The organism is Cohnella laeviribosi DSM 21336 (genome assembly GCF_000378425.1).
GTDB classification, from domain to species: domain Bacteria; phylum Bacillota; class Bacilli; order Paenibacillales; family Paenibacillaceae; genus Cohnella; species Cohnella laeviribosi.
This window is the reverse complement of sequence record NZ_KB899810.1, coordinates 171,816-229,486: the sequence shown is the minus strand read 5'-3', so window position 1 is coordinate 229,486 and position 57,671 is coordinate 171,816. Positions and strand designations below refer to the sequence as shown.

The window sequence follows — 57,671 nt, the reverse complement described above, 5'->3', positions numbered from 1 at the left end:
TGGAACGCCTGGACGGCGTGGGAGGAGCGCAGAGTCGCCGCCGTCTTCCTTCGGCGGCTGCTCCGCCTGATCCGCTTTGCGGCCAATGCCGCGATTGCGGCTGCTTTGCTGCTCAAGCCGTTCTGGCCCGCGGCGGCGTTCGCGGCGCTTGGCGCCGCGCTGCTCCTGGTCCTCGTCCGTCTGCCGCAGCGGCATAAGCTGCCATGGAATGCGCTGATTGCGGAAGAAGGAGCGGCGCGCCGGCGGTGGATGCGGTTTCTGGGCTGGTTCGTCGAGGTGAGAACGGAGGCGTCGCGTCCGGCCAAGCGACCGTGGGCGGCGTGGACGGCGGACATGCTGCCGCGGCGCAGCGAATACGCATGGCGCTATCTGTACGCCAAGACGCTGCTGCGCGGCGAGACGTTCGGCGCCTTCTGGCGCTGGAACGTCCTGATGGCGGCCATCGCCTTGTTCGCCTCCCGGCCGATCGTTGATCTTATCGTGTTCGCGGTCGGTGTCGCAGCGGGAGGCTTGCAGCTGACCGAGCTCGGCAGGGTGCGTTTCGCCGAGCATGCGGCGACCGTGCCGCTGCCCGCGGACAAGCGCCGGACCGGCGCGGCTTCCGTCGCCCGCGCGGCCGGCGTCGTTTCCTGCGTTTGGCTCTGGCTTGCTTCCGCGCTTGCGGCCCGGCCGTTCTCGTTCGGGATGTGGGCCGTCGCGCTGGCCGCGGGGCTGCTGTGGACGGGCTGGCTGCTGCCGCGGCGGATCGCCCGCCCGGATGCCGAGGACGATGAAGACTAGCGAAGGCGCGGAATGCGGAATAGATGCGGGGACCAAAACCCCGTCATGGCAAGAAGGACGGCCGACGGGCCGTTCCGCGCTTGCCTGCGCCCACGCGAACAGAACGTATGCCCGCTATACCCATGCCAAAACAGGTCAGGACCTAAAAAAGCCGCCGCGCTACTATCGCGCGGCGGCTTTGCCGTCCATATTACGTGCGGCTGGCTGCCCCGGCTTTGACATCCAGCACCGCTTGATAAATGCGGTCGAACAAATCTTCAAGATACGGCTCCTCGATGCAGGAGAAGGCGACGCGCAAATCGGTCGGGCCAAGCGCGATCGTGCCCACCTGATACTGGTCGAGCAACCGCTGGCGCACCGCCTCGGCGTCGGCCGTAAGCAGCTTCAGGCACATGAAGTAACCCGAATTGAACGGATAATACGTCCACTCGGCGCCGTATTTGCCGCTGTCCAGAAGCTGCTTCACCTTGTTGGCGCGCCTTTTCATGATCGCGAATTTCTCCGCTTTCTGGGCTTCGAAGTCGGGCGACTTCAGCGCATCCAGCACAAACGTCTGCGAAGGATGAGGGCCGCTCGAGATGGTGGCGCGGATGATGCCGAGCGTCTTTTGCTCCAGCGCCGCCAAAGCGGCTTCCGACGAACCGCCGTACGTAATGAAGCCGACGCGGAATCCCCACACGTATTCCTCTTTCGTCGCTCCGTCGACTTTGATCGGAAGTACGCGTTCGTGCAATCCGCACAGCCGTCCGAACAGCGATTCATGCACGGAGTCCTCGAAGAACAGGCCGAAGTACGCATCGTCGGTGACCGCCACGACGTTGATGCCCGCATCGGCCGCATCCTTGATGGCAGCGACGATCGCTTCGCATTCTTCCGTTCCCGGCGTGTACCCGGTCGGATTGTTCGGGAAGTTCAGCAGGACGATGGCCTTCCCTTTGTCCTTCTGCGCAAGCAGCGCGTCGCGGAGGCCGGCCGCGTTGAAGCGGTTGTCCTTGTCGTAAAGCGGGTATTCGACCATGACGGCGCCCCTGCGAACGCCGAACGTCAGCTCGTAGTTTTCCCAGTTTTTATCCGGCAAAATGACCGCGTCGCCCGCGTCGGCGAACAGGTCCGCCACGATGCTGAGACCGTGCGTCAGCGCGTTGGTGGCGATCGGAAGACTGATCGTCTTGCCTGCGATCGACGGATTTTCCTTAAGCATTTTATCGCGCCATACGGTCCTAAGCTCCGGCTTGCCCGCCGGAGGCGCATATTCGTAAATGTCCTTCGGATCGTAAGCGGACAGTTTGTCCTGGATCACCTTAAGGTGCATCGGCTTGCCGTTTTCCGTTGCGATGCCGATGGTGGCGTTGTAGGTTTTCGCCTTTTGCTTCGCTTCCGCGGATTGGCTTAAAATGCCGACTTTCGGAAAATAAATCGCCTTGCCTAACCCCGAGAGCATTTCGGCATAACGCGGCTGCTCCCGCTCGATCGTCTCGTTCAACTGCTGTGCGAGGGGGTTCATAACGTCCTTCCTTCCACAAATCGTGTTCGGCGTTTCGTCATCGCCATACGTTCGCAGTTATTATACACCATTGAGAGGGGAGCGTCACCGATCGCAGTCATTTCCGGGGAAAAAAGTGGGCGAAATCGGCAAGGGGTTCGCGTCCGGCGCGTTTTATTGACAAATAAAAAGAACCCAACTACATTGAAAACAATAGTCCCAATCCCGTGCGGAAAAAGCGATGTCCAATTGCGGGAGCAAGCGGTGAGATTCCAGCCGCCTTGCGGGCGGCGGTGCCGGCATGGATCGAAGCCGCGGCCGCATCGCAGAAGGCATTTTGCGGCGCCGATCCCGGCCGCTCCTTTCCGTCCGGTGATGGCTTGCTTGCGTACGCGTAACGGAGGGGAAACCGGGAAACCTACATCCTGTTGTACGACACGGCAGGCGGCACGGCGCCGAATGGGGCGACGGCGCGACCTGCTTCGCCGCGGGACAAGCCGTCCTTCCGTCGGCGCTGTCCGGATTCGCTCACCTGGAAGAAGCGGAAATCCGCCGGGGTTTAGCCCGCATTCGGGGCATCGCCGAATCGCTCGGGCTGCTCGCCCGCAAGGAAACAAGGAGGAACCGTTCATGCTTAACGCTAAGCCGGAATCGTTCAAGCTGCTTTCTTCTTTCGCCAAGATCGTGTGCGAGCCGGGGTGGAAATGGCAAAAACGCGATAAGCCGCTGGCCAATTACGATTTGTTTTATGTTTGGAGCGGAGAGGGAGAAGTGCTGCTGAACGGCAAGACGTACGCGGTAAGCAAAGGGAGCTGCTTCCTGTTCCGGCCGGGCGAGCATCCGACGGCGACGCATAACCCTCAGAAGCCGCTTGTGCTCACGTATATTCATTTTGACGTCACGGAGCCCGTCACGCTTGTTCCCGAGTCGTACCGCGTCCTCGAAGACGCGCTGGAGTTCGAGAACCTGCTGTCGCGATACGTGCGGGTTTGCCTGGTCAAGCCGTTCGGCTGGGAGGAGGAGGCCCGGCTGATCTTAAAGCAGCTGCTTATCCAACTGCTGCGCCAGGACCGCGAGGAGCCCGTGGAGCGCAAGGCTTCCAACCAGCTGGTCGAGAGCATTCGGGAAGTCGCCAACTACATCCGGCAGCATCCGGGTCTTCCGCACCGGGTGAACGATCTGGCGGCCAGAGCCGGCTTGTCGTCCCGGTACTTTTCCATCAAGTTCAAGGAGATCATCGGGGTTTCCGTCCAATCCTATATCATCCGGATGCGCATCGAACGGGCGCAGCACCTGCTCACGCATGCGGGAATGAACGTGACGGAGGTGGCGGAGACGCTCGGCTACCGGGACATCTTCTTCTTCAGCAGGCAGTTCAAACAGTATACGGGAAAAAGCCCTTCCGAGCTTCGTTAGCCGGCCCTCTCGCGGATTGGAAGCCGGTCCCCGCATAAAAGAATGAACCTCCCAGACCCCTGTAACCGTGCGGGGCCGGAGGTTCATTTTGCGCTAGAAGCGTTTTGCTCTAGGGGGACACTGGAAATCATCCAATCCAATCAAGCGTTTTGGACTCCGGAAAACCCGCAAATTCCCCCCAATCCATCATCTCTCCGGACCTGAAAAGCGCGGTACAGATCGGTGCCGAAAATCGGTCTAAGATTGGCTGCAGTCTGCGACAGCGCCAACGGATGCGCGGTGTCTGAGCGGATTCATTGCGTTGCCAGGGGGCCGTCTCCGGAGCAGATTGCTTTCTTTAGAGCCAGCTCCATTTTGTGCGGTTCAAGTCAGGGTTCCGCCTTCCCTTTCCGGTTACCCGCCAGCGTACCGAGCCGCTCGCCCATTTTGACGTTGTCGCCGGGCTTCAGATCTTCCCGGGCGTCGCAGATGCCGCTCTCGGCCAGCAAAACGACCGTCGAGCCGAATTCGAAATACGCCAGCTCCTGGCCCCGGTCCAGCGTTTTGGGCTTGGGCGACACATATTGAATGCTGCTGACGTTAAGCGCCCCGACCTTGACGACGGCAATCTCGCCTGCGTCGTGGCGGATATAGGTGACAAGCCTTTCGTTGCGGGACAGCACGCGGCGCATCGACGTAAGGCCGAATTCGTTGACGGGGTACACCCGCCCCGGGATATGCTCGCTTTCGGCAATCGTGCCGTCGCAGGGGGCGTGAATCCGGTGATAATCTTTGGGACTCAAGTAAAGCACCCAAAACCGCCCGTTTTCATATAATGAAGTTCGGGGAGAACCGTTCAACAGCTCATCCAACGTGTAGGTCTGGCCTTTGACCTCGAGCAGCATGCCTTTGGAGACGGAACCGCACGCGGTGACCCGCGCATCGACCGGACTGACGAGCGCTTCGGCGTTTCCGTCGACGGGCCGGCTTCCCGGCTTCAGACGGCGGGTGAAAAATTCGTTCAGCGAGCCGTATTCCTCCAGCTTTTTTTCCGCTTCTTCAACCGCAATTCCGTACATGGCGACAAACCGGGGGATCAGGCGGCGGCTGAAAGAGGACTTGGCGAACCGTCCCGTCAGGCGGGAGACGAATTTGCGCGATGTAAGTTCTGTCATGGTGCGCAGCAGCCAACGGTCCATTCGTCCGGCCACTCCTTTTGCCTTGGTATTGGCGGCGTTTCGAATCACGCAGCAAAGCGTTCGCCGCGCATTTTAGTGTGACACATCGCTCTGCAAAGATCAACTCAAAAAGCGTCCGCCGAATGGACAAGCGCCCGGTTGGGCTGCTTTTTTCCCCGTTTGCGGCGTCCAATAACCGAAGCGAGGGAGGGGATGGAGATTCTGAAAGTTGCATTTGTCACCCCGGGAGCCTATGCCGTGCCTTCGCCGCGGGGCGGACCGGTCGAACGGGTGGTGGAAAAGGTCGTTCCGCTGCTCGCCTCTTCCGTCGAAGCCCGCATTTACGGCCGCACCGCCCGGGGGCTGCCGAAGCGGGAGCGTTGGAACGGAGCGGACTGCATCCGCTATCCGGCCGCGGACAAGTCCGCCTATGCCGAACGCGTGCTCCGCAGCCTCGCCGCGTACCGTCCGGACATCATCCAGGTGGAGAACCGTCCGCTGCTGGTCCGCAAGATCCGGCGGCGCATGCCCGGCGCGCGAATCTGGCTCAGCTTGCATTCGACGACGTTTATTTCCCCCCCTTATCTCGGGCCGAAAATGACGAGGGCGTGCCTGCGCATGGCCGACCGGATTCTGGTCAACAGCGAATACCTTGCATCCCAAGTAAGAGCCAGGGCGCCCGAAACGGCGGATAAAATCCGCGTCAATCATCTCGGGGTGGAGACGGACCGGTTCGGCGTCCTGGACCCGGATGCGGAACGGCACAGACGCGGCTGGGGAGACAGGCGCATCGTCATGTATGTCGGGCGGCTCATTCCGCGCAAGGGCGTCCACCATCTGCTCGCCGCCATGCCGAGGCTGATCCGGGACGTGCCGAACGTGCTGCTCGTCATTGTAGGCAGCGCCTTTTACGGGTCCTCTTACCGCACCCCATACGTCAAACGGCTGCACAAAATGGCGAAGCCCTTTGCCAAGCACGTTCATTTTCAGCCTTACGTCTCCCATCTCGAAATCCCCGGTTGGTTCGCCATGGCGCATGCGGCCGCCGTGCCTTCGGACGAGCGGGAAGCGTTCGGCCTGGTCAACGTTGAAGCGATGGCTTCCGGAGTTCCCGTCGTCGCCGCGCGGTCGGGCGGAATCGTCGAAATCGTCGAGGACGGCGTAACCGGCTTTCTCGTCGAGCGGGAACATTTGACGCAGGGCCTTGCCGATCGCCTGTCCCAATTGCTGCGGGACGACCCTCTGCGGGAAAGGATGGGCCGCATGGGACGGGAAAGGGCGCTGTCCCGGTTCACCTGGGCGCACACGGCGCAAAGATGGCTCGAGGAAGCGGGGATCGTGGCGCAGCATCGTCCTTGAACGCAAAAAGGGCCTGCCGGAGCAGGCCCTGTTTTGTGCCGGAGCGCGGCGGTCAGCCCAAGATCGTCTCAACCAGCAAGTAGCCGTTAAGCGCGACAATAAGGACGGTAATCGTCCACGCGACCGCAGCCAGCCACGGACGGTTGGCGAACGCGCCCATTTTCTTTTTGCTGGACGTAAATTGGACGAGCGGGACGACGGCGAACGACAGCTGCAAGGAAAGAATCACTTGGCTCAAAATGAGCAGGTCGGTCGTGCCCTTTTCCCCGTAAAGGGCGGTGACGATGACGGCCGGCACGATGGCGATGAGCCGGGTTATCAGCCGCCGCAGCCAGGCCGGCATGCGGAGGTTCAGGAACCCTTCCATGACGATTTGTCCCGCAAGCGTGCCTGTCAGGGTGGAATTTTGCCCCGATGCCAGCAAAGCCACTCCGAACAAGACCGAAGCAAGTCCGGTGCCAAGCAGCGGCGCCAGCAGATGATACGCTTCGCCGATATCCTCCACTTCGGCGTGCCCCGTCGTGTGGAACGCGGCGCCGGCCACGATCAGGATCGCCGCGTTGATGAACAGGGCGAAAAACAGGGCGATCGTCGAATCGAGCGTGGCGAAGCGGATTGCCTGCCGCTTGCCCGTTTCGGTCTGATCGAACTGGCGCGTCTGCACGATGGACGAATGCAAATACAGATTATGCGGCATGACCGTCGCTCCCAAAATCGCGATCGCAATGTACAGCATGGACGGATCGGTCACGATTTCTTGGGTCGGCACAAATCCCTTCATCACTTCGCCGATCGCCGGTTGGGACAGAAAGAGCTCGGCCCCGAAGCACAGCGCGATGACGCAAATCAGCGCGATGACGAACGATTCCAGATAGCGGAAGCCTTTGTTCTGCAAAAAGAGAATGAGCAGCACATCGATGGCCGTCAGAATAACGCCGTAGACAAGCGGAATTCCGAACAGCAGGTTGAGGGCGATCGCCGCGCCGATCACTTCGGCCAGATCGCAGGCGGCGATGGCGAGCTCGCACAAAAACCACAGGGCGTAATTGACCGGCTTGCTGTAATGGTCCCTGCACGCTTGCGCCAGGTCGCGTCCCGTGACGATGCCGAGCTTGCCTGCCAGCGCCTGAAGCACGACCGCCATCAGATTGCTGAGCAGAATGACCGAAAGCAGCGCGTAACCGAACTGCGAACCGCCGGCAATATCGGTGGCCCAGTTGCCGGGGTCCATATATCCGACGGCGACCATGTATCCGGGGCCGACGAAAGCGAGAAATTTGCGGAACCGCGAAGCGTGCTTCGGAATTTTCAGCGAGCGGTAGGCTTCGGGCAGCGAAGGGCGTCTCCCCGCTCTCCGCCAGCCCTGCGGTTCCGCAGGCGTTACGGCTGTATCTTGATTCATTGGCGTTTCACCTCTTCCGCGCTTTTTGTTGTGCCGGTCAATAACTTTGGCGAACGGGCCACAAAGTTGCCCCGATACAAAACCTGCTTTTTCTATACTATACGCCCTGATTTGAAAAAAGTAAATGGATGTGTTTGCAAGTTCATTCTTCGTGACGTGCCCATGGGTGAATGCATATGATACGTTAGATTGCCCGTTGGGAAGGAGAGGAATATGAAAAAAAGCAAAGGGAAAAAAACGCCCAGAACGCGCCGACCGCTCTATTTCGTCGACAATCCGAACCAATCCGAGCTTCAATGGCTGGATGAGATAAAAAAAGAGAGCGACAAGCCAGTGGCGGTTCACGAATCTGCCGCCGTCGCGGAGCCTCCCCGCAAGGAGCAGGCCAAGGCGGCGGGGCAGACGGCTAGGGAAGCGGCGAAGGAAGACCTTGAGCCGGATGCTTCCGAGAACCCGAAGCAGCCGGAAGCGGCGGCGAGACCGGAGTTGCCCGCGGTGCTGCAGCAGCTTGCCGAAGAACCGCAGATCTCCGATCAGGCGGAGGAAATCGTCACCGTCGTCTCTTACGCGGAGCGGCAGCAGGACGAGGCGACGCAGGCGCTCGCCGACTTGTTGCAAAACGGGACTTCCCCTCCCGCCGCGGATCAGGAAGAATCCGATTCGGGCGAGCTGCAGGAGGAGGACGAAACGGAGGAAAGCAAATCTCGCGACCGGCGTCACAAGAAACTGGCCGAGAGGAGAACGCCGCAACCGGAGCCGATCGTGTATACCGACGATCTGGCGGAAGCGGCGGTGACCGGCGACAAGCTCGCCCCGTACGCGGTCCGTCCGTCCCATCTGGCGGCCGAGTCGGTGACGACCGAGGCGCTGGCGGACTTCGCGGTGACGGCGATCAAGCTGGCCGACGGTTCGATCACCTCTTCCAAGTATGCTCCCGAATCGATCACAGGCGAGCATCTGACCAAAAACTCGATTTCCGGCCAGAAAATTCGGGACCGTTCCATCACGAGCGAGAAGCTGCGGGACGGCAGCGTCACCTCGGAGAAGCTTGCGGACCGTACGATCAGCGCGGACAAAATTGCCGAAGGCTCCATTCAATCGAAGCATCTGAGCCATGCCATCATTACGACGGAATTGCTCAAGGACCAGTCGGTGACCGCCGAAAAAATCCGCAGCGGAGCGATCCGCAGGGAGAATTTGTCCAATGAGCTGATCGACACCGCCAAGCTCGCGGAAGGGGCCGTCACTTCCGCCAAGCTGCGGGACGAAGCGGTTGTCTCGAGCAAGGTGGCCCGGGAAGCGATCGAATCCCGCCATTTGAAGCCCGGACTCATTCTTGCCGATCACGTGGCTCCGGGGACGGTGCAGGGAAAGCATTTGGCTCCGAAAGCGGTATCGTCCGAGCATCTCGCCAAAGGCTCCGTCGATACGGACGAACTCGCCGAGCGATCGGTCACCGGAAGCAAACTGGCTTTGCAAACGATCGAGTCGGGACATCTGCAAAGCAGTTCCGTTCAAGGCGTCCATCTCGCGCAAGAAGCCGTTGAGAGCCAGCATATCGCGAACGGAGCCATTACGGCCCCGAAGCTTGCGGAGCAATCGGTCGCGACCGCGAAACTGGTCGACCACGCGGTCACGTCGACGAAAATCGCCGATCAAAGCGTGACATCGGGCAAAATCGCCGACGAGGCGGTGCTTTCCCGCCACCTGGCCAAAGGCGGCGTGGGGGCGGACCATTTGGCGGATTTCGCGGTGGAGCGCCGCCATTTGACCGACGGCGCCGTGGATGGCCGCCACCTGGCCAATCATTCGGTCAGGCGGGAACATCTGCAGGAGGAAATTATCGGTTCTGCCCAGATCGCTTCCGAAGCCGTTGAGCGCAAGCATATTGCGGAAGGGGCGATCGGCGACGCTCAGCTAGCGAAGGGATCGGTCAAGGCGGCGCATGTGGCCAAAGGGGCCATCGGCTCCCCGCATCTGGCGGCCGGCGCGGTTCGCGCGGAGCACCTGGGCGACGGAAGCGTAACCTTTGAAAAGCTGGGTCCGGGGCAATTGAGGCCGCATCACTTTGCGGAAGCGTCGGTTACCGGCGAAGCGATCGCCGAGCTGGCGATCGAAGGCCGGCATCTGCGGGCCCAATCGATCGAATCGGGCCATCTGGCCGATCAGTCGGTCGGAACGGCCGCGCTGCGGCCGGAATCGGTCACGACCGAGATCATCGCCCCGGGGGCGGTCGGGGAACGCCAACTGGGCGTGCGGTCCGTTTTTTCGCATCATTTGTCCGACCATCTGATCACTTCGCTGAAGCTGTCGCCGGAGTGCGTGTCGACCGACAAGCTCGCCGATATGGCGGTCACGACTGTCAAGCTGGCCGAAAAAAGCGTGGGCAGCCGGCAGCTCCAGCCGGGAAGCGTGGAAAACGCGCATTTGGCGGAGCGTTCGGTCGGTTCTGCCCAGCTTCAGCCTGAAGTTATCGGCAGAGAGCATCTTCGGGCGGGCGCGGTAAGGGCCAGCCATCTGGCGGGAAGCAGCGTCGGCGAGAGGGCGCTGGCGGACGCTTCCGTCACGGAGAAAAAGCTGGCGGACGGGAGCGTAACGTTAGCCAAGATGGCTCCGGGGAGCGTCGGCGCCGAGCAATTGTTGGTCGAAAGCGTAGGAAGCAAAAATTTGAAACCGGACTCGGTGCAGGGCTACCATTTGCAAAGGGGAGCCGTCTCCTTGCCGCACCTGGCGCCGGATATGCTTCATTTCGTTAAGCTGGCCGAACAGCGCATCGACTCGGAGCGGCTGGAGCCCGGATCGGTCACGAACGTGCATTTGCGGGACGAATCGGTCACCGATGGCAAATTGGCGGCTTCGAGCGTAACCGGGGAAAAGCTGGCAAACGATGCGGTATCGGCCGATAAGCTGGCCGCAAGCAGCGTGACGACGGGCAAGATTGCAAGCGGTGCTGTGACAAGGGATAAGCTGGCGGACGGGGCGGTTTCGGAGTGGAAGCTAGCCGACGGCTCCGTCACGGAGTCCAAGTTGTCCGTCGGAGCGGTTTCGGAGCAAAAGCTCGCGGACGGGAGCGTAACCACCCGCAAGCTGTCGGTTCAATTGCTGGATTACCTCGCGATGGCCGGAAAGCCGATTACCGAAGACAGGCTCGCCGACGCCAGCGTCACCTCGTCCAAACTCGCTTTGCAAAGCGTGGAGACGAATCATCTGGCGAACGAATCGGTAACGTCGGAGAAGCTTGGCAAGGCGAGCGTGGGAGCCTTGCAGCTTGCCGCCGGCTCGGTGGACGCGGAAAAGCTGGCAGCCCGGAGCGTCGGCTCGTCGCATGTGATTCCCAAATCGATTCAGACCTCTCATTTGGCCGACGGGACGGTAACCGAAGCTAAAGTTGCGGTAGGCGGCATCGGCACGGATCGGCTGGCGAACGGGGCCGTCACTTCCGACAAGCTGGCCGCAGGCAGCGTGGGCGCAAACCAACTGGCCGCAGGCTCGGTCGGGACGGTCCACTTGGCGGACGGGGCGGTCCGGTCGGTCCACCTGGCAGACGGTGCGGTGGGGACGAATCAACTGGCCGAAGGCAGCGTCACATATAGCCGGTTGTCAACGGAGCTGCGCGAGGTGCTCGACATCGCCGTGCAGCCGGTCGACCCGGCGGCGTTTCCGGATGGAAGCATTTCCCCGGAAAAGCTGGCGACCGGCAGCATCGGCACGGATCGGCTGGCGAACGGGGCCGTCACTTCCGACAAGCTGGCCGCAGGCAGCGTGGGCGCAAACCAACTGGCCGCAGGCTCGGTCGGGACGGTCCACTTGGCGGACGGTACGGTCCGGTCGGTCCACCTGGCAGACGGTGCGGTGGGGACGAAACAATTGGCCGAAGGCAGCGTCACGTACAGCCGGTTGTCAACGGAGCTGCGCGAGGTGCTCGACATCGCCGTGCAGCCGGTCGATCCGGCGGCGTTTCCGGATGGAAGCATTTCCCCGGAAAAGCTGGCGGCCGGCAGCATCGGCACGGATCGGCTGGCGAACGGGGCTGTCACTTCCGACAAGTTGGCCGCAGGCAGCGTGGGCGCAAACCAACTGGCCGCAGGCTCGGTCGGGACGGTCCACTTGGCGGACGGTGCGGTCCGGTCGGTCCACCTGGCAGACGGTGCGGTGGGGACGAAACAACTGGCCGAAGGCAGCGTAGGCACCGTTCAATTGCAGGACGGTTCCGTCCATTCGGAGAAGCTTGGCCTGCACAGCGTCACGTCCTTGCATATCGTTCCGGGTTCCATCGTGAGCGGCCATCTTGCGGAGAAGGCGGTCCTGGGATCGAACCTGGCCGACGGCAGCGTAACGTCCGACAAGTTGTCCGGCGAGTTGACTGATCTGCTGGGCGATTTGCAAAAGGCCGTTTCGAATGCGGCTCGCAGCGGTGATCCGCCGGTATTGGCCGACGGCAGCGTATCCGGCGAGAAGTTGGCCGACGGCAGTGTAACCGGCGAAAAGCTGGCGGATGGCAGCGTAACCGGAGCGAAATTGGCGGACGGGAGCGTGGACGGTGCGAAGCTGGCGGCGGGGAGCATAGGCGGCGCACAACTGGCTTTTTTCCCGGTAGCGGCAGCGTCTTCCAACGTATCCCTATTGTTCGGCAACGAGCCGTACCATTTCTCCGGTCCTGCCGAAAGCATAGACGTCATCTTGAAATTCAGCGAGCCGTTTGCGGATACCTCATACGTTGTCGTCGCCCTTTCGGATCACCCCTCCTGCGCCTGTATTTTAAAGAGCAAGCAGCCAGGCGAAGCTGTTCTGGAGATTATGCGAACCCGTTTGGGACCCGAACCGCAAGGCTGGATTCAGTGGATCGCCGTAGGCTCGAAATAACATCAAAACGGTTTGACAGAGCGACTCTGTTGAACCGTTTTTTTGCGGCTGACATCCCCGATTCGGTTTCCGTTATTTGAAGGACATGTTCGGGACGGCTTCTGAACCGTCAGCATTTGCCTTTTCCGGCAACCGATCGAACCCGCCTTGAATCGGGTGAACCCCGCGTTGCCGTGCGGTTTGAAACGACGGGCCATCCGCGCGTTGAAGCCCGTTCGCTTTGGGAGTTCCGCTCGAATGTGCCGACTTGCCGTTCGTTATAGGGAGCGGTCGCGTTTTTTGGTTCGAACGGCCGGACAAGCCAGGAGAAAATCCGGTGTACATAGGCGACAGGCGGAGAGGGGGAAGATCGCGAACCCTTTCGTTGCGCAGGCGGCAGGCAGGGAAAGGCCAAGTACGGCAAAAAGGCGGCATGTGCCAAGGGACGGCAACGGCCGGGCCAAATCGGACGATTGTTCGCAAAGTACGTATACTCGTCCCGCCGCCACTGTACAGATGCCGTTGCGGATGGACACGTTGCACATACAATGTCATGTGCACACCGTTGTCCGTCCTGGGGGTGATGTGGATTGAGGAGAAAAACGGGCAAAAACCGCCTGGGGCGCGGGCCAGTACGGAAAAGAGCGGCCGTTGGCGTTTTCCCCGTGCGGCCGTCCGGCCCGGGACCCGATCGCTCGGATCCGCCGGAAGTTTCGGTCGTCATCCCCGTCATGAATGAGCGGCGCACACTGGCTTCCGTCATTCGGGAAGCGTTCCGCGTTCATCCCCGTACGGAGGTGATCGCAGTCGTCAACGGTTCGACCGACGGTTCGCTGCGAATCGCGCGCGATTGCGGGGCAAATGTGCTGGCCTTCGACCGTCCGCTTGGCCACGATGTCGGACGCGCGGTAGGCGCGAGGGAAGCGCGGGGACGAATTTTGTTGTTCATCGACGCGGACATGATCATTCCCTCGAGGCTGCTGCGGCCGTTCGTCGAAGCGGTGGAGAAGGGGGTCGACGTGGCGCTGAACGATTATTCGGGCCCGACCGACAGGCATATCGTGCATCGGGTCGTGCTGGCAAAGCATGCGCTGAATGCGCTGCTTGGCCGGGAGGATCTGCGGGGCGCTTCGATGACGGCCGTGCCCCACGCGATCAGCCGCCGGGCGCTGGAGACGATCGGCGCCGCCGCGTTGGCCGTGCCGCCGCTCGCGCATACGATGGCCGTGCATGCCCGGTTGAACGTGCAGCGCGTGCAGCATGTAGGCGTCGGCCGATTGAATCCGCCGCGCACAAGGAGGGAGCAAAAAAACTCCTTGGAGCCCCTCATTGTCGGCGACCATCTGGAAGCTGTTCATTGGCTGCTTGAAAAGACCGGCGTCCGCGGCGGTTACGAGGATGCCGACCGTAAGCGATGGATGGTGAGATAAATTGAAGAATGCCGGGCTGAAGCCAACAGGAAAAATCGGACTCAAACGGGCAAAGGAAGTTGGCGGACAGCGGCGGCGTCCGCCGGCCAAAATCGGGACGTCCGGCGCCCATAAACGGACCGCATCTCCGGGCAAGCGAGGCGCCAAACGGTCCGGCGTTCGTGCCGTCCGGACCGTCGGCCGTCCCGCAGGGCGAACCCGCAGCCGGTTCGCAGGCCGCTCCGCCAACCGAACCGCAATACGAAGCGGGCGGAATTCAACCCGGCCCGCGGAATTTCGCAATCGGCGTTCAAGCCCGGCGCTTCCGGCGCAGCTTTGGCGGGCGGGCCGGCATGACGGAACGGTCTGGCGCGCGGAGCATCCGTCCGGCAATGCGGACGAGATGCGGGCCTATATGCGGCGGCAATGGCAACAAAGGACGCGGCAGCAACCCGGGTTGGCGGTTCGCGACGCCAAGACGGCCTGGACGAGAGCGCGCGCTTATGCCGAAGGATTTGGGGCGGGTGCCGGGATTGTGTCCCCTTGCGTTCCGATTCCGCTTAACGGCAGCGCGGCGGCGGTTGTCTACGCCGAAGAGAACGGAGACGCGCTTGCGTCCGTCCTGAAGCAGCTCGATAGGCTGCCTCTCGACGAGATCGTCATCGTGCTCGGAAACGCATCGGAGCCGCTCCTGCAAACGGCCAGAAGCCATTCTCGCGCAACCGTAGTCCATCTGCCCGAAGACGTTCATCCCGATATCGGACGGGCATTGGGCGCGAAGCTTGCCGGCGCGGATATCGTGCTGGCCGTCGACGGCCTGCAGCCGGTTTCGGCCGATAAGCTGGCCCGGCTGCTGTGGGCGGCCGACGGGCGACTGGATGTGGCGCTGAACGACCGCTCCCCCTTTCTGGGCACGTTTCGGCGGAGAAACGAACTGGACCGGTTTCACGAATTTCTGAATACGACGCTGAACAGACCCGACCTGCGCATGAATACGTTGGCGTCGCTGCCGTTCGCTTTGTCCCGCCGGGCGCTGAAGACGATCGGAGCGGCCGAGCTGTCCGTTCCCGCCAAAGCGCATGCGAAAGCCCTCTTGAAGGGGCTGGCCGTCGGCACGGCGGTATCGGTTCATTGGAGACCGGCGTTAGCGGCGAAGGGCCTGCCGGGGCGGGAAGAAATTCGGCTTGCCGCCGGCGATCTTGCGGAAGCCTGGCAGGAAGCGATGTCGCTTCGGGGAGCCCGGCTTCATTTCCCGGACGGCATCCGCAATCGCAATGCGGCGGGAGGGACGGCCTAACGTGCGAGCATCCATCATCATTCCGACATGCGACCGGCTCGACCTGCTGCGGGGATGCGTCGATTCGATCCGCAAGCATACGGCCGTTCCCTACGAAATTATCGTGGTCGACAACGGCTCCCGCGACGGAACGGTTAGCTGGTGCCGTGACGAGAAGCTGGCTGTGGTGTCGCTGGCGGCAAACGAGGGGTTTCCGGCTGCATGCAACAAAGGCCTTCGCCTTGCGTCAGGGGATACGCTGGTGCTGCTCAACAATGATACGGTCGTATCCGCCCGCTGGCTCGACAACCTGTCGGCAGCGCTGCACAGCTCGCCCGAGATCGGGATGGTCGGTCCGGTCGCCAATTACGCCAGCGGGAGACAGCAGGTTCGTTATCCTTATTCCGATCTTGAGCAATTTCAGCAAGTCGCGGCGAAAGCGAACGTCTCCGATCCCGGCAAATGGGAGAGGGTCGACCGGCTCGTCGGCTTCTGCCTTGCGTTCCGGAGAGAACTCATGGAGCGGATCGGTGAGCTGGACGAACGGTTTTCTCCCGGACATTTCGAGGATGACGACTACTGCCTGCGGGCAAGGCGCCATGGGTTCGGGCTGCTGATGTGCCGGGACTGCCTGATTCACCACGAAGGCAGCGCGAGCTTCAAACAGTACGGAACCGCCGCCATGCAGCAACTGGTGGAACGGAACCGTCGGCTGTTCATGGAGAAATGGCAGGTTGATCCGCACGATTTCCTATAAAACGCAAAGTGTCAGCCATTAACGAGGAGGGTGTCCGTTGAAAGCAGTCATACTGGCCGGCGGTACGGGATCGAGGCTGAAGCCGCTGACCTATTGGACCAACAAGCACTTGCTTCCCGTAGGGACGTATCCGATGATTTGCCATGGAGTGGCCAAACTGCGCCACGCCGGCATCCGCGATATCGTCATCGTGACGGGGCGGTCTTCGCTTGGGGGATTTGCGGACGTGCTGGGCAGCGGGAGAGATTGGGGCGTATCGATTTTGTACCGGGTTCAGGAGGAAGCGGGCGGAATCGCGCAGGCGCTCGAATTGGCGCGGCCGGTGATCGGGCCTGGCGAAAAGTTTGCGGTGCTGCTTGGAGACAATCTGTTCGAACAATCGCTGGTTCCTTTTGTGGAGGCTTACGAGAAGCAGCGCGAAGGGGCGATGGTGCTCCTGAAAAAAGTGGGCGATCCCCGGCGCTACGGCGTCCCGCTGCTGGAAGAAGAGACGGGCAAAATTCTTTATATCGAAGAAAAACCGGAAATCCCGCAATCCCCCTATTGCGTGACCGGCCTGTATTTTTATTCGTCCGACGTGTTCGAAATCGTCGAACGGATACGCCCGTCGCGGCGGGGTGAATTGGAAATTACCGACGTGAACAACGAATATGCGCGGGCAAGCCGGCTGCATTACCGGGTGGTGGACGGATGGTGGACGGATGCCGGAACGTTCGAATCGCTGGAGGAGGCTGGCAAAAGGTTGAAAGGAGCGCTTCCTTGAACGCCCGGGCCGAAGCAGGACCGGGAGCGGTTCCGGCGGTCCGGAGGAGCCGGAAAGCGAAACGGCGGCATCGCCGGCCGGCCGGGCCGGGTCTTGCGCGGCCTGAAGCGAAGGGAAGGGCGTTCGCGAGGGGGCTCGTCCGGCGCTTGGCGTCCGGAAGCCGGAAACCGGGACGATTCGGACGCGGCAAGCTTCGCACGTCTCCGAAAGGCAAACGGAAGGCGAACGGCGATTCGTCCAATCCGAGAAATTCCGCAACGGGGCGGCAATGGGAAAAGGCGTACGGAAAAGGCTATCTTCAAGGCTATTACGACGGCGGAGAAGGGATTCTGGAAGCAAGGCTGCCGGCCGACGCCGTCTTCCCGAACGTGACCGTGGAAAGCGTGATCGCGGCCGGCATCGCGGCGCTTCGGCCGCAAGGGCTGCCGCTGCTCGGCCCCGCCTTCGTTTATGAGGAGCTGGAACGGGCGCTGACCGGAGGGATTCCCTACTCGCTTGTGCGGCTTGGGGACGGGGAACTGCTCGCGATGGCCCAGGAGACGGTGATGCCCGCCGAAGAAGTCGCCAGGCTGGGACCGTTTCTGTCCTATGCGGGCGTAAACGTGCCCGATCCGCAAGCGCGCGACGTGTTGGCGGAGGCCGTAAGGCGCGCGTCCGTCGTCGGGGTTCCGCTGTCCCGCAAACCGCTGTTTCAGCCGCTCCTGTTCAAGGTGTGGCAGGCGCACGGCATCCGTCCGGACAGCGTCCGTCTTACGTCCTCCACGATCAACTACTCGCTGGACGAGGAAGGGTATTGGCCGAAGCTGATGAGCGGACGCCGCATTCTGGCCGTCGGCAACGCGGCCGAGCCGCTTGCGCGGGCGCTCCGGAAACAAGGGGTGCAGGTAACGGCCGCCGTCGGTCCCGTAGGCGGAATGAACGACTGGGAAAGAGCCGCCCGGGAAGCGGCCGGCTGTCCGTTCGACTTGGCGCTTGTCGCCGCGGGCATCGCCGCGGTTCCCATTTGCGTCCGCCTGGCGGAGACAACCGGCAAGGTCGCGGTCGATTTCGGCCATCTGGCCGATCGGATGGCCGGATTGCGGGAAGGTCCCGAGATCCGGCGTTGATCGCTTCGGCTTTCATCACGGACAGAAGAGGTGAGCAGCATGAGTGCGGCAAGAAAGCAAACCCGCGGCCGGTCCGAACGCCGTCCGCCCCGTACCGGTCCCGTCCGGCGGCCCAAGCGGAGCAGCCGTTTGCGCGGAAGTCCGCATCCGAACGCCGGCCAGCGCTACGACGAAGGCTTCCGGGCCGGTTACGAGGAAGGCGTGCAGTTCGGGATGCAAAGCTTCGGCAGCGGATTCGAGGGGACCAGCATCATCATTCCGACGTACAACCAGCTCGGCAAGCTCAAGCTCTGCATCGCCAGCATTATGGAACATACGCATTCGCCTTATGAAATCATCGTCGTGGACAACGCCTCTACAGACGGCACCGCAGCCTATTTGCGCACGTTCGGAGGCCAGGTCCGCAGCCGGATGCTGGACGCGAACCGCGGCTTCGCCGGCGCGGTTAACGTCGGCTTGATGATGGCCAAAGGGAGCCATATCGTGCTGCTGAACAACGATACGGTCGTTACCGAACGGTGGCTGGACAACATGCTGGCGTGCTTGAACAGCGACGAGCGCATCGGCATGGTCGGGCCGGTCACCAATTACGCGAGCGGCGAGCAGCAGATTCCCGTGCCCTACGACAACGTGCGGCAAATGCCCCGGTTCGCGGCCAAATTCAACCGTTCGGATTCATCCCGCTGGCGGCGCACGGACCGGCTTGTCGGCTTTTGCCTGCTGTTTCGCCGGGAACTGTTCGAGCGGATCGGTTATTTCGACGAGGGCTTCGAGCTGGGGAATTTCGAAGATGACGATTACAACATCCGCGTCCGTTTGCTCGGACGCAGTCTGGTCATCGCGAAAGATACGTTTATCCATCACTTCGGAAGCGTGAGCATACGGGCGCTGGGAGACCGGTTTGCACAGGTCAACGACCGCAACAAGCTTTATTTCGCGGACAAATGGCAAAACCCGTACGAATGGATCCATCGGGTTCTGCAAAAGGCCGAGGCGGCGGGCCAGGCGCAGAAGCAGCTTCCCGGCATGACGGCGCTGTACCCCGACCGGATCGCCGTTCAGGGCATTGGCGCGGGCGTATACTGGATCGAGGACGGCAAGCGTCATCCCGTCGAAGGCCAACCTCTGTTCCCGGTTACCCGCGTTTCGCAAGTGGATTTGAAGCGTTGGCCGACCGCGGCTCCGATCGGCGCGGAGGAAGCGGCAAGACGGTGGCAGGGAGAGCAAACCGGGATCGTCATGCTGCCGGACGGCACGAAATATCACCGGGAGGGCGGATGCATACGGCGAATTGCCAGCGAAGCCGCGATGCGCATGTGGCATTTTCATTTGAAAAGAACCGACGTGCTCCAGCCCGAAGACGTAGCCGCGTTTGCGGAAGGCTTGCCGATTGTGGCGCCCCCCGTGCTGCGCCAGCGGCTGTGACGATTACGGGCGGTTGCGGGGAGGCGGACCGCGGGGTGCGAAGGCCGATGCGGGGGTGCCTCGTTTCGCCTTCCCCGGCGGCGCCTTCGGACAAGCCGGGAGCGGAGCGGCTCCCGCCCGATGCCGCGTCCGCGCCGCTTTTACCCGCCGCGATGCCGGATGTGGCAAGGGGGGCCGAAAGGCATATGCTGTAGAGATACGGCAGTTCGCCAGCAAAGGACGGTGGCAAAAATCGCATGCAGGAACTTTTGACGGAAATCGTTGTCCATTTGTCCCATTCCCATCAACACATGGCCAGAATATTGGATGCCAAGCGGCATGTGGCGGTCCGTATGGCGCAATTGGTCCAGGCGCTGCCGGATGAACATCCTCAATTGAACGGCCTGGACGGACTTCTTGAAAGTTCGTCGCAGGTGACCAAAAGCGTCATCGCCTACGTCAACTCGATCGCCGAATTTCAGGAGGCGATGGCCGACAGCTTGACCCAGCTCGTCAAGGCAGCCGGAACGACGGATGAAGAATAAAAATCGGAACCGGGGATAACCGGCCTGCGGAATTTGGGCGCCGAAGGGAGGAGGACGGCACAATGTCGCGCGAGGACGCGTATTTGGTGGCGTTGGATGCGCTGGCCAAGTTGCAGTGGAACGTGGCGATGATTCTGGAGGCAAAGGCGGCGGAAGCGGAAAAGGTGCGAAATTGGTTGTTGAACCATGCGACGCCGGATGCGTATCCCGTCCAATTGGATCAGCTTTCCGCATCCATCCGGTTTCACAAGCAAAACGTGGATCTGATCGACAGCCTGACCAAGCTGTGCAACGGGCTGAACCGCAACATGAAGGCGATTCTTGATCCTGAGGGAAGCGATAGCGGCGTTTCGTCCATGATGGAAGGATTCGATCTGGGGGATTCGGACGGATGAGCCGGCTTGCGCTTGAATGGGAAATCAAGCTGTCCCTTCTGGCTTCCATCGCCCGCAGCCAGGAGGCGCTGGCCAGAATGTTGGAAAGCGTGGCGGACGTAACCGAAGCCGATGCCGGAACCGCCGCGGCGATCCGCGAACATGTACGGGTCCTCTCCAATATGCAGAGAGCGCTGCTCGGAACGGCAACGGGCGGCACCTGGCGGCCGCCGAAACAAGGAACGGCGGCGGCTCCTTGGCTATCGGCGAAGAAGCTGCGCCCGAACCGGACAGCCAACCCGAAGGCGGGAGGGATGCGCGTATGATGAGGCGATCCGGACGCCGCTTGGCAGGCGGAAAGAAGCGCGCCGGACGTCGGCATCGGGCCGGAGGCTTTCCCGCGAAGAGGCGGAGGGCTTCGCGGCGTTCGAACGGCGTCAAGCCGCAGGCCGGGCGCCGCAGACGGAAACCGGCGAGACCGGCCATGCCGCCGGCCTATTCCGGGCCGCAACAAGCTTACAATGCCGGCTACAAAGCCGGCTTTGCCCAAGGGTTTGAGGACGGACATCAGTTGGCTTACGAGCAGCAGGTTTAAAACGGCGAGGAGTGAGGCTGCTGAAACCCGAATCGCGAACGATGGCGCTTGCGCCAAAGCCGAAGCGCCGCAAGAGCCGGCGGGCGCCGGCGGCTGGAAACGGAACGCGGCGCGGGCGTCCGCCGAAAGCGGCCAAGCGGAAACGGGCGCGCCCCTTACGCGGCCAACGCACAGCGCGCAAACGGGCCGGACGGCGCGGCGTCCCCGCGCGGGGAACGTACCGCAAAGGCTTCGACGATGCGTATGACATCGGCTATAACTCCGGCTATGCCCAAGGACTGGAGGAAGGAAAGAACCTGGAGATTTAGCGGCATTGTCTTATGGGATGGACCGTCCCCCCTTTTTCTCGGGGCAGGACGGTTTTTTGGCGTTCTCGTTCCTAACCTTCGAGAATGAGCGCGCGCGGACGGGCATCTATCCATGTCCGACAAATGCCTGACGCATATATATATTGAATCTGGAGAACAAGGCGCACGCGAGGAGGGACGGATTTGGCAGGTACCCGCCACAAAAAGTCGCGTCCGGGCAAGCCCGGACGACCCGCAAATTGGAGCTTGCCCTACAGGAGAGGCCGGAGCGACGGCATGGCGGCGGGTTTTCGGCACGGGCATTGGCAGGGCGTTTGCGAGGCTGTTCTTCAAAAATCGCTGCGGTCTTTCGAACGGCGTCCGATTTCGGTGCTGTTTGTCGCTTCGGGCAAAGGCTTTCCGTACAGCCCTTTGGACGAAGGCATCCGGATTACGCTGGGCGGGCTGGCGGAGCGGGTCATCGCCGTCTCGCCCAAAGACGACGTCGCCCGGATCGCCCGTGCCGAACGTCCCGATCTCGTGCTCGTGCTCGAAGGCATGGAATTTCCGCCGGAGCAGGCGGAAGCGATCCGCATGAGCGGCATCCGGACCGCGGTCTGGTTTACGGACGATCCGTACTACACGGACATTACAAGCCTGCTTGCCGTTCATTACGATTATGTGTTTACATTGGAAAAAAACTGCGTTCCGTTTTACGAGCGGTTAGGATGTCCGCATGTCCATTATCTCCCGCTGGGCGTGTTTCCGGATTTCTACCGCCCGCGCAGACCCAAGCAGGTCCGGCGAAGCGACGTTTGCTTCATCGGCTCCGCGTATTGGAACCGGGTCCGCCTGTTTTCCCGGCTGCTGCCCCTCATCGAGCATCGTTCTTTTCTTGTGTCCGGCTTGTGGTGGGACCGGCTGCCCGATTTCAAGCGATGGAAAAAACGCATTCAGCTCGGCCGATGGATGGCGCCGGTCGAGACGTCCGAATATTACCATGCGCATAGCGTCGTGATTAACGTTCACCGGGATTATCAAAACGATTCGTACAACCGCAACGGAGCGAACATAGCCGCTCAATCGCCGAATCCGCGGGTGTTCGAGATTGCCGCTTGCGGAACGCTGCAGATTGTGGACCCCAGAAGCGATCTGCCGCTGTTTTACGCCCCGGGGGAAGAGATCGTGACCTACGATTCGCCTGAAGATCTGGCGGCCAAGGTGGAGTATTACTTAAACCATGAGGAAGAACGGAGAAGGATCGCTTTGCGGGCCTTGCAGCGGACGATGCGGGACCATACGTATGCGAACCGGCTGACGCAGCTGCTGGATGCCGCCCTGGCCCCATGAACACGGGCTGCTCGCGGCTTTCCCGCTGATGGAACAATCGCGCCGGAGGGAGGGAAAACGGGATGCCGGTAACGTCCAAGCGTCCGAAGCTGCTGATTTTTTCCCACTTGTCCAACGAGGTTCACGCGACGGGTGCGGAGAAGCTGCTGCTTGTTTTCGCCAAGGAATTGCAGCGCCTGTTCGAATGCGCGCTTGTCGTGCCTAAAGAAGGAGCCATTTCGCGGCAAGCGAGAGACGTCGGGTTGCGGACGGCGGTGCTGGGGATTCCGCTCTGCTTCGCCATGAAGAACGGGGAAACGCGCCTTGAACGGGAATTGGAGGCCATGCGCCGCCACCCGGTATGGGACCGGCTGATCGAGCTGCTGCAGCGGGAGCGTCCCGCTTATGTCTGGGTGAATACCTGCGTGCATCCGCTCCCCGCGATGGCGGCCAAAGCGCTGGGGATCCCCGTGATCTGGGCGCTTATGGAGACGATCGAAGCCGACTCCGGCAGAGACGGCCCGGAAAGACCGAAGGCCGCAGCCGTCATCAGTGCGTACAGCGACGCGATCGTCGGCATTTCCCTGGCGACGCTGGCCCCGTTCGGGCCGGAGTCGGGCTTGAAGAAGGCGATCGTGCTGCCTCCGTTTCGAAGCCCGGACGATTTGGAGCCGGCCAATTGGTTGTCCTCCCGGTCCAGATTGCGCAGAAGCAACGGGTGGGCAGAGCATCATCGGGTCGCCGGTTTTGTCGCCTCGATGCTGCATCCGCAGAAGGGGCTGAAGGAATTCGTTCAGGCCATGATTCCCCTTGCCCTTCAAGATCCGGAGCTCAGGCTGCTGATTGCGGGCGGCGCGGCGGACGACGATGCGTATGTCCGGTCGTGCCTGGAGCTGGCGAGAGGGGCGGGGCTTGCTCACCGGTTCGCCTGGGTGCGCTATACCGAACAAATCGAATCGCTATACCCGGCGCTGGATCTGGTCGTGGTGCCGAGTCTTGCCGAGGCGGGGTTCGGGATGCCGGCGCTGGAAGGGATGCTCTTCGGCAAGCCGGTTGTCGCCTTTGCCTCGGGAGGATTGACGGAACTGATGCGGGCGACCGGCAATCAGGATTATTTGGTTGCCCCGGGCGATATCGCCGGCCTGACGAAAGCCACGGCCGAATTGCTCGCGAGCGAAGCGCTTCGGCTTGAAGTCGGCCGTCGCAGCATGCGGATGGCGCAGCGCGTATACGGCGTCGAGGCGTTTCGCGAACGGCTGGACGCGCTGCGCGCCGTCCTGCCGATGCCGGAGGAGCCGTTGTCGGGCCTGGTGCGCGGCATCGGACCGACGGTCTACCTGCTGGAAAAAGGCCGGAAGCGTCCCTTTCCTTCCCCGCGGGCGCTGATCGAGGGCGGGTTCCGCTTCGAAGACGTGCGCGCGATTCCCAACGAGAAGCTGGCGCTGATCCCGCTTGGCTTGCCGATGGACGAACCGAAGCCGCCGAACAAACGGCCAAAGGGCCGCAGGAAAAGGCCGCGGCGGACGAAGCGGGGCAAGCGGCGTGCGAAGCGGATGAACCGGCGGAGCGGAAAGCTGCCGAAGCGGGCGCGCAAGCGCGGGGCCAGCCGGAAAGCGTGAGCGCGGCCTTTCCGGATGCCGCCGCGCAGGAGAACGGCCGGCCAGCCGACAACGCCGGCAGGACGGCTAACCGTCCAACCTCCATTCCAGCAGCAGCCCCGCCTGCGTCAGGCCGGAGCCGAATCCGTACAGCGCCAGCCGATGGCCTTTTTTCAGCTTGCCTTCCGAAACGGCAAGATCAAGCGCAAGCGGAATGGAAGCGGCCGAAGTGTTGCCGTAGGGACCGGCGCTGTGCAGCGAACGCTCGAACGGAAAGCCGAGCCGCTCGCAAATGGCCTCGATCATGCGGAGATTGGCGCTGTGCGGAACGAACCAGTCCAGATCGGCGGCGGTCATTCCCGCTTTTTCCAGCAGACGCTTCATTCCCTCCGGGATGGTCGATACCGCCCATTTGTACACTTCCCGTCCGTTCTGCACGATTTTGCCGTCTCCGTCAAGCGGCTGTCCGTCCAGCTCGGCGGAGAGGCCGGCCGCATAAACCTGAATCCCTCCTTCTCCTTCAGTCACCGCGTGCGAGGCCAGGAAAGCGCCGTGTTCCGTTCGCTCCAGAAGAACGGCGCCCGCCCCGTCGCCGAACAAAATGCAGGTCGAACGATCGGTGTAATTGGTGATTTTGGATAATGTTTCCGTTCCGACCACAAGAATTTTACGGTAGGCTCCGGTAAGAATAAGCCCGTTGGCCGTTTGAAGCGCGGATACGAACCCCGCGCATGCCGCGTTCAGGTCGAAGGCGAGCGCCGATTCGATTCCGAACGCCTGCTGCACCCTTGAAGCGACGGACGGGAAAAAGTGGTCGGGCGTCGTCGTAGCCACGATAACGGCATCGATATCCGCCGGATTCCGTCCATAACGGTCGATCAGGTTCCGAACCGCCTGGATGGCCAGATGGCTGGAAAATTCGCGCGGTCCCGCGATTCTTCGCTCATGGATGCCGGTGCGCCGGACGATCCATTCGTCGCTTGTTTCCACCATGGCGGACAAATCGTCATTGGTTAACCGATTGTCCGGTACATAGCTGCCTATGGCCGTAATTTCGGCTTGCGAGTAAAAGGCTTCGGGTCCGATGCGGGGAACCATAAAATCGACCTCCGTAAGGTTTTGATATCTGGTTATAGAACCAGGTACTAATTTTCGCTTTCTTCCATACTAGGTGTAAAGTGTTCCGTTGTCAAGCGGCCCGCTCAGGCATATTCGATCTTCTCCGGGGTCAACCTATAATGCGGCGGAAGAAGCCGAATCAGACCATAAGGAGGAGTTCGATGCGTAAGGGATTGGCTTCCGCGACTCTCGTGTTATCGGCCGCGTTGGCGTTGTCCGCCTGTACCAATCAGGGCGATCTGGGCAACAAAAACATTCGTCCCAACAATTTCGGCCATAAGATGAGAAGTCTCGGCGACAACCGGTTTGCCAACGACCAAGCGAACGAAATGAACCGCGTCCGCGGTACCCAGCGGCTGAACAATAACGTTGTCGGTCTTCACGGCAACACGAAGATGGAAGTAAGCCAAGAAATCTCCCGCAAGCTGGCCGCGCTTCCGGAAATCAAGTCGGCTTATGTCCTGCTGACGGACCGGAACGCTTATGTCGCTATCACGGAAGAGCCCAACGGCACCAAGCAAAGCACGAAGACGAACGTCCGCTCTCATTATCGCAGCAATCGCGTCAATGGCTTAGGTGCGCCTTTGGCCGGCCGCGGCATCGGCTCCGGCAATCCGTTCAGCGTAACGCCGCGCGCCGCGGCGCCGGGCCGGTCGGGTTATGACGGCGTCGGCGGCCAAACGGGGACGGCGTACGGCGGAACCAGCGTCGAAGTGTCCGAAATGCTCAAAAACAAGGTTGCGGATTTGGTCAAAGGCATGTCGCCTTCGACCGAAAATGTGTACGTGTCCGCAAACCCGGATTTCTACGAACGGATGGCGCGTCTTGCCGCCGACTTCCGTCAAGGCCATCCGATTCAGGGCATGATCAACGAATTTAACGCATTGGTCGAACGCATTTTCCCCGAACCCGCGGGAACCGGCACGACAGGCCGGGCGAGAACGGCCCCGACGTATACGCGCCGCTAAAAACAAGCCCTCATACGGTCCTTTTCGCGATCGATGCCGACGCGGGAGGGCCGTATCGCGTTTTACCGCCGAAAATAGGTGTTTGTACAGTTGCGCGGCATCCCGCGGAATCATATATTGTGCAGTAACTCCCGTTCAGGGATTGTGTTGCAAGGTGGCAGGACCAAAGCTTATCTCAGAGGCAGTACGCCCAAATGTCCGGTTTGCAGCACCACAGAGAGTAGGGTTTCATATGATAAAGTTGACTGTATCCCTGGACCTTGTAAACACTTCCATTCCCGGGCAAGGAGGGGTGACACACGTTGACAGGCAGCGACCATAAAAACAAATTCCTTCTCACCAATCGGGAACGCGAAGTTTTTGAACTGTTAGTGCAGGACAAAACAACTCGCGATATTGCCCAGCAATTGTTTATCAGTGAGAAAACCGTTCGCAACCACATTTCCAATGCGACGGGGTTTGAAATCCATAAAGGGTCGTACGGAATGTTGAAGGGGATGCCTCCAAGAAGCCGCAAGGCTTTCTGGGGCATCGTTTGCGGGGATACCGGGTTTTCGCAAGAAAACAAAAACGGCCGTACTCTAAAGATATTAGATTTGGCGAGGCATTCGTCAGACGATTTGGAAACTTCCGATCAAGAAATCGTTGCGCGGCGATTGGAGCATGTACGGGAAAGACGATACGACGGACAAGATGCGGCTGAAAAGAATCGAGAACTTGAAAAGGCCATTTGCGATCACAGGGGAGGTGGAGTATAGCTTCCGCCTCTAACTGCTAACCGAACGTTCGTTATTTGGATTTCCAATCCGACAATAATTCCAGCAGCTTGAGGAACGTTTTTTGATCTTCGACGCTTTTGGTTTGTAAAAAGGTAACGATCCGGGTCAACGTATACTCTTGGGAATCCGGGTTGGAGTGGATCGACCGAAAAAGGTTTTCCAACGGGATCTCCAACGCATTCGCCACTTTTTCCACGCTTTCCAAAGTGGCATTCTTCTCTCCGCGCTCCAACTGCCCGATATAGGTGGCGTGGAGATTGGCGATGTGGGCTAATTCCTCTTGGCTCCACCCTTTTTCTTTCCGGTAATTTCGAATCCGTTCCCCGATAAGCTTTGGCAAATTACTCATTATTACCACCTCCTAGGTAACTGTACCTTTAGCTTTTAAACTGTACGCAAGAGGCGGAAGATATTCAGACTTGAGATTTAAAGTCTATAAATATTTTTTATGCAAAAAAAGTCGAAAAAATAAAAAGAATGTCGTATAATTAGTCTCAATAGACTATGTCTTTAGGACTATCAAACCGGATGGTTGGTTCGTTTCAGTGAAAGATGGAGGGTTTTCACCATGTCAGGAAAGGGTAAGCTTGCGAGATGAAAACGGCGATCATGATTCTGTCTATGTTTTTGCTGCTGCTGGTGGTCTTTTTGTTCGGGTACTGGTTCCATATAAAGCAATTAAGAAAAAAAGACGACCAGATCAACGGATTAAAAGAGTCGATTAGCGGTTTGCAGGCCAAATTGGCGGAGATGGAAAGAAGGCGCGGGTACCGGATCCAGCTTCCCGATCAACAATGCCTGTTTGCGTTTATCGGTTTCGGAGATCCGCTGCTGGAGCCGTTAACCAATCGAAAAGGAGAAGGGAAAATCGAGAACATCAGCCGCACGGGGGTGAAATTGAGCTGCGAATTCGATTTGCCCGTTCGCAAGCGGATTTTTGTGCAGCTGCATTTCGCGCTTCATGGCGAGGAGTTCTCTTTTAAAGGAAAGATCGTGCGAAAAGAGGAAACCATGAAAGAGATCATGTACGGAATCGACTTCATCGAAGTCGATCCCAAAGAGCAGCAGCGCCTGGTCCAAACGATGCAAAAAATAGAGATCGAGAAAAAGAAAATGACGGAATGACGCGGGCGGACACCCCATACCGGATTCGTACAAGCCGTTTCATTTCGCAAGAAGGGCCGTTTGACCGAAAGGGTCAAGCGGCCTTTTTGGTCTTTCGCGGCCGGACGGGCGCAAACAGATTAAAAACGTTCTATCCATCTTAAAATTTTTCTCTATATGATCCAGGGAATTGAAAGGTATATTTTTCTATGAAAAACGATTTGAGGGGGATGCAGCATGAAAAGGATCAATAAGCGGCTTGGCTCATGTTTGTCCGCACTGCTTGCGGTTGCGCTTACGGCCGGATGCGGCAGCGGCGGCGGCAGCGGCGCAAGTCCGTCTTCGAGCGAAGGAGCCGCCCAGCCTTTCAAAGGGAAAAAGATTACGTTCTATGTGGCCAACCATCCCTGGGCCGAAACCATTAAGGAACTGTTGCCGGAGTTTGAAGCCCAGACGGGATTGAAAGTGGAAATCCAGGGCTTCGCCGAGGACCAGCTGTCGCAGAAGCTTTCGGTCCAACTGACGACCAAAGCGTCCGATCCGGATGTGTTCATGACGCGTCCGCTGCAAGAAGGCAGGCAGTTTTACAAGAACGGGTGGTACGAGCCGTTGGACGGTTACGTGGAGAAGGACAAGGCGGAGATCGATTTCGAAGACTTCTCCAAATCCGCCCTGGACACGACGACGGTGGACGGCAAGCTGCTGTCGATCCCGATTATTTCGGAACAGGAAGTGCTGTACTACCGCAAAGACCTGCTGGAGAAGGCGAACTTGCAAGTTCCGAAAACGCTGGACGAGCTTGAAGCCGCGATCCAAAAAGTGCACGATCCGGACAACGGCGTATACGGCTTTGTCGCCAGAGGCCAGACGGCCGTGCTGGTTACGCAGGTTTCGTCCTTCGTCTTCTCGGAAGGCGGCGACTTTATGCAAGGCGACAAGGCGACGGTGAACACGCCCGAAGCCGTCAAAGGCTTCTCGCGCTACGGCCGGTGGCTGAAAGACTACGGTCCTCCCGGCGTGCTGAACTTCTCCTGGCCGCAAGCGATGGGCGTATTCGCGCAAGGGAAAGCCGCGTTCTACACCGATGCCAGCGCGATTTACAAAAACGCGGTCGATCCGGAAAAGTCGACCGTTGCGGAAAACGTCGGCTTCGCCAGCTTCCCGGCCGGAAGCGCCGGCGCCAAGCCTTACAGCATCACCTCATGGGCGCTTGGCATGAATGCGCAATCGGACAACAAGGACGCCGTCTGGGCGTTTATCAAATGGGCGACCGGCAAAGAAGTCATGCTGAAGACGCAGCAGGGCGGAAATCCCGGCGTGCGCAACTCGGTATGGAACGATCCCGAGGGCGTCAAGGGCTTCCCGGCCGAACTGGTGGAAGTCATCCGGGAATCGTCGAAGGTCGGCGTCGGTCACGACCGTCCGCTTGTCGTCAATGTCGGCGAGGCGCGCGACATCATCGGCGAAATCGTCATCCAGGCGATTTTGGGAGAAGACGTTCAGGCAGCGCCGGATAAGGCGAATCAAGCGTTCCAAGCTCTCATTGACGGCGAAAAATAAGGATGCGCAAGGGGGGGCTGAACAAGCCCCCTTCCCGATTTGAACACGGAAAGAGGGAATGCGATGTTGGCTTCGTGGATGGAAAAAAGGTTCAAATGGATCGTGACGCTGCCGGCTCTATTGTTTGTGCTCGTGATGATGGCGTTTCCGATCGCGTATACCTTGCGGTTAAGTTTCTTCGAATGGAGCATGTCGGCCGCCTCGCCGCCGAAGTGGGTCGGCCTGGACAACTACATTGCGCTGTTTAAAGACGGCCGCTTCTGGCATGCATTAGGGGCAACCGCTTATTTTTCCTTCGGCGCGTTGGCGGCGGAAACCGTGCTGGGCGTTGCCATCGCTTTGCTCCTGCACCGCGAATTCCGCGGGAGGGGGCTCGCCAAGACGATCTTCCTGCTGCCGATGGTCGCCACGCCTGTCGCCATGGGATTGGTGTGGGTGCTCATTTACGAGCCGACCAACGGCATTTTCAACGCGTTGCTGCAGGCGATCGGATTGAAGCCGCTCCATTGGCTCGGCAGCATCGGCCAAGTGATTCCGTCGCTCATGGTCATCGACATCTGGCAATGGACGCCGATGGTCTGCCTCATCGTCATGGCCGGCTTGACGACGCTTCCGCAAGAGCCGTACGAATCGGCGGATGTCGACGGCGCGAGCCGCCGGCAAAAATTGTGGTACATTACGCTTCCCCTGCTGCGCCCGACCATTTTGACCGCCGTCATGCTCCGGCTGATCGACGTCATCAAGACGTTCGATATTATCTATGCCACGACGCAGGGCGGACCGGGCACGGCTTCCGAAACGCTGAACATTTACGGTTACGTGCTGGCCTTTCAATATTTCAAGCTTGGACTCGCGTCCTCGCTGCTGGTGGTCTTTTTCCTGCTGGTCATGGGGCTGACGCTCGCGCTGATCGTGGTCCGCCGCAACACGGAGGTGTCTTCATGAAGAAAAGGAATGCGTTCGCCCGTTTGTTGTCGAATACGGCGACCTGGCTGGTGCTGTTTGTGTTTTCGTTCCCGTTTATCTGGATGGTGATGGCCTCGTTCAAGACGCAGGTGCAGATTCAGTCGCCCGGCAACTTTTTCTGGTTCCGCCCGACAGGAAGAAATTACGCCGAAGTGTTCAACCAGTACCATTTTTTCAAGTACATGATCAACAGCTTTATCGTCGCTATCGGCTCGACGCTGGCCTCGCTGCTGCTCGGCTTGCCCGCCGCTTACGGCATTGCGCGTTACCGCCTAAACGGCCTGGGGCTGACCATTCTGGCGGCGCGCATCATCCCCGGCATCTCCTTTTTGATTCCGTGGTTCATCATTTTCAATTCGCTCGGACTGGTCGATACGTATACCGCGCTGATTCTGAGCCATATGCTGGTCGGGCTTCCGTTCGTCATCTGGATCATGATTTCGTATTTCGAAGCGCTGCCGCACGAAATCGAAGAAGCGGGCGCGATCGACGGCTGCGGCAAGATGAAAGTGTTTCTGCGCATCGTGCTGCCGATTTCGGGGCCGGGCGTGATGACCGCTTCCTTGATGTCGATCATTTTTTCCTGGAACAACTTTATGTTTTCGATTATTTTGGCCGGCGAGAAGACGAAAACGCTTCCGATCGCGATTTTCAACTTCCTGTCCTATTCCGAAGTGAACTGGGGCGGTTTGATGGCGGCGGCGTGCATCATTACGCTTCCGGTGCTGGTGATCGCCCTGGCGGCGCAAAAATTCATTATCAACGGACTGGCGGCCGGCGCCGTCAAAGGCTGATCCCGGATGCCCGTCAAAATCAACATTTTCCACAAAATGGTGTTGCTGATCGCGTCGCTGCTCGTCCCGATTCTCGCGCTTTACGGCTATTCCAATCAGGTCAGCGTCGACGTCGTCAAAGCGGGAATCGAATCGTCCACGTGGAATCGCCTTTCGTTTTTTATGAGCCAAATGGAGTCCAATCTCGACCAGCTGTCCAAGTTTGCGATCATTGCCAGCCGCTCGCCCGGCATCCGGGACTACATGGAAAGCTGGAAAACGGACGCGCCGTACGACCGGATCCGCAAGCGCTCGAAGATTGAAGAACAGCTCATTTTGCAAAGCGCGACGAGCACCTGGGTCAATCAGCTGACCGTCTATTCGCCGGAGTCGAAGGAAATCGTGTCGACGGATTATTCCATCACCGACCGGGATATCCGGCAGCTGATGAAGCGGGAAAGCCAAACCTGGGATTACGTGCCGGCGGAAAGCGGCGGGGAAGAGGCTTACTTTTCCCGATATACGTACGTGGACCGGCAGCAGACGGATCTGCTCGTCGAAGTCCGGTTTTTGGCCGACAACATCCAAAACATGCTGGCGGAATTCAGGCGGACCGATCAGGCGAACCCGTTTTTCTATCATCCGCAGTCGGAGCCGATTGTGAGCGGCGATACGGATTCGGCGATCATCAGCGAGATGGTTTCCCTGTTGAACCGGAAATCGCTGGAGCCAAGCGGGAGCGAGATTGTCAAAATTCATCAAAAGAAATACTCCGTGAACTATGTGCAGTCGAAAAGCTTGCCCGGCTGGTATTTGGTCGATTACGAGCCGCTGGAGGAAATTTTGAGCCCGATAACGAAAAGCCGCAATTTGTTTTACGGTTCGGCGGCTTTGCTGCTTGCGCTGAGCCTTTCGGCCGCGCTGCTGCTGTACTGGCAAGTGCAAATGCCGATCAAGCAGTTGATTCGGGGCGTCAAGGGGCTGAAGACGGGCAACTATTCGATCCGGCTGCAGAACAAAGTGCACAACGAGTTCGAGTATCTGATTTTGCGGTTCAACGAAATGGCCGAGCAAATCCAGCAATTGATCGAAACGATTTACGAAGAAAAAATCCGGCTGCGCGAAGCCACCCTGAAGCAGCTTCAGTCGCAAATCAATCCGCATTTTTTGTACAACTGTCTTTTTTACATCAAAAATATGGCCAGCCTGGGCGAAACCGAAGCCGTCGCCGCGATGGCCTTGAACCTGGGCCAATATTACCGGTATGCGACCCGGGTCGAAAGCGAAATGGCGACGATCGAGGAAGAAATCAAGCTGGTGACGAACTACCTGGTGATTCAAAATTTGCGGATCGAACGGTTCCATTTTGAAATCGGCATTCCCGAATCGATGCGCAAGCTGCGGATTCCCCGGCTCACGATTCAGCCTCTTGTCGAGAACGCCGTTATCCACGGCGTCGAAAGAAGCGCCCGTTACGGCATTATCCGCATAACCGGCCGGTCGTCCGGCGGCGAGCACCGGATTGTGGTCGAAGACAACGGAGGCGGCATGTCCGACGAGGCCATGGCCAAGCTGCAGCAGCAATTGGCGCTGCCGATGGACGACGAGATGGGCTGCGGCCTTTGGAATGTGCATCAGCGCCTGCTGCACCGTTACAAGGGCGGTTCCGGACTGCAGCTGGCCCGTTCGGAAAGCGGCGGGTTGAGCGTGACGATGAAATGGGAATCCGACGAATGCGGGTGAGAATGTTGTTTCATATGCTGCTTGTAGACGACGAAGCCAGTGTGGTGGAAAGTCTGGAAACGCTGATCCCCTGGGCGGAAATCGGGATCGGCAAGGTGTACAAGGCGCATTCCGGTTTGGAAGCGCTGGATATTTTGGCGTATGCGCCGGTGGATATTGTCGTTACGGATATTCGCATGCCCGGCATGAGCGGGCTGGAGCTGATCGAGGAAATCGGCGCGAGATGGAAGAACGTCAAATGCTTGCTGCTGACGGGTTACGCGGATTTCGCCTATGCCCAGCAGGCCATTAAGCATCATGTATCCGACTATCTGCTCAAGCCGGTCAGCGACGAAGAGATCTTGGCGAAAGTGGCCCGCGTCGTCGACAAGCTGCGCGCGGAAGTCGAAACGTATGACGCTTACCATCGGGCGTTGCGCACGATGCGGGAGCATCTGCCGAAGCTGAAAGCGGATTTGCTGAACGATCTGCTGCAAGGAAAACGGATTTCGCCGCAATTGCTCGCGGAAAAGCTAAAGATGTTCGACATTCCCATCGCCCCGGGGGATTCGGTCGCGTTAATGCTGATCCGGCTGGAGAAGGAGATGCCGGAACAGGACTTTTACAGCCTGTCTCTGCTGCAGTACGCGATCGGGAACATGGCGGAAGAAATTTTTAGCGGCCATTTTCCATTATGGCACTGCCAGGATGTCCACGGTTTTATGGTGTTTGCGGTCGGGGCGAAGGAAGCGGAAACGTCGGAGCGCGGACAGGCGCTTTCGGAACCGCTGAGGCGCCGGTTCGAACAATTGGCGGCGCAGCTGCAGCGAAGCGTCAACCATTATTTGCAAGGCAAAGTGTCGGTGCTGATCGGCAAGTGGGGGCTTTTTCCCGAAGAGTTAAGCCCGCTCTATCAGAGCGCGCTGTCGGCGTTCCGGAAGCAGATCGGCAGGCAGAGCGACGTGATCGCGTTCGCGTCCGAGGAACCGGGCTTGTCGCAAACCCGTTCGCTGCAACGGTTATACGAGCCGCCGCTGCTCGTTCATTTGTTTGAAGTCGGCGATTGGGAGGGCATCGAGGAAAAGTATGAGGCGATCTTCGAGGAATTGGGCCCGAAATCCGGCGAATCGAAAGATTATTTAATCGAAGCTTTTTTCACGATCTATTCGGCCTGCTGTTTTATCGCGCATAAGTACGGTAAAGAGCTGGCGGAGATTATCGGCCCGGAACTGTCCAATGCGATCGGGCTTGCGCCGTGCCGGTCCTTTTCCGCATTGCAAGCCTGGGCGCTGGAGTCGCTCGGCAAACTGCGGCATTACGCGGAGAAGGAGCTGGCGCATACGCGGTATTCCATCGTGGAAAAGATCCGGCAGCAGGTCCTTAAAAATCTCGGCGAGGCGATTACGCTGCAGGATTTGGCCGGCCGATTGTACATGCACCCGGTTTATCTTTCGCAAGTGTACAAAGCGGAAACCGGCGAGAATGTAAGCGATTTTATCGTCCGGGTCAAGATGGAGAAGGCTGCCTCCCTGTTGAAAAACAGTGCCGCTAAAATTTACGAGATCGCCCTGGAATTGGGTTATCAAAACCCGAACTATTTCATCAAAGTGTTCAAGAAGCATTACGGCCTGACGCCTCAGCAATACCGGCAGCAGCGTTGACGCATCCGGCCGGACCGTATATGCCGTATTTCTTTTATTCTTCCATTCGCTTTAGGAGGTATTTCCGATGAAGATCACCCGTTTTGAAACGTTTGTGGTCCCGCCGCGCTGGCTGTTTCTGAAAGTGGAAACGGACGAAGGCATTTCCGGATGGGGCGAGCCGATCGTGGAAGGGAAGGCGGAAACCGTCCGGGCGGCCGTGCACGAATTTGCCGACGCCTTGATCGGAAAAGATCCGATGTGCATCGAAGATTTGTGGCAACTGATGTACCGGGCTTCGTTCTACAGGGGCGGGCCGGTGCTGATGAGCGCGATTGCCGGCATCGACCAGGCGCTGTGGGACATTAAGGGCAAGTTCTACCGGGCCCCGGTCCATCAATTGCTGGGCGGCGCTTGCCGGGACCGGATGCGGGTTTATTCCTGGATCGGAGGCGACCGGCCGAGCGACGTGGCGAAAGCGATTAAAGAAGCGGCCGGCCACGGCTTTACGGCGGTGAAGATGAACCTGACGGAAGAGCTGCAATACATCGACAGCTTCGACAAAGTCGACGCGGCCGTCGAACGGGTGGCCACGGCGCGGCAAGCGGTCGGCAAAAGCTTCGGCATCGCGCTGGATTTCCACGGGCGCGTCCATAAGCCGATGGCGAAAGTGCTGGTCAAGGAGCTGGAGCCGTTTCATCCGATGTTTATCGAGGAGCCGGTGCTGCCGCAAAACAACGAGCATCTCCAAGAGCTGGCCCGCCATACCTCCATTCCGATCGCCACGGGAGAGCGGATGTTTACCCGCTGGGATTTCAAACGGGTGCTGGCCGACGGCTGTGTGGATATTGTCCAGCCGGATTTGTCGCATGCGGGCGGCATCACCGAATGCAAGAAGATCGCGGCCATGGCGGAAGCGTACGATGTGGCGCTGGCGCCGCACTGCCCGCTGGGACCGATTGCGCTCGCGGCAAGCTTGCAGGTGGATGCCACGGCGCACAACGCGTTTATTCAAGAGCAAAGCCTGGGCATCCATTATCATGAGGGCAGCGATCTGCTGGACTTTCTTAAAGATCCGTCCGTGTTTACGTACCGCGACGGTTATGTCGATATCCCCAGCGGTCCCGGGCTGGGCGTCGAGATTGACGAGGACAAAGTCCGCAAAGCGGCGGAGATCGGCCACAAGTGGCGAAATCCGGTTTGGCGGCATGCGGACGGTTCGATTGCGGAGTGGTGAGGCGGACGAGACGGTCAACATTTCCCGGTCCATTTTCATAAGTCAAGCCGCTGCGGATGTATACTTGTAAAAAAAGGGTTGGGAGGAGAAGCGGCGGTGGGAAGCCGGAAACGTGCGTTCCAGCTTCATTTTCAAGAAGGCGCGAGGGACCTTGGCGAGATCGTGAACCGTTTGGCGAAGGAGACCGTGATCCGAATCCGGCGAAATCGGCTGCCAAGCGACCGGGCAAAAAAAATTTCCGAACTCGTACAAGCCGTGTCCTAAGAAGGGCAAGGGTCGTTTGATGAATCGTCAAACGGCCTTTTTCATGCTCGAAAGCGGGGGAGGCGTTGCCCTTGTTGCAGCAGAGGGTCAAACCGGTTGCCGCCATTTACGTCCGGGTCAGCACGACCAAAGAAAGCCAGAAAGACAGCCCGGAGCATCAGGAAGGCATATGCCGGGAAAAAGCGCGGCAAATCGGACTGGAAGTCTGCGACGAATGGATCTACGAAGACCGGGACAGCGGCACCAGCATGATCGAGCGTCCGGCGATTCGAAAGCTGCTGGAGGACGCCAAAGCGCGTCGCTTTCAAGCGGTCATTTTCGCCTCGCTGTCCAGATTTTCGCGCGATTTGGTCGATTCGATGGCCTTAAAACGGATGCTGGCGGATTCCCTGAACATCCGGCTGATCTCCATTGACGAAAACTACGATTCGGGACTCGACCGCGACGAATTCAAGTTTCAAATTTTTTCCGCGGTCAACCAGAAGCAGAGCGAAATGATCAGTCTAAGCTCGCGGCGCGGCATCCGGCAATCGGCGATGAAAGGGAATTTTACCGGAAGCGTCGCGCCGTACGGATATAAAAAAACGACGGTAGACGGGAGAAAGACGCTCGTTCCCGACGAGCGCGAAAGCGAAATCGTCCGCGAAATTTTTACCCTGTACACCGCGCACAAGCTTGGGGAAAAAAAGATCGCCAAGGCGTTGAACGAACGGCTCATTCCTTCGCCTAAAGGCGGCGTTTGGGGCGTTACCACGATTCAGCGCATTTTGCAGAACGAGGCGTATACGGGCGTCAACGTTTTCGGCAAATACGAGACGGTCAAAGTGCACAGCCTGACCGATCTGCACGACCGGCGCAAAAAACTGGTGCAGCGCGACAAAGCCTCGTGGGAACGTTCCGCCGTCGGCCCGACGCATGAAGCGATCGTCTCCCCCGAACTGTTTCAAGCGGCGCAGGACATCCGCCTGAAGCGCGGAGGGGGGCGGCGCGGCGGCGTCCGCAACCGCAAAAATCTTTTTGCCGGCATGATCTTCTGCGCGCATTGCGGCGCTTCCCTGGTGAGCATGAAGACGAAGCCGGTTCGCTCCCGAACGCAAGACAAGGCGTACCGCTATCTGTGCTGCTCCAAGCGCAGGCGGCAAGGAGACGCCGGATGCCGGAACGCCTATTGGCTGCCCTATGAGGATTTCAGGGAGGCGCTGGTGGAGAGCCTCTCCGCCAAGCTGTCCGCCTGCGCGTCGGTTGAAAGCTTGTTCGAGAGCTGCCGCCACTTGCTCCAAAACGACGGGTCCAACGAGGAAAAGGAGGCCGCCGAGCTTGGCGCCAAAATCGAACGGTACCGGGAAGCGGCGTTCTCCCTGCATAAAGACTGGATTGACGGCCGGATCGACAGGCAGCAGATGGAATTCGAAAAGCGGCAGTTCGAGAAGGAAATCGGCCGGTTGGAGAAGCGGCTCGCGGATCTAAGGGAACTGCGCCAGACCCGGGACCGGATGCGTAGGCTGGAGGAGGAAGCCCAAGAAGCGCTGGACGATCTGCTGGAGCTGAATTACGACGACGAGGAGGAGCTTGACGCATTCAGCCTGATCCTGAAACAGCTGATCGAGCGGATCACGGTGTCGGAGACGGGAGAAGTGCGGGTCGAGCTGACGTTCGGCCTTGGGGAAAACATCTGAAACCGGCGATCCCAACCGGCGAATCCGCGGCGGATTCGTTCGATAATCGGTTGCGTAAGTTGCGTAATTCAAAACACGTGACGAATGTGATGCAAAAGTTAAACGTAAAGGGGCGTTCGCAGGCGGTTGTCGAGCTGATCAAGCTTGGGGAGCTGAAAATCTGACGGTCATCAACGGGGACCGAAGCGACAAACGACCTTCTTTTTCGCCGCTCACCACGGATGAGGGCGGGAGAGGAGGTTTTTTGATGCTCGGCGCGCGAACCCCGGCAGGCGAGGGGGAATACATAGGAGCGCCGCAGCCGCCCCTCCGCTCTTTCTTCGGCGGCGGAGAGGCCGTCCCGGCGCAATGTCTACCCGAAAAGAATGCTGCCGCTTCCTTCCGCCGGAGGCGTGTGCTTGTGAGGAAGGGTGATGCGGAAGGTGGTGCCGTCGGTCGAATTGGACTGCACGTCGATCGTCCCTTTATAATGATTGACCCGTTCGTGCACGATCGACAGGCCGAGGCCGGAGTGCTCGTTCCGCTTGGTCGTGTAGCCCGGCTTAAAAATCCGCTTCAGCTCCATGTCGGAAAGCACGCGCCCCCGGTTGTTGACAACCAGCTCGATATGCTCCGGGTGGCAGCGGATGTCGGCGTGCACGCGCCGCTCCTCGGGCGGCAGTTGCTCCACCTCGTCGAACGCGTTGTTGACGAGGTTGCCGACGATTTTGACGACGTCGATCGTCCGGATCGTGGACTGGTCGTTCCACGTATCCGACAGCTCGCACGTAAACTTGATGTTGCGGCTTTCGGCCACGGCGGTCTTCGCTTTCAGAAACGCGGCCAGAGGCGGGGAAGGGTGGTGCACGATCCCGCTGACATCCTGAATGTCCTTGACGATATCGGCCATATAGGCTTTAAGCTCATCCGACTTGCCCAGCTTGAGCATCGTGTGCATGACCTGGACATGATTGAGAAAATCGTGGCGCTGCCCGCGGATCGACGTGAACATGCGGCTGATGTCTTCCACATACACTTCCTGGGCCATGCGGGCGGCCTCCTCCCTGGCGCTGGCCAAAAGGCGCACGACGCTAACCAGGGAGATCAGGCTGAGCACGATCGCGGCGCAAACGAGAACGGACACGATCAGTTCGCTCTCGCTTTGATCGGCGTGAAAAAACTGAATCAAGCCGAGCAGAATAAACTGAAGCGCGACGAGCACGACCAGCTTCCCGAGCCCCGTCGACCAGCTGTGCACGACTTTGGTAAACAGCTTTCGAATCGTTTTCAATTTCTTCTTGCGGATATACAAGGCGAGGAGGCCTTCCGCGAGCAGCACCGGATACAGTCCCACGATCAGCACCCACAGCGGCCCTTGCAAAATGGCGTCCCGGTCGGTAAGACCGGTGATCGCCATGACGATCTGGGTAAACAGCAGATCGGTAATGATGGCGATCAGGTATGCGCTGACAAAAATTCCGAGCTTATGCTTGAGCGGCAAGGACCGGAACAGGAGAAACAGCATGGCGGCATTGGCCAACATCGAATTGATCACATGCAGTTGAAACGGCAGAAAAAAGACGAGCGCATCCGTATAAACCGAAGTCGTAACCGTCAAGAGAATCAGCTTGCGGACGAGCCGCTCCGGTTTTTGCTCCAGCAGCGAAAAGCTGAGCGCCCAGATCATGAACGTTTGGGGCAAGGAATAAAACAAATCGAGCTTGACGATGTGCCAAAAGGTTGCCACTCACGAACCGCCCCCACCATTGTCGAAAAAATTTGAAAAAAGACGGAAATTGTAAAAATAATTTTCGTCGCTACAGTTTCTACTTTACCCATTTTCCTGCGAATTGGAAATGGTGATGATGGGGGATTTGTCATTTTTTCCCTGAAGATGTTGAAACGGGAGAGGAAACGCCCGGACGGTTGGGCATGCGCGAGACGGCGGAATCCGGTATAATCTATTCATTCGAAACTCGGAAAAAAAGGAGGGCCAAGCCATGGCGGGAGGCGACGCAACGGGCGGCGATCGGACCAAGCACGAGCAGTTGCTGCAATATATCCGCGAGTTGCCGGTCGGCACCCGGATTTCGGTCCGCAAGATGGCGAAAGAGCGGGAAGTGTCCGAAGGGACCGCGTACCGCGCGCTCAAGGAAGCGGAGCAGCTCGGTTACGTCAACACCAAGGAACGGATCGGGACGGTGCGGGTGGACAAGAAGCGCCGCAACCGGCCGGAGCAGCTCACGTTCGCGGAAGTGCTGGAAATCGTGCAGGGCAACTTGCTCGGAGGGGAAGAAGGTCTCGACAAGTCGCTGCACAAATTCGTCATCGGCGCGATGGAGCTCGACGAAATGATGGGTTACATCGACGCGGGCAGCCTGCTGATCGTCGGCAACCGCGAAAACGCGCACCGTCTTGCGCTTGAGCACGGCGCGGGCGTGCTGGTGACCGGCGGATTCGGCACGAGCGACGACGTGAAGGCGCTGGCGGACGAGCGGCAGCTGCCGATCTTGACCAGCCGGCACGATACGTTCACCGTCGCTTCGATGATCAACCGGGCGATGTTCGACCGGCTCATCCAGCGCAAAATCATGATGATCGGAGACCTGGTCGAGCCGTCGGGACGAACCCGGGCGTTAAAGCAATCGGCCACCGTGGCCGATTTCCTGAAGTTGAGCGCGGAGACGGGCTTCTCCCGGTTTCCGGTGACGGACGAATGGAACCGCGTTGTCGGGATGATTACCGGCAAGGACGTGGTGGGCTCTCCTCCGGGCTATCCGCTGGACAAGCTGATGACGCGCAGGCCGATGACGGTCACGTTGAATACGCCGATCGCTTCCGCGGCGCACCGGATGGTGTCGGAGGGCATCGAACTGCTGCCGGTTGTCGACCGGCAGCGCAAGCTCGTCGGGGTGATCAGCCGCGCCGAGGTGCTGCGGTCGATGCAGTTCGGGGGGCGCCAGGCCCAGCAGGGAGAGACGTTCGACGCGCTGATGTGGAGCGGGTTTACGGAGCGCCGGGACGAGGAGAACCGGCTGATCTTCACCGGCATCGCTTCGCCTCAGATGTCGGGACCGCTCGGAACGGTGTCCGAAGGCGTGCTGACGGCGCTCATGCAGCAGGCGGCGGCCAAGGCGGCGAGCGATCTGCGGAAGCGGGAGCACGTGCTGGAGAACATGACGACGTATTTCCTCCGCACCGTCCCGATCGAAGCCTCGATCTCCATCGTGCCGAGCATCATCGAATCCAGCCGCCGTCACGTCATGATGGAGGTTCAGGTCCTTCTCGAAGGCGATACGGCGGCCAAGGCGATGCTTACCGCGCAGACGATCGGAGTTTTGTAAAATAGGAATGGTTGCGGATGCCGGCGAACAGGTTGAACAGCCCCATCAGCATAAACACCGAGCCGACGATGACCCGCAGCGTCGATCCGGTGAACAGCAGCATCTGGATAAGCGCGAGAACGATCAGGGTCAGCCCGATGAACACGTTCGTGCGGGCGCCGTAAAGGCCCCGCAGCACCGGATCGGCGTTCCGCCGGGAGCGGTAGCTGTTGTAGACCGCGAGGACGGACAGCACAACCACAAGCAGGGAGAAGGTCCATTGAAGAACGGTAATCAGCATGTTAGCAGCCCCTTTTATAAAATCCCCCTTATTTTATCATAAAACGGCCGCCGCTGCCCCGGGCTACTTCCGGGCTTCGCGGGCCTCCACCCATACCGTGAGCACGCCGTCGGCCACGAGCATCGTCCGGATGCTGACGGCGTAGCTTTTCTCGCCCCCGACGTCCGCGTAAAGCTTGCCCTCGAGCAGTTTTCGGGCGAACCGGGCCTCGGAGCCGATGTCGTAGATTTTGCGGCCGATAAAAAGGTTCAAGTCTCCGTTTTTGCCGGCAAGGCGCCCCTTGAGCTCCGCTTCGGCCACCCGGTCGAGCGCAGGGGTGCCGGGCGCTTCTTCCACGTAGACGACGACGCTCCGGATCACCGTATCTTTGCGGGTCGCCTGAAGCTGTTGCTCGGCCAGGTCAAGCTGCTCCTTCAACTCGAAATTTTGATCCATGATGCGGTTCGTCTGATCCAGCACCATGCCGTGGAAAACGGCGGCGCCGACGATCATGCCGCACAGGAAGGAGGCTGCGGCCTGCATTCCTTTTCGGTAACGGTTAAAGTCGGGCACTCGCATCGGTCAATCACCCCGCGTTCCGGCACAGCCATTGGATCAGTTCGGTGGCCAGATGGGCGCCGAGAAAGGCGCACAAGATATAGCCGATCTGCTCGACGGCGGGGGAAAGGTATCCTTTCATGACGTGCGATTCGATGACGCGTATCGGGTCGATCGAGCCGCCGATGGCGACGACGACCGCCCATATCTTGATCCGGCCGGCAACGTCCAGCATCGTGTCCGCAGGCGGGCGCCACAGAAACAGCGACGCCATGCCCGCGAGCATGGCCGCGCCCAGCACGACGCCGAACGCGATACAGAAGTCGAGCGTAGCCTGCGCATAGAACCGGTTCATGTCCCATTCCTCCCCCTACCATCTATATGGGACGGGGCGGGGCGCTTATGATACAATGGGAGAAAGGAGTTCACGCGAAACAAAAGAAGGGATTGTTATGTGCGGGTTCGTTCATTTGCACGTTCACAGCGAATACAGCCTGCTCGACGGCGCTTCCCGCATCCGGGAGATGGCCGCACGGGCGGCGGAGCTTGGCATGAAGGCGCTGGCGCTGACGGACCACGGGGTTCTGTACGGCGCCATTCCTTTCTATAAAGCGTGCCGGGAGCACGGCATCAAGCCGATTATCGGCATGGAGGCTTATATGGCGGCCGGCTCGCGGCTTGAGCGGGCGTCAAGGCGCGAGCAGCCGATCTACCATCTGACGCTGCTGGCGAAAAACGAAACCGGCTACCGCAATTTGATGAAGCTGAGCTCGATCGCGCATCTTGAAGGGTTTTACTACAAGCCGCGCATCGATTTCGAGACGCTGTCCGCGCACGCGGAAGGCTTGATCTGCCTGAGCGGCTGCCTGAACGGCGAGCTGTCGCAGCATCTGCTGCACGACCGGTACGACGAGGCGAAGGCGACGGCGCTTCGGTACAGGGAGTTGTTCGGGGACGATTATTTTCTGGAGATCCAGGACCACGGCGTGCTGGAGCAAAAGAAGACTTCGGCCGGTCTCATCCGCTTGGCGCAGGAGACGGGCATCCCGCTTGTGGCGACGAACGACTCGCACTATCTGCGCGAGGACGACGCCGCGCTGCAGGACGTGCTCATCTGCATCGGGACGGGCAAGACGCTGGACGATCCCGACCGGCTCAAAATCGATACGAATCAACTGTTTCTGAAAAGCGCGGACGAAATGGCGGCGCTGTTCCGCCATGTGCCGGAGGCGATCGCCAACACCGTGCGGATCGCGGAGCGGTGCGAGCTGGAGCTGGACTTCGGGCGCCACATTTTGCCGAAATATCATCCGCTGCCGGAAGGACTGTCGGCGGGCGAATATTTGGCGCGGCTGTGCCGGAAGGGGCTGGCCAGGCGGTATGGCTGGGCGGATGCGGAGGACGGCGCCGAAGGAGAACGATCCGTGCGGCCGGTTGCGGGCGCGGCGCCGCCGCCGGAGTTCCGCCGGGCGGCCGAGGAGCGGCTGGCGTACGAGCTGGATGTGATCGGGCGGATGGGGTTCGAGGATTACTTTCTGATCGTGTGGGACTTCATGCGCTTTGCCCACGAGCACGGCATCGCAACCGGACCGGGCCGCGGTTCGGCCGCGGGGAGCCTTGTCGCCTATTCGCTTTACATTACCAATGTCGATCCGCTGAAGCACAAGCTGCTGTTCGAACGGTTCCTCAACCCCGAACGGGTGACGATGCCGGATATCGACATCGACTTCAGCGACGAGCGCCGCGACGAAGTGATCCGCTACGTGGCGAACAAATACGGCAGCGACCGCGTGGCGCAAATCATTACGTTCGGAACGCTGGCCGCCCGGGCGGCCGTGCGCGACGTCGGACGGGTGATGAACGTTCCGTACGGCGAGGTGGACAAGGCGGCGAAGCTGATCCCGGCCGCGCCGGGCATGTCGATCGAGCGGGCGATGAAGGAAAGCCCGGAGTTCCGCGCGCTCAGCGAGGCGGGCGGCCAAACGGCCGAGATGATCGCCATGGCCCGCCGCGTCGAAGGGATGCCGCGCCACGCCTCGACGCACGCAGCGGGCGTCGTCATCTCCACGGAGCCGCTCACCGACTATGTGCCGCTGCAGGAGGGCGTGGACGGCGTCCCGCTCACGCAATATTCGATGGAGTTTCTGGAATCGGTCGGCTTGCTGAAAATGGATTTTCTCGGCCTGCGCACGCTCTCGATCATCGAGCGGACGCTCGATTGGATCGCCGAAGAGACGGGGCGCAAGCTGAACTGGGACGACATTCCGTTCGACGATCCGGCGACCTACGAGCTGCTCGGCCGCGGGGACACGACCGGCATCTTCCAGCTGGAGTCCGCGGGCATGCGGCGCGTGCTGCGGGAGATGAAGCCGACCGCGTTCGAGGACATCGTTTCGGTGCTGGCGCTGTACCGGCCCGGCCCGATGGAATTCATTCCGCAGTTCATCCGGGCGAAGCACGGCAAGGCGGCGGTCGAGTACCCGCACCCGTCGCTGGAGCCGATTTTGAAGGATACGTACGGCATCATTGTGTATCAGGAACAAATCATGCAGATCGCCTCGAAAATGGCCGGATTTTCGCTTGGGGAAGCGGACCTGTTAAGGCGGGCGGTCGGCAAGAAGAAACGCGAGATCCTGGACGAGCAGCGGCAGCATTTCGTGCGGGGAAGCCTGCGGCAGGGCTACGGGGAAGAGGAAGCGAACCGCGTCTACGATCTGATCGTCCGCTTCGCCGATTACGGCTTCTGCCGGGCGCACGCCGCCGCGTACGCGGTGCTGGCCTTCCAGACGGCCTACCTGAAGGCGCATTATCCGGTGCACTTCATGGCTTCGATGCTTACTTCGGTCATCGGCAACCAGCGCAAAACGGCGGAATACGTCGACGAATGCCGGCGCATGGGCATCGAGGTTCTGCCGCCGGACGTGAACGAAAGCGGCGTGCTGTTCACGCCGGTCAGAAGAGACGGCTCCGGGGCGATCCGGTTCGGGCTTGCCGCGGTCAAGAACGTCGGGACGCAGGCGATCGAGAGCATCATGGCGGTGCGGAAGGAGCAGCCGTTCGCAAGCCTGCTCGACCTGTGCCGGCGGGTGGACCCGAGGACCTGCAACAAGCGGGTCATCGAATCGCTGCTGCTGGCCGGGGCGCTGGACACGCTGCCCGGGCACCGGGCGCAGCTGTACGCGGCGCTGGACGAGATGGTCGAGGCGGCCGCGGCATGGCGCAAGGAGCGGGAGGAAATCCAGCTTCAGCTTGAGCTCGGCGATCTCGGCGACTCTCCGAACTGGAACGTCGAACTGCCCGAGGTCGAGCCGTTCACGCAAGCGCAAACGCTGGAGTTCGAGCGCGAACTGATGGGCCTGTACTTGTCCGGCCATCCGCTGGACGAGTACGCGCCGCTGTGGGAGACGCTTAGGCTCGACCGGCTCGTCGATCTCGCGGATGCGCCGGACGGCGCGCCGGTGCTGACCGCCGGCATGATCGTCTCCGTCAAGCCGATCGTGACGAAGAACGGGCAGCCGATGGCGTTCCTCGAACTGGAGGACCGCATCATGGGCGTCGAGCTGGTGGCGTTCCCCGGCGTCTGGAAGACGGCGTCCGCGTTCGCCGGGAAGGGCGCGCTCGTGCTCGTCAAGGCGAAGCTCCAGCATGGCGACGAAGACTTCAAGCTGCTCGCGGACGCCATCGTGCCGCTGTCGGCGCCGGATCTGGCCGCGCAGGCGGAGCGCCTCCGCCGCGCGGGACCGCGCCCGGGGCGTGCGGACGGCCCCGGCATCGCGAGCGGTTCCGCGCGCATGGGCGGCCCCCTCCGCGCGGGGGGAGCGGCTCCCGGCCGCGCGGAGGGCGGCAAGACGGCCGCGGGCAAGCATGCGCCGCAGCGGGTGTACATCCGCATCGGCGAGCGGTTCGAGCAGCCGGAAGTGCTGGCGCGCCTGCAGTCGACGCTGTCGGCGCACCCTGGCCCGCTGCAGACGGTGCTGTTCTACGAGCGCGGGCACCGGACGCTCGCGCTGAACGATAGCTACCGCGTCAAGCCTTCGCCCGAGCTGCTCCGCGAAATCGAAGCGCTGCTCGGAGAAGGCAGCGCGCGGATCAAATAGGCGCCGGCGCTTCAGCCGGCGATCCGCCGCGGGGCCTAGCCGCGAATCGCCCCCGGGCGCCCGTTCTGCGGCGCAGGGAGCGCCTTGCGGCCCGCGAGCCGTTTCTTTCGCCCCAAGCGCTTCGGTTGCTAGTCTTACGACATCTGTGCTATCATTTCCTTATCGATAGGCGGCGTTGGATTGTCTTGGAATACAAGAAGACGATCTTTTTCATGTCCAATTGTCCAAAGCTACTTAATTGGGGGTACCGCTTCATGTGGACGGTCATCTACATTGCGCCGACCGCCAAAATCGCGGATCGGATTCAGAAGCGCCTCACGGAAGAAGGCTTTCTCGTGCAGGTGCGCCCCATCAATTTGACCAAACCTCAATACGAGATCCTGGTGCCGTCCGGCGAAGTGCAGGAAGTGCAGGAAGTGCTCGGAAGTATTCTGCATATGTAAACGTGGAAACCTAATGTCTAGCGGATTTCCGGCATGCAACCGTTCTGCGGTCCGCAAATGCGGCGATCGGTCGGGCGCGAGGCTTTATGTTAACGGTCATTCCTATTTCATTTTCGATATCCCGTTTTGAATAGCAACGGTCCGCGCGCGGCCGCGATCGGTCGGCGCCGGCGGCCGTTTCCCTTAACCTGAGCGGATACAACCTGCGGCTATATGCCCGCACTTCGGCGGACCGAATCGCGAACGTCTCGCCTGCTCGACGCGGACTCGTGCCGATCTGGCGATCGGATACGGCCCGCTATCTTTGCGCCATGTGAGGTGTCGCTGTGTTCAAGGATTTGTTTCACAAGAAAAAATATGCCGTCGTCCCGTCAACCGCGGGTCCGAACGCGAAGCCGGCCGAAGAAAGGCCGAAACGCGAAATTCCCGAGGGCCTGATGAACCGCTGTCCCAAGTGCGGCACGATTCAGTTCACCAAGGAATTGGAGAAAAACCTGAAAGTTTGCTCCACCTGCGGACACCACTTCCGGCTGAGCGCCTCGGAACGCGTCGCGATGACGCTTGACGACGGGCGTCTTTTTGAGATTGACGCCGACTTGATTGCCGAGGACCCGCTCGGATTCCCGGGTTATAAAGAAAAGCTGGAAATGCAAAAGCAAAAATCCGGCTTGAACGACGCGATCGTGACCGGCGAAGGGACGATCGGCGGCTTTCCGGTCGTCATCGGCGTGATGAGCTTCGATTTCTTTACCGGCAGCATGGGTTCCGTCGTCGGCGAGAAGGTGACCCGAGCCATCGAGCGGGCGATGGAAAAGAAGCTGCCGCTTTTGTTGTTTTCCACATCCGGGGGAGCGCGGATGCAAGAAGGCATTCTGAGCTTGATGCAGATGGCCAAGACCAGCGCCGCGCTGGCCAAATTCCATGAACAGGGCGGTTTGTTCATTTCCGTCTTCACCGATCCGACGCTCGGCGGGGTGTCCGCCAGCTTCGCGAGCCTTGGCGACTACAATATCGCCGAGCCCGGAGCGATCGTCGGATTCGCGGGGCGCATCGTCATCGAGCAGACCATTCGCCAGAAGCTGCCCGACAACTTCCAGACCGCCGAATTCAATTTGCAGCACGGCCAATTGGACAAGGTGGTGCACCGCAAAGACATGAAGGCGTTCTTGACCAAACTGCTCGACATGCACGCGGGGAAAGGAGAGCGCGCCGATGTCAACTGAGTTGCCGTTCGAGCAGCCGCTGACCGAGCTTCGCAAGAAGATCGAGCATCTTAGGCGGGTCGGACTCGAGCAAAACATCGATTTTACCGACGAGCTGAACCGGCTGGAGGAACGCTACAAGAAGCTGGAGGACGAGATATACAGCAACCTGGGCGGCGCCCAGATCATGCATCTGGCCCGGCTTCACCAGCGTCCTACCACGCTTGATTATATTCATCTGATTTTCACCGACTTCATCGAGCTTCACGGCGACCGCTTGTTCGCCGACGATTTGGCCATCGTCGGGGGGCTTGCGAAGCTGAACGGGGTGCCGGTCACGGTAGTCGGCCACCAGCGGGGCAAGGACACGAAGGACAACATCCAGCGCTTTTTCGGCAGCCCGCACCCGGAAGGATTTCGCAAGGCGCTGCGGCTTATGCAGCAGGCGAACAAATTCAAACGGCCGATCATCACCTTTATCGACACGAAGGGCGCCTACCCCGGCGATACCGCCGAGGCGCGCGGCCAATCCGAAGCCATCGCCCGCAATCTGAAGGAAATGGCGCTTTTTGGCGTGCCGATCATCTGCGTTGTCATCGGTGAAGGAGGAAGCGGCGGGGCGCTTGCCCTCGGCGTCGGCAATCGCGTGCTGATGCTGGAGAATGCGATTTACTCCGTCATTTCCCCCAACGGCGCGGCTTCGATCCTGTGGAAGGACGCTTCGAAAGCCGAGCAGGCCGCGGAAGCGATGAAGATCACCGCAAAGGACCTGAAGGAGCTTGGCGTCATCGACGAGATCCTGCCCGAGCCGAAAGGCGGAGCGCACCGCGATCCCGCGGTTCAGGCCGAGACGATCAAGGAGGCGCTGTGGCGCGCGCTGCAGGAGCTGTCCGGAATGACGGCCGAGCAGCTGATCGAGGACCGCTACAACAAGTTTCGCAACATGGGCCGTTTCGCTACCCTGGAGCCAGTCTGAGCGCGGTCCGGAGAGTCCGGCCGTTTTGACATTGATGCATAAACCACGGAGGAAGAAAAGACATGCGCAAAACGAAAATCGTCTGCACCATCGGTCCGGCCAGCGAATCGCTGGAAAACACGAAAAAGCTCATTCAAGCCGGCATGAACGTCGCCCGTTTGAATTTTTCGCACGGGGACTATGAGGAGCATGGCAACCGCATTCGGAACATCCGTCAGGCATGCAAGGAACTTGGCAAGACGGTCGCGATTCTGCTGGATACGAAGGGGCCCGAAATCCGGCTCGGCAAGCTGAAGGAAGAGCCGATCGAACTTGTGCAGGGCGAGACGATTACGCTGACGACGGAAGAGATTTTGGGCGATAAGGAGCGGATTCCGGTCACCTACAAGAACCTGCCGCAAGACGTCAGCGTCGGCTCGACGATTCTGATCGACGACGGGTTGATCGGCTTGACCGTTCTGGACATTCAAGGTACGGAAATCAAGTGCAAAATTCTGAACAGCGGCCAGATCAAAAGCAAAAAAGGCGTCAACGTGCCCGGCGTCGCCATCTCCATGCCCGGCATTACGGAGAAGGACGCCAACGATATCCGTTTCGGCATCGAGCAGGGCGTCGATTTCATCGCCGCTTCGTTCGTTCGCAGAGCGAGCGACGTGCTGGAGATCCGCGAGCTGCTCGAACGTCACAATGCGCGCCACATCCAGATCATCTCCAAGATCGAGAACCAGCAGGGCGTGGACAACCTCGATGAAATTTTGGAAGTGTCCGACGGCTTGATGGTTGCGCGCGGCGACCTCGGCGTCGAGATTCCGGCCGAAGAGGTTCCGCTCGTTCAGAAGATGATGATCGAAAAATGCAACAAGGCCGGCAAGCCGGTCATTACCGCCACCCAAATGCTCGATTCGATGCAGCGCAATCCGCGTCCGACGCGGGCGGAAGCGTCCGACGTCGCGAACGCGATTCTGGACGGCACCGACGCGATCATGCTTTCCGGCGAAACGGCCGCGGGCAAATACCCGTTCGAGTCCGTCGCGACCATGGCGCGCATCGCGGAGCGCACGGAGGCGGCTTTGCGCCATCGCGAAATTTTCCAGAAGCAGGCGAAAGCGCAGCAGACGACCGTAACCGAAGCGATCAGCCAGGCGGTGGCCAATTCCGCGCTCGATCTCGACGCGAAAGCCATCGTCACCTCGACCGAGAGCGGCTATACCGCGCGCATGGTATCCAAATACCGTCCGAAAGCGCCGATTATCGCCGTCACGCCGCAGGAGCAGGTGCTCCGCCGCCTGCAGCTTGTTTGGGGCGTCGTGCCGGTGCAGGGCAAGATCGCCGAGACGACCGACAGCATGTTTGAAATCGCCGTGGAAGGCGCTCTTCGCTCGGGCATCGTCCGCGTGGGGGATACGATCGTCATTACCGCGGGCGTTCCGGTCGGGCGTTCCGGCACGACGAATCTGATCAAAATCCACCATGTCGGCGAACTGCTGACGCAAGGTCAGGGGATCGGCTCCCTGAGCGCGACCGGTAAAGTCGTGACCGCCCGCACGCCGGATGAGGCCATCGCCAAAATGACCGAAGGCGCGATTCTGGTTGCGCCGTCGACGGACAAGGAGTATATGCCGGCCATTCAAAAGGCGGCCGCCATCGTCACCGAATGCGGAGGCATTACCTGCCACGCCGCGGTTGTCGGCCTGAATCTGGGCATCCCCGTCATCGTCGGCGTCGGCGACGCGCTGGAGAAGCTGAAGGACGGCATGGAGATTACGCTGTACGCCGAGAAAGGCGTCATCTATTCGGGCCAAGCGAAAGTGCTGTAAGACGAACATAAAGCGAAACAAAGGAAGCGACGGCGAACCGGGCCGTCGCTTCCGGCCTATCGAAAGGGGAACGGAAATGGGCCAATGGTTTCTGCATGCGCTTAGGGTCCGGTACCAGGAAACGGACCGGATGCAAGTCGTGTATCATACCAATTACGTAAACTGGTTCGAGATCGGGCGCACGGAATGGATTCGGCAAGCGGGCTATGCGTACCGGGACATCGAAGAAAAGGGGCTGCTGCTGCCGGTCGTCCATCTGGAAGCGAATTTTCACCGGCCGGCAAGCTACGACGACTGGGTGACCGTCTGCACGAGAGCGACGGAGCTGACCAAAGTTCGGCTGCGTTTCGAATACCGAATCATGCTGGGGGATCTTACGCGCAACGGGCAGGTCCGATTGGCAGACAAGCAGCCCGAAGGCTTGCTGCTGGCCAGCGGAAGCACGCTGCACGGCTGGGTAAACCGCGAATGGAAGCCGGCGCGCCTTGACCGCGAAGCTCCGGACGTCTACGCTACGCTTCTCGGATTGGCGGGAAATTCCGCTTCCGGCGAAACGGATTGAGGCTTGCAACGTTCGCCGACGTTCATCGGACGTACATCGGCGTTCGTCATAGAAAACGTTCCGTTGGGTGATACGATAGGCAGGTCCGTTCGGTTCTCGGACTCCCCCTGTTTGCCGCTTGCGGCTGGAGGCCGCCTGGCGGCGCGGACGGCAGGAGGGCGTCTGACCGAAACGCGAAACGGAACGCGCACAATGGAGGAGGGAAGACCTGTGCTCAGAAAATTCGGCGCGTGGCTTGCCATCGCCGCGATCGCGGAAATCGCCGTCATTATCCTCGCGGCGGATTGGCTCGGGGCCGGAACCACCTTCGCGCTGCTGCTGCTGGGGGTCGTCGCCGGCGCGCTGCTGGCGCAGACGGAGGGGCGCAAAGCATGGCTGGAGGCGCAGCGCCAAATGCAGTCCGGACAAATGCCGGGCCAAGCCATCCTGAACGGCCTCTGCATTATGGCCGGAGGGCTCCTGCTCGTCATTCCCGGCTTTCTCTCGGATATCGTCGGCATTACGCTGCTGCTTCCGTTTACCCGTCCTCTGTACAGGGGATGGCTGTACCGTTGGCTCGAACGGAAATTCCGGTCCGGTTCCTTTCGCATATACGGCGGTCCGCTGCGCTGACGGCGGCCGGCAAGCCGCCTATTTTCCGTGGACGATAAAGCGTCCGATATCCCGGAACACGCCCGCCCGGCGGCACGTCGCCAGCAGGATCAAGGTCACGGGGCCGACGATCAGTCCGGCAAATCCGAACAGCTTCAGCCCGACGAACATGGCGACCAGGGTGGAAAGCGGGTCAAGCCCGACGCTCGACGCCAGCACTTTGGGCTCGATAAACTGCCTGGCGACAAGCACGATGCCGTACAGGATCGACAATTTGGCGCCCAGCCATGCGTCGCCCGTCAGAAACACGTACGCGATCCAGGGAATCATGGCCGCGCCTACGCCCAGGTAAGGCAGCAGGTCGACGAGACCGATCAGCATGCCGATCGAAACCGCGTTTTTGACGCCGATCACGATAAGACCGGCCGTCACGACGACGGCCGTGATGGTGATCATGATCAGCTGCGCCCTTACATAGCCGAACAGCGCGTTGCGAAGTTCGTGCCAGACCGTTCCCGCACGCTTGCGGAACGGCTCCGGGAATCCGGAGGCGAATTTGCCCATAAGCCGGTGCCAGTCCTTGCTGATGAAGAAGGAGGCGAGCAGCACGATCGCCGCGATCGTCGCCACCTCGGGCAAGGAAGAGAGCACGTTCACGATTCCGTTCAGAAACGAACCGATCAGGCTGGTGCCCGCTTTGGCGAGCGCTTGGGCCGTATCGGTAATCCGGCCGTTGATCGTTTCCTGGTAGCCGGGATTTTGCTGGTAAAACGTATTGATCCGATCGATAAGCAGCTGCAGCTCGGGGCGCTCCATCAGCTCGTTAAAGCTTTGTTCCACCCAGCTTACAAGATGCTGCAGTGATCCGGACAGCAGAATAATTTCGTTTACAAGCCGCATGACAAGCGCGGAAATCACCGTCAGTATCGCGAGCGTAAACACTGCCAGCACGATCGTGACCGCGAGCCATCTCGGCGCCCGGCCCTTGATGTGAAGCAAGTCTACGAGCGGATTCAGCGCATAGGCCAAAAGCCATCCGAGCAGGAACGGATAAACTAGGGGCAGCGCCCACCAGATGAAGAAAGCGCCGCCCGCCGCCACCGCGATGACCGCTATCAGCCTCAACCATTGGCCCCAAATGTGTCGTCCCACGCGCCGCCCTCCTTTTTTGGATGGAAATGTCCTCCATTATCAAGTATAACGCTTTCGAAACGGCGCGTAAGAAGGGCTTTCCGCTCATTTATCCGCGATATTCCGACGCGAACCGAACGCCTTACGACCGTTTAACAAATGGTTAACGTTTGCTTTACAATTTTCCGACATAATGAGAGAAAATAGGGGTACGCTTGTCTAGGCGCAATATTGGGGGTCTGGATCATGTCGGCAAGCCGAAAATATATCAACCGGGATTTGAGCTGGATCGAATTTAACCGCAGGGTGCTGGAGGAGGCGGAGGATCCGACGACGCCTTTGCTGGAACGGCTGCATTTTTTGTCGATTGTCACCAGCAATCTGGACGAGTTCGTCAGCGTGCGCGTCGCCGGCCTGAAGGATCAGCTGAAGGCGGGCTACAACAAGCCGGACTTTACCGGCTACACGCCGCAAGGGCTGACCAAACGGCTCGCGAAGCGGATCGTCCGCATGGTGCGGGACCAATACAAAACTTACCGGGAACTGATGCGCGCGCTCGCCAAGGAAGGCGTCGTGTTCGTCAAGTGGCCGGATTTGAACGACGGGCAAAAAGAAGAGCTGGCGGCTTACTTTCATCAGATCGTCTATCCGGTGCTGACGCCGATGGCGGTGGATTCGAGCCGTCCGTTTCCGCTGCTGCACAGCAAAGAGCTGTATTTGGCGGTGGTTCTGCGTCCGGATCTGACCGACGTCAAGCAGGAGGATCGGACGTACTGCGCCATTGTGCAGGTGCCTTCGATTTTGCCCCGGACGGTTCCGGTTCCGGGCCGCAAGGGGACGCGCAAGCAATCGTTCATCCTGCTGGAGGATTTGATCAAGGAGCAAATCGGCCAGCTGTTCAGCGGCTACGCGACCGAAGCGGTTCACGCTTTCCGCGTGACGCGCAACTCGGACCTGGCCCTCAACGAGGAGGGCGCGGAGGATTTGCTTGCGGAAATCGAAAAGGAGCTTCGCCGCCGTCGCCGCGGTTTTCCCGTCCGGCTGGAGATCGAGAAGGGGATGCACGAAGACGCGCGCGAGCTGCTTATGGAGGAGCTTCAGCTGTCGGATCCGATCGACGACATCCATGAAATCGACGGTCCGCTCGATCTGAGCTTCCTGTCGCGCTTTGCGGGTTCGCTTCCGAATGCCGATCATCTGCGCTATCCGCGGTACGAGCCGAAGTATCCGCTCGAATTCGAAGAGTCGGATGACATGCTGTCGGCGGTGCGCGAGCGCGACGTGCTCGTTTATCACCCCTACGAATCGTTCGAGGCGGTTAACGACTTCATCAGCGAGGCGGCGGCCGACCCGGACGTGCTGGCGATCAAAATGACGCTGTACCGGGTCAACGCCCATTCGGTCCTGGTGCAAGCGCTGACGAAGGCGGCGGAATCGGGCAAGCAGGTGACGGTGGTCGTGGAGCTGAAGGCGCGGTTCGACGAGGAGCGCAACATCGCCTGGGCAAGGCAGTTGGAGAAGGCCGGCTGCCACGTCGTGTACGGCCTGGTCGGGCTGAAAACGCACGCGAAAATCACGCTTGTCGTCAGGCGGGAAAACGGGGTTTTGCGCCGGTACGTCCATGTCGGAACGGGAAATTACAACGAAAGCACCGCCCGCCTGTATACCGACGCCGGCCTGTTCACCTGCCGCCCCGACATCGGCGAAGACGCTTCCGCGCTGTTTAACGAAATGACGGGCTATTCGACGCCGCACAATTGGCGTTCGTTCGCCGTGGCGCCGTCGGGGCTCAAGCCGAAGCTGTTCGAACTGATCGACCGGGAGATCGCCTTCGCGCGCGAAGGAAAGCCGGCCAGAATCGTCGCCAAGGTGAATTCGCTGTCCAACCAGTCGATGATCGACAAGCTGTACGAGGCGTCCGCCGCCGGCGTCCGGATCGAGCTGATCGTGCGCGGCGTCTGCTGCCTCAGGCCCGGCGTTCCCGGTCTGAGCGAGAACATCCGCGTCATCAGCATCGTGGACCGCTTTCTGGAGCATTCCCGCATATTGGCCGTCGCGAACGGCGGCAACGAAGAAGTGTATATTTCCAGCGCCGACTGGATGACGCGCAACCTGAGCCGCCGCGTGGAGCTGATGTGCCCGGTGTACGATCCGGGCTTGAAGAAGATGCTGATCAATCTGCTGGAACTGATTTTGCGCGACAATGTCAAGGCAAGGGAACTGAAAGCGGGCGGAGGGTACGAGCGGGTTGCGGCCAAGGAGGGCGAGCCGCCGCTGCGCAGCCAGTTCGCCGCGGCGAACCTTTGGCTGTGGAAGAAGGCGGCCGCGGCGGAAGAGACGTGAGGCGGCGTTGCCGGGCAGCCCGGCAAAACGGGCACGGTCCGGGCTGCAGGGATAGGGCGCGACTAGCCCGCCGGAACGGGTGAGCGGAATTCCAGTTGCTGTAGAGGCAACTGCATGGCGAATTTCTGTGGGAGACGGCGATGCAAGTGCCGAAAAAGCAACTACATTGCGCGTTCAGCCCGCCGGACCGGGCGAGCGGAACTGCAATTGCCATAAATGCAACTGCATGGCGAGTTGACGCGGGAAACGGCGATGCAAGTGCCGAAAAAGCAACTGGATCGCGCGTTCAGCCCGCCGAACCGGGTGAGCGGAACTGCAGCTGCCATAAATGCAACTGCATGGCGAGTTGACGCGGGAACAATGTCTGGTTTCGGAAACGGATACGGTACACGAACGAATCTGAGTGAGAGGGATATCGAAACGTGATGCAGCGCGGAACGAATCTGAGCGAATGGGATACCGAAACGTGATGCGTCCCGGAACGATTCTGAGCGAGCGGGATACCGAAACGTCGGCAGTCGGAAGGAAGAAGAAACGCAGTTACTCGCCGTTGCCGGAGAAAAGCTCCGCAGCGTTGAACCGTCCTAAACGACGGCAACGGATGCGGGCGGCCACTCCCTTTTTTCAAGAGAAAGCGTCCGCCCGCGAGCGTATGCCGAGGTCAGCGAACCGTGAGCTTGGGCGTCAGCCCCCAGCATTTTTTGAAGTCTTTGGCGATCGCCTCGACTTCCATCGTTTCCATCGGCAGCGCGTGGCGGGCATCGGCGGTCAACATCAGCTTTTTGCCCTTTTCGACGGAAATGTGCAAAGAGGTGATCGCCTGCGATTCGCTGCGGTCGAGAGCGGCGGCAAGCTGAAGCAGGGCGCCCAGCTTGGAAGCCGTTTCGGCGTCCCCGTTCTCCAGGATGGACCGGTACGGCGACAGCTTGCGGAGCAATTGGTTGGGCCCCCGGTAAGAGGCGATCAGCGCGGTCAGCAGCGCTTCCCGGTGCGGCAGGCCGTACCAGTGGGCGTTCAACAGTATGTAAAACGTATGATCCGCGCATTCGTTGTAGTCGATGACGGCGCCGATGCGGAACAGGCGGGAAGCGGCGTCAAGCCATTTGCGCGACGCGGCGGGCAGGCCCGCGCCCGGGGCGAGCCGGTCGTAGAGCTCGAGCGCGAGCCGGTTCACCTGGGCCAGATGCTTCTCGGGAGCGGCCGGGTACAAGACGGTCAAATTACGAACGCTATCGTTCAGCACCTCGTCCGGAGAGGGCGTTTCCCGTTTGGGCAGGCAAGTTTCGAAAAACAGCCCGTCCCGGATGCCGGCGCCGCATACGACGATGCGCGGCGAGGCGGTCGCCCGCAACACGGCGCGCAGGATGGCCAGCCCGGGCACGATGACGTCGGCCCGGTCCTTGGACAAGCCGGGCAGCTTGCGGCGCTTGCTTAAGGTCATGGACGCCAGCGTCTTCAGGGTGTCGTCCAGAGCGCCGTCCTTGATCTCGAAGCCGTGCAAATTGGCGAACGGATAGTGGCCGCTGCGTTTCCGGTACTTGGCCAGAGCCCGGACCGTGCCGCCCAGGCCGATCAGCGGAAGCCCGGCTTTGGAAAAAATCCAGGGCTCGCGGCGAAGCATGTCCAGCGTTTCGCTTTCGATTCTCTCCAGCAGGGCGGGAGAGACCGGCTTGCCGTTCAGCGCATAGCGGATTGCCGTATTGACGCAGCCTATGGGAAAGGAAACGGCGGCAACCAGCTTGCGGTCCCGTAGCAGGCTGATCTCCGTGCTTCCGCCTCCGATATCGACGAGAAAAGCGTCGGTATAGCTCATCGTGCGCAGCACCGCGATGCTGCCGTAGCGGGCTTCGTCTTCTCCGGACAGCAATTCGATCGACAGTCCGGTTTCGCGATTCAGCCGCCGAAGCGCCTGCTCGCGGTTGGCCGCCTGGCGGATCGCCGCCGTCGCGACGGCGCGGATGCGGCTCGCCCCGTGCATCGTGCAGATGTTGCGGTAGTGCCGAAGCACCTCGGCCAGCTCGCGCAGGGTCTCGTCCGGCAGCATCCCGTCTTCGGTCAGCTTCTGGCTGAGCCTTGCGGACCATCTTCCCTGGTCGATGACCCGGTACGCGCCTTCGCTTGTCACTTGATAAACGGCAAGACGAACGGTGTTCGATCCGATATCGATCATGCCGGTCACGGTTGCGGATGCATTCAATATGAACAGGCGCCTCCTTGTGGGTTCATGATAGGGGTGTGACCATTGTAACACCCGAAACGCCGGCGTAAAAGAGAGAGCCGTAAGACGCTGCTTTGTCCTGCCGCGAAGCCTGCATATTTCGCCGCATTCGGCACACACTTACGTGATGGTATGACAAGATTTCATTATCCAATCGATAAAGCATTTTTATGCCGGCTTCGGTTCCATTCCCGCAAAAAATCGTTTATCATAAAAAAAGGTCAAAAATCTGAAACTTTTTCGGTTTTGCGCGTCCTGACGCACGCAATGTCCGGGATGCTTGCTAGGAAGACCTGAATCGAGGCGTTCGCACCTGTGATGTGCGTTTGTCCAAAGCGATTGACATTATTTGGAACGAAGGAGAGAAAACGATGACGGCAACGAAAGGTCTTGAAGGGATCGTCGCAGCAACTTCATCCATCAGTTCCATCGTTGATGGCGTGCTGACGTATCGCGGCATC

General features: G+C 60.0%; 48 protein-coding genes and 1 pseudogene (2 of these 49 cut by a window edge). 38 read left to right on the top strand and 11 right to left on the bottom strand.

All coding sequences use genetic code 11. From position 1 onward, the window contains the following. Nucleotides 1–780 carry the 3' portion of an ABC transporter permease gene (locus tag F560_RS0103515; RefSeq protein WP_019004327.1) on the top strand. It extends 477 nt beyond the left edge of the window, so only the last 780 of its 1,257 coding nucleotides appear in the window; its start codon lies off the left edge, out of view; its stop codon occupies nucleotides 778–780. 190 nt (nucleotides 781–970) lie between these two features. On the opposite strand, the gene F560_RS0103510 is transcribed toward F560_RS0103515, so the two are convergent. Further along, nucleotides 971–2,284 carry an aminotransferase class I/II-fold pyridoxal phosphate-dependent enzyme gene (locus F560_RS0103510; RefSeq protein ID WP_019004326.1) on the bottom strand — a complete coding sequence of 438 codons (1,314 nt, stop codon included), beginning with the start codon at nucleotides 2,282–2,284 and terminating at the stop codon, nucleotides 971–973. Between the two features lie 609 nt (nucleotides 2,285–2,893). Here F560_RS0103510 and F560_RS0103500 point away from each other — a divergent pair. Beyond that, on the top strand, nucleotides 2,894–3,679 hold the full coding sequence (locus F560_RS0103500; RefSeq protein WP_019004324.1) for an AraC family transcriptional regulator: 786 nt from the start codon (nucleotides 2,894–2,896) through the stop codon (nucleotides 3,677–3,679). A gap of 368 nt (nucleotides 3,680–4,047) precedes the next feature. On the opposite strand, the gene asd is transcribed toward F560_RS0103500, so the two are convergent. Beyond that, complete coding sequence (gene asd / locus F560_RS0103495; RefSeq protein WP_019004323.1) at nucleotides 4,048–4,857, bottom strand: archaetidylserine decarboxylase; 810 nt, start codon at nucleotides 4,855–4,857, stop codon at nucleotides 4,048–4,050. Nucleotides 4,858–5,049: 192 nt separating this feature from the next. Here asd and F560_RS0103490 point away from each other — a divergent pair, with 192 nt between their 5' ends. Next, nucleotides 5,050–6,195 carry a glycosyltransferase family 4 protein gene (locus F560_RS0103490; protein WP_019004322.1) on the top strand — a complete coding sequence of 382 codons (1,146 nt, stop codon included), beginning with the start codon at nucleotides 5,050–5,052 and terminating at the stop codon, nucleotides 6,193–6,195. Nucleotides 6,196–6,247: 52 nt separating this feature from the next. Here F560_RS0103490 and F560_RS0103485 read toward each other — a convergent pair whose 3' ends face one another. Then, entirely contained in the window at nucleotides 6,248–7,597 is a 1,350-nt protein-coding gene (locus tag F560_RS0103485; RefSeq protein WP_019004321.1) for an Nramp family divalent metal transporter, read from the bottom strand. 213 nt (nucleotides 7,598–7,810) lie between these two features. Between F560_RS0103485 and F560_RS24455 the strand changes: the two genes are divergently transcribed. The 14 genes from F560_RS24455 to F560_RS0103410 all read left to right on the top strand — a co-directional run bounded on the left by F560_RS24455 (nucleotide 7,811) and on the right by F560_RS0103410 (nucleotide 23,903). Beyond that, complete coding sequence (locus F560_RS24455; protein WP_019004320.1) at nucleotides 7,811–12,460, top strand: WIAG-tail domain; 4,650 nt, start codon at nucleotides 7,811–7,813, stop codon at nucleotides 12,458–12,460. A 569-nt stretch (nucleotides 12,461–13,029) separates the two neighbouring features. Beyond that, a complete protein-coding gene (locus tag F560_RS0103475) occupies nucleotides 13,030–13,869 on the top strand; it encodes a glycosyltransferase family 2 protein (RefSeq protein ID WP_019004319.1) in 840 nt (279 codons plus the stop codon). A 436-nt stretch (nucleotides 13,870–14,305) separates the two neighbouring features. Beyond that, nucleotides 14,306–15,145, top strand: a complete 840-nt coding sequence (locus F560_RS24450; protein WP_156828875.1) for a glycosyltransferase family protein — start codon at nucleotides 14,306–14,308, stop codon at nucleotides 15,143–15,145. A gap of 1 nt (nucleotide 15,146) precedes the next feature. Continuing rightward, nucleotides 15,147–15,881, top strand: coding sequence for a glycosyltransferase family 2 protein (locus tag F560_RS0103465; protein ID WP_019004317.1), 735 nt, complete (start codon nucleotides 15,147–15,149; stop codon nucleotides 15,879–15,881). A 37-nt stretch (nucleotides 15,882–15,918) separates the two neighbouring features. Continuing rightward, nucleotides 15,919–16,644, top strand: a complete 726-nt coding sequence (locus F560_RS0103460) for a sugar phosphate nucleotidyltransferase (protein WP_019004316.1) — start codon at nucleotides 15,919–15,921, stop codon at nucleotides 16,642–16,644. 146 nt (nucleotides 16,645–16,790) lie between these two features. After that, on the top strand, nucleotides 16,791–17,750 hold the full coding sequence (locus F560_RS22375; protein ID WP_211214102.1) for a GT-D fold domain-containing protein: 960 nt from the start codon (nucleotides 16,791–16,793) through the stop codon (nucleotides 17,748–17,750). Between the two features lie 39 nt (nucleotides 17,751–17,789). Then, nucleotides 17,790–19,175, top strand: a complete 1,386-nt coding sequence (locus F560_RS0103450) for a glycosyltransferase family 2 protein (protein ID WP_019004314.1) — start codon at nucleotides 17,790–17,792, stop codon at nucleotides 19,173–19,175. A gap of 236 nt (nucleotides 19,176–19,411) precedes the next feature. Then, nucleotides 19,412–19,699 (top strand): hypothetical protein, encoded by a 288-nt coding sequence (locus F560_RS0103440; protein WP_019004312.1) that lies wholly within the window; start codon nucleotides 19,412–19,414, stop codon nucleotides 19,697–19,699. A gap of 62 nt (nucleotides 19,700–19,761) precedes the next feature. Beyond that, a complete protein-coding gene (locus F560_RS0103435; RefSeq protein WP_019004311.1) occupies nucleotides 19,762–20,094 on the top strand; it encodes an alpha-helical endospore appendage domain-containing protein in 333 nt (110 codons plus the stop codon). Next, nucleotides 20,091–20,399 (top strand): tautomerase family protein, encoded by a 309-nt coding sequence (locus tag F560_RS0103430; RefSeq protein ID WP_019004310.1) that lies wholly within the window; start codon nucleotides 20,091–20,093, stop codon nucleotides 20,397–20,399. The genes F560_RS0103435 and F560_RS0103430 overlap by 4 nt, the downstream gene beginning before the upstream one ends. After that, nucleotides 20,396–20,668, top strand: coding sequence for a hypothetical protein (locus tag F560_RS22370; RefSeq protein WP_019004309.1), 273 nt, complete (start codon nucleotides 20,396–20,398; stop codon nucleotides 20,666–20,668). Before F560_RS0103430 ends, F560_RS22370 begins: the two co-directional genes overlap by 4 nt. Nucleotides 20,669–20,679: 11 nt before the next feature. Next, on the top strand, nucleotides 20,680–20,976 hold the full coding sequence (locus F560_RS22365; RefSeq protein WP_156828874.1) for a FliH/SctL family protein: 297 nt from the start codon (nucleotides 20,680–20,682) through the stop codon (nucleotides 20,974–20,976). Between the two features lie 183 nt (nucleotides 20,977–21,159). Continuing rightward, on the top strand, nucleotides 21,160–22,305 hold the full coding sequence (locus F560_RS22360) for a CgeB family protein (protein ID WP_245554800.1): 1,146 nt from the start codon (nucleotides 21,160–21,162) through the stop codon (nucleotides 22,303–22,305). A gap of 62 nt (nucleotides 22,306–22,367) precedes the next feature. After that, nucleotides 22,368–23,903 carry a glycosyltransferase family 4 protein gene (locus tag F560_RS0103410; protein WP_019004306.1) on the top strand — a complete coding sequence of 512 codons (1,536 nt, stop codon included), beginning with the start codon at nucleotides 22,368–22,370 and terminating at the stop codon, nucleotides 23,901–23,903. 66 nt (nucleotides 23,904–23,969) lie between these two features. Here F560_RS0103410 and F560_RS0103405 read toward each other — a convergent pair whose 3' ends face one another. After that, nucleotides 23,970–24,980 (bottom strand): ketoacyl-ACP synthase III, encoded by a 1,011-nt coding sequence (locus F560_RS0103405; protein ID WP_019004305.1) that lies wholly within the window; start codon nucleotides 24,978–24,980, stop codon nucleotides 23,970–23,972. Nucleotides 24,981–25,162: 182 nt separating this feature from the next. On the opposite strand from F560_RS0103405, the gene F560_RS24445 reads away from it, so the two are divergent. Then, nucleotides 25,163–25,969: a YhcN/YlaJ family sporulation lipoprotein gene (locus F560_RS24445; protein WP_019004304.1), complete on the top strand. Its 807-nt coding sequence runs from the start codon at nucleotides 25,163–25,165 to the stop codon at nucleotides 25,967–25,969. Between the two features lie 302 nt (nucleotides 25,970–26,271). Then, nucleotides 26,272–26,421 (top strand): annotated as a pseudogene (locus F560_RS22350) (LuxR C-terminal-related transcriptional regulator); the annotation flags it as partial. A gap of 337 nt (nucleotides 26,422–26,758) precedes the next feature. Here the strand turns inward: F560_RS22350 and F560_RS0103390 are convergent. Then, nucleotides 26,759–27,097, bottom strand: a complete 339-nt coding sequence (locus F560_RS0103390; RefSeq protein WP_019004302.1) for a helix-turn-helix domain-containing protein — start codon at nucleotides 27,095–27,097, stop codon at nucleotides 26,759–26,761. Nucleotides 27,098–27,342: 245 nt separating this feature from the next. On the opposite strand from F560_RS0103390, the gene F560_RS0103385 reads away from it, so the two are divergent. The 9 genes from F560_RS0103385 to F560_RS0103345 all read left to right on the top strand — a co-directional run bounded on the left by F560_RS0103385 (nucleotide 27,343) and on the right by F560_RS0103345 (nucleotide 37,690). After that, the gene (locus tag F560_RS0103385; RefSeq protein WP_019004301.1) at nucleotides 27,343–27,873 is read left to right on the top strand and encodes a PilZ domain-containing protein; all 531 of its coding nucleotides are present in this window, start codon (nucleotides 27,343–27,345) and stop codon (nucleotides 27,871–27,873) included. A 216-nt stretch (nucleotides 27,874–28,089) separates the two neighbouring features. Continuing rightward, nucleotides 28,090–29,412 carry an ABC transporter substrate-binding protein gene (locus F560_RS0103380; protein WP_019004300.1) on the top strand — a complete coding sequence of 441 codons (1,323 nt, stop codon included), beginning with the start codon at nucleotides 28,090–28,092 and terminating at the stop codon, nucleotides 29,410–29,412. Nucleotides 29,413–29,475: 63 nt separating this feature from the next. Beyond that, complete coding sequence (locus tag F560_RS0103375; RefSeq protein WP_019004299.1) at nucleotides 29,476–30,357, top strand: carbohydrate ABC transporter permease; 882 nt, start codon at nucleotides 29,476–29,478, stop codon at nucleotides 30,355–30,357. Next, nucleotides 30,354–31,172: a carbohydrate ABC transporter permease gene (locus tag F560_RS0103370; RefSeq protein ID WP_019004298.1), complete on the top strand. Its 819-nt coding sequence runs from the start codon at nucleotides 30,354–30,356 to the stop codon at nucleotides 31,170–31,172. Before F560_RS0103375 ends, F560_RS0103370 begins: the two co-directional genes overlap by 4 nt. Nucleotides 31,173–31,178: 6 nt before the next feature. Further along, the gene (locus F560_RS0103365) at nucleotides 31,179–32,894 is read left to right on the top strand and encodes a sensor histidine kinase (RefSeq protein WP_019004297.1); all 1,716 of its coding nucleotides are present in this window, start codon (nucleotides 31,179–31,181) and stop codon (nucleotides 32,892–32,894) included. Then, nucleotides 32,885–34,534: a response regulator transcription factor gene (locus F560_RS0103360; protein WP_019004296.1), complete on the top strand. Its 1,650-nt coding sequence runs from the start codon at nucleotides 32,885–32,887 to the stop codon at nucleotides 34,532–34,534. The genes F560_RS0103365 and F560_RS0103360 overlap by 10 nt, the downstream gene beginning before the upstream one ends. Before the next feature lie 67 nt (nucleotides 34,535–34,601). Further along, complete coding sequence (gene dgoD, locus F560_RS0103355; protein WP_019004295.1) at nucleotides 34,602–35,750, top strand: galactonate dehydratase; 1,149 nt, start codon at nucleotides 34,602–34,604, stop codon at nucleotides 35,748–35,750. A gap of 96 nt (nucleotides 35,751–35,846) precedes the next feature. Next, a complete protein-coding gene (locus tag F560_RS25455) occupies nucleotides 35,847–36,014 on the top strand; it encodes a hypothetical protein (protein WP_019004294.1) in 168 nt (55 codons plus the stop codon). Nucleotides 36,015–36,085: 71 nt separating this feature from the next. Further along, on the top strand, nucleotides 36,086–37,690 hold the full coding sequence (locus F560_RS0103345; RefSeq protein ID WP_019004293.1) for a recombinase family protein: 1,605 nt from the start codon (nucleotides 36,086–36,088) through the stop codon (nucleotides 37,688–37,690). Nucleotides 37,691–38,042: 352 nt separating this feature from the next. On the opposite strand, the gene F560_RS22345 is transcribed toward F560_RS0103345, so the two are convergent. Continuing rightward, the gene (locus F560_RS22345) at nucleotides 38,043–39,416 is read right to left on the bottom strand and encodes a sensor histidine kinase (protein ID WP_019004292.1); all 1,374 of its coding nucleotides are present in this window, start codon (nucleotides 39,414–39,416) and stop codon (nucleotides 38,043–38,045) included. A 253-nt stretch (nucleotides 39,417–39,669) separates the two neighbouring features. On the opposite strand from F560_RS22345, the gene F560_RS0103335 reads away from it, so the two are divergent. After that, the gene (locus F560_RS0103335) at nucleotides 39,670–41,013 is read left to right on the top strand and encodes a DRTGG domain-containing protein (protein ID WP_019004291.1); all 1,344 of its coding nucleotides are present in this window, start codon (nucleotides 39,670–39,672) and stop codon (nucleotides 41,011–41,013) included. Here the strand turns inward: F560_RS0103335 and F560_RS0103330 are convergent. From F560_RS0103330 to F560_RS0103320, 3 genes are all read right to left on the bottom strand, one after another. Beyond that, complete coding sequence (locus F560_RS0103330; protein ID WP_019004290.1) at nucleotides 40,985–41,293, bottom strand: YtpI family protein; 309 nt, start codon at nucleotides 41,291–41,293, stop codon at nucleotides 40,985–40,987. The genes F560_RS0103335 and F560_RS0103330 overlap by 29 nt on opposite strands. A gap of 63 nt (nucleotides 41,294–41,356) precedes the next feature. After that, nucleotides 41,357–41,851, bottom strand: coding sequence for a sporulation membrane protein YtrI (locus F560_RS0103325; RefSeq protein ID WP_019004289.1), 495 nt, complete (start codon nucleotides 41,849–41,851; stop codon nucleotides 41,357–41,359). Nucleotides 41,852–41,858: 7 nt separating this feature from the next. Then, complete coding sequence (locus F560_RS0103320) at nucleotides 41,859–42,185, bottom strand: YtrH family sporulation protein (protein WP_019004288.1); 327 nt, start codon at nucleotides 42,183–42,185, stop codon at nucleotides 41,859–41,861. Nucleotides 42,186–42,282: 97 nt separating this feature from the next. Here F560_RS0103320 and F560_RS0103315 point away from each other — a divergent pair, with 97 nt between their 5' ends. From F560_RS0103315 to F560_RS0103285, 7 genes are all read left to right on the top strand, one after another. Next, on the top strand, nucleotides 42,283–45,927 hold the full coding sequence (locus F560_RS0103315) for a DNA polymerase III subunit alpha (protein WP_019004287.1): 3,645 nt from the start codon (nucleotides 42,283–42,285) through the stop codon (nucleotides 45,925–45,927). A 254-nt stretch (nucleotides 45,928–46,181) separates the two neighbouring features. Beyond that, nucleotides 46,182–46,370 (top strand): hypothetical protein, encoded by a 189-nt coding sequence (locus tag F560_RS0103310; protein ID WP_019004286.1) that lies wholly within the window; start codon nucleotides 46,182–46,184, stop codon nucleotides 46,368–46,370. 326 nt (nucleotides 46,371–46,696) lie between these two features. Continuing rightward, on the top strand, nucleotides 46,697–47,593 hold the full coding sequence (gene accD / locus F560_RS0103305; RefSeq protein ID WP_019004285.1) for an acetyl-CoA carboxylase, carboxyltransferase subunit beta: 897 nt from the start codon (nucleotides 46,697–46,699) through the stop codon (nucleotides 47,591–47,593). After that, nucleotides 47,583–48,548, top strand: coding sequence for an acetyl-CoA carboxylase carboxyl transferase subunit alpha (gene accA / locus F560_RS0103300; protein WP_019004284.1), 966 nt, complete (start codon nucleotides 47,583–47,585; stop codon nucleotides 48,546–48,548). The genes accD and accA overlap by 11 nt, the downstream gene beginning before the upstream one ends. A 62-nt stretch (nucleotides 48,549–48,610) precedes the next feature. Continuing rightward, on the top strand, nucleotides 48,611–50,365 hold the full coding sequence (pyk, locus tag F560_RS0103295) for a pyruvate kinase (protein WP_019004283.1): 1,755 nt from the start codon (nucleotides 48,611–48,613) through the stop codon (nucleotides 50,363–50,365). Between the two features lie 76 nt (nucleotides 50,366–50,441). Further along, nucleotides 50,442–50,927 carry an acyl-CoA thioesterase gene (locus tag F560_RS0103290; RefSeq protein ID WP_019004282.1) on the top strand — a complete coding sequence of 162 codons (486 nt, stop codon included), beginning with the start codon at nucleotides 50,442–50,444 and terminating at the stop codon, nucleotides 50,925–50,927. Between the two features lie 210 nt (nucleotides 50,928–51,137). After that, nucleotides 51,138–51,539 (top strand): FxsA family protein, encoded by a 402-nt coding sequence (locus F560_RS0103285; RefSeq protein ID WP_019004281.1) that lies wholly within the window; start codon nucleotides 51,138–51,140, stop codon nucleotides 51,537–51,539. A gap of 18 nt (nucleotides 51,540–51,557) precedes the next feature. Here the strand turns inward: F560_RS0103285 and ytvI are convergent, their stop codons facing one another. Next, a complete protein-coding gene (ytvI, locus tag F560_RS0103280; RefSeq protein ID WP_019004280.1) occupies nucleotides 51,558–52,670 on the bottom strand; it encodes a sporulation integral membrane protein YtvI in 1,113 nt (370 codons plus the stop codon). 225 nt (nucleotides 52,671–52,895) lie between these two features. Between ytvI and ppk1 the strand changes: the two genes are divergently transcribed. Continuing rightward, nucleotides 52,896–54,992 carry a polyphosphate kinase 1 gene (gene ppk1 / locus F560_RS0103275; protein ID WP_019004279.1) on the top strand — a complete coding sequence of 699 codons (2,097 nt, stop codon included), beginning with the start codon at nucleotides 52,896–52,898 and terminating at the stop codon, nucleotides 54,990–54,992. A gap of 661 nt (nucleotides 54,993–55,653) precedes the next feature. Here the strand turns inward: ppk1 and F560_RS0103270 are convergent. After that, entirely contained in the window at nucleotides 55,654–57,189 is a 1,536-nt protein-coding gene (locus F560_RS0103270) for a Ppx/GppA phosphatase family protein (RefSeq protein WP_019004278.1), read from the bottom strand. A gap of 392 nt (nucleotides 57,190–57,581) precedes the next feature. On the opposite strand from F560_RS0103270, the gene citZ reads away from it, so the two are divergent. Next, on the top strand, nucleotides 57,582–57,671 hold the beginning of the coding sequence (gene citZ, locus F560_RS0103265; RefSeq protein WP_026298062.1) for a citrate synthase. 1,026 nt of this gene lie beyond the right edge of the window; 90 of the gene's 1,116 nt are visible here — the first part of the coding sequence; its start codon is at nucleotides 57,582–57,584; its stop codon lies off the right edge, out of view.

Coding starts and splice junctions, on each gene's coding strand:
- F560_RS0103510 (WP_019004326.1), bottom strand. CDS start 2,284: ATGAACCCCCTCGCACAGCAGTTGAACGAGACGATCGAGCGGGAGCAG.
- F560_RS0103500 (WP_019004324.1), top strand. CDS start 2,894: ATGCTTAACGCTAAGCCGGAATCGTTCAAGCTGCTTTCTTCTTTCGCC.
- asd (WP_019004323.1), bottom strand. CDS start 4,857: ATGGACCGTTGGCTGCTGCGCACCATGACAGAACTTACATCGCGCAAA.
- F560_RS0103490 (WP_019004322.1), top strand. CDS start 5,050: ATGGAGATTCTGAAAGTTGCATTTGTCACCCCGGGAGCCTATGCCGTG.
- F560_RS0103485 (WP_019004321.1), bottom strand. CDS start 7,597: ATGAATCAAGATACAGCCGTAACGCCTGCGGAACCGCAGGGCTGGCGG.
- F560_RS24455 (WP_019004320.1), top strand. CDS start 7,811: ATGAAAAAAAGCAAAGGGAAAAAAACGCCCAGAACGCGCCGACCGCTC.
- F560_RS0103450 (WP_019004314.1), top strand. CDS start 17,790: ATGAGTGCGGCAAGAAAGCAAACCCGCGGCCGGTCCGAACGCCGTCCG.
- F560_RS0103440 (WP_019004312.1), top strand. CDS start 19,412: ATGCAGGAACTTTTGACGGAAATCGTTGTCCATTTGTCCCATTCCCAT.
- F560_RS0103435 (WP_019004311.1), top strand. CDS start 19,762: ATGTCGCGCGAGGACGCGTATTTGGTGGCGTTGGATGCGCTGGCCAAG.
- F560_RS0103430 (WP_019004310.1), top strand. CDS start 20,091: ATGAGCCGGCTTGCGCTTGAATGGGAAATCAAGCTGTCCCTTCTGGCT.
- F560_RS22370 (WP_019004309.1), top strand. CDS start 20,396: ATGATGAGGCGATCCGGACGCCGCTTGGCAGGCGGAAAGAAGCGCGCC.
- F560_RS0103410 (WP_019004306.1), top strand. CDS start 22,368: ATGCCGGTAACGTCCAAGCGTCCGAAGCTGCTGATTTTTTCCCACTTG.
- F560_RS0103405 (WP_019004305.1), bottom strand. CDS start 24,980: ATGGTTCCCCGCATCGGACCCGAAGCCTTTTACTCGCAAGCCGAAATT.
- F560_RS24445 (WP_019004304.1), top strand. CDS start 25,163: ATGCGTAAGGGATTGGCTTCCGCGACTCTCGTGTTATCGGCCGCGTTG.
- F560_RS0103390 (WP_019004302.1), bottom strand. CDS start 27,097: ATGAGTAATTTGCCAAAGCTTATCGGGGAACGGATTCGAAATTACCGG.
- F560_RS0103385 (WP_019004301.1), top strand. CDS start 27,343: ATGAAAACGGCGATCATGATTCTGTCTATGTTTTTGCTGCTGCTGGTG.
- F560_RS0103380 (WP_019004300.1), top strand. CDS start 28,090: ATGAAAAGGATCAATAAGCGGCTTGGCTCATGTTTGTCCGCACTGCTT.
- F560_RS0103375 (WP_019004299.1), top strand. CDS start 29,476: ATGTTGGCTTCGTGGATGGAAAAAAGGTTCAAATGGATCGTGACGCTG.
- F560_RS0103370 (WP_019004298.1), top strand. CDS start 30,354: ATGAAGAAAAGGAATGCGTTCGCCCGTTTGTTGTCGAATACGGCGACC.
- F560_RS0103365 (WP_019004297.1), top strand. CDS start 31,179: ATGCCCGTCAAAATCAACATTTTCCACAAAATGGTGTTGCTGATCGCG.
- F560_RS0103360 (WP_019004296.1), top strand. CDS start 32,885: ATGCGGGTGAGAATGTTGTTTCATATGCTGCTTGTAGACGACGAAGCC.
- dgoD (WP_019004295.1), top strand. CDS start 34,602: ATGAAGATCACCCGTTTTGAAACGTTTGTGGTCCCGCCGCGCTGGCTG.
- F560_RS0103335 (WP_019004291.1), top strand. CDS start 39,670: ATGGCGGGAGGCGACGCAACGGGCGGCGATCGGACCAAGCACGAGCAG.
- F560_RS0103330 (WP_019004290.1), bottom strand. CDS start 41,293: ATGCTGATTACCGTTCTTCAATGGACCTTCTCCCTGCTTGTGGTTGTG.
- F560_RS0103325 (WP_019004289.1), bottom strand. CDS start 41,851: ATGCGAGTGCCCGACTTTAACCGTTACCGAAAAGGAATGCAGGCCGCA.
- F560_RS0103320 (WP_019004288.1), bottom strand. CDS start 42,185: ATGAACCGGTTCTATGCGCAGGCTACGCTCGACTTCTGTATCGCGTTC.
- F560_RS0103315 (WP_019004287.1), top strand. CDS start 42,283: ATGTGCGGGTTCGTTCATTTGCACGTTCACAGCGAATACAGCCTGCTC.
- F560_RS0103310 (WP_019004286.1), top strand. CDS start 46,182: ATGTGGACGGTCATCTACATTGCGCCGACCGCCAAAATCGCGGATCGG.
- accA (WP_019004284.1), top strand. CDS start 47,583: ATGTCAACTGAGTTGCCGTTCGAGCAGCCGCTGACCGAGCTTCGCAAG.
- pyk (WP_019004283.1), top strand. CDS start 48,611: ATGCGCAAAACGAAAATCGTCTGCACCATCGGTCCGGCCAGCGAATCG.
- F560_RS0103290 (WP_019004282.1), top strand. CDS start 50,442: ATGGGCCAATGGTTTCTGCATGCGCTTAGGGTCCGGTACCAGGAAACG.
- ppk1 (WP_019004279.1), top strand. CDS start 52,896: ATGTCGGCAAGCCGAAAATATATCAACCGGGATTTGAGCTGGATCGAA.